The sequence below is a fragment of the Nonomuraea sp. NEAU-A123 genome (genome assembly GCF_018603905.1).
GTDB lineage: Bacteria > Actinomycetota > Actinomycetes > Streptosporangiales > Streptosporangiaceae > Nonomuraea.
Genome location: NZ_JAHFZZ010000006.1, coordinates 222,964 through 280,634, shown reverse-complemented (window position 1 = coordinate 280,634; position 57,671 = coordinate 222,964). Strand labels below are relative to the sequence as shown.

Annotated in this window: 48 protein-coding genes (2 of these 48 only partly in view); 21 read left to right on the top strand and 27 right to left on the bottom strand. The window is 68.6% G+C overall.

Annotated features, from left to right (window positions below; genetic code table 11):
- The 7 genes in view from KLK06_RS20420 to KLK06_RS20390 are tightly spaced (at most 2 nt apart) and all read left to right on the top strand, a layout consistent with a single transcriptional unit that may run on beyond the window.
- Positions 1-165, top strand: partial view of a PotD/PotF family extracellular solute-binding protein gene (locus KLK06_RS20420; RefSeq protein ID WP_214637127.1) — the 3' portion only. The gene continues 924 nt to the left of window position 1, outside the view; the window shows 165 of its 1,089 coding nt (coding positions 925-1,089); its start codon lies off the left edge, out of view; it ends in the stop codon at positions 163-165.
- Positions 162-1,277, top strand: coding sequence for an ABC transporter ATP-binding protein (locus tag KLK06_RS20415; RefSeq protein ID WP_214637126.1), 1,116 nt, complete (start codon positions 162-164; stop codon positions 1,275-1,277). The genes KLK06_RS20420 and KLK06_RS20415 overlap by 4 nt, the downstream gene beginning before the upstream one ends.
- Entirely contained in the window at positions 1,274-2,137 is an 864-nt protein-coding gene (locus tag KLK06_RS20410) for an ABC transporter permease (protein WP_214637125.1), read from the top strand. Before KLK06_RS20415 ends, KLK06_RS20410 begins: the two co-directional genes overlap by 4 nt.
- Positions 2,130-2,942 (top strand): ABC transporter permease, encoded by an 813-nt coding sequence (locus KLK06_RS20405; protein WP_214637124.1) that lies wholly within the window; start codon positions 2,130-2,132, stop codon positions 2,940-2,942. Before KLK06_RS20410 ends, KLK06_RS20405 begins: the two co-directional genes overlap by 8 nt.
- Positions 2,939-5,089, top strand: a complete 2,151-nt coding sequence (locus KLK06_RS20400) for a hydantoinase/oxoprolinase family protein (RefSeq protein WP_308168352.1) — start codon at positions 2,939-2,941, stop codon at positions 5,087-5,089. The genes KLK06_RS20405 and KLK06_RS20400 overlap by 4 nt, the downstream gene beginning before the upstream one ends.
- A 2-nt stretch (positions 5,090-5,091) precedes the next feature.
- On the top strand, positions 5,092-7,086 hold the full coding sequence (locus tag KLK06_RS20395) for a hydantoinase B/oxoprolinase family protein (RefSeq protein WP_214637123.1): 1,995 nt from the start codon (positions 5,092-5,094) through the stop codon (positions 7,084-7,086).
- A complete protein-coding gene (locus tag KLK06_RS20390; RefSeq protein ID WP_214637122.1) occupies positions 7,083-8,315 on the top strand; it encodes an amidohydrolase in 1,233 nt (410 codons plus the stop codon). The genes KLK06_RS20395 and KLK06_RS20390 overlap by 4 nt, the downstream gene beginning before the upstream one ends.
- 9 nt (positions 8,316-8,324) lie before the next feature.
- Here KLK06_RS20390 and KLK06_RS20385 read toward each other — a convergent pair whose 3' ends face one another.
- From KLK06_RS20385 to KLK06_RS20365, 5 genes are all read right to left on the bottom strand, one after another.
- The gene (locus KLK06_RS20385; RefSeq protein WP_214637121.1) at positions 8,325-9,770 is read right to left on the bottom strand and encodes an ankyrin repeat domain-containing protein; all 1,446 of its coding nucleotides are present in this window, start codon (positions 9,768-9,770) and stop codon (positions 8,325-8,327) included.
- 183 nt (positions 9,771-9,953) lie between these two features.
- Positions 9,954-10,814 carry an ABC transporter permease gene (locus tag KLK06_RS20380; RefSeq protein ID WP_214637120.1) on the bottom strand — a complete coding sequence of 287 codons (861 nt, stop codon included), beginning with the start codon at positions 10,812-10,814 and terminating at the stop codon, positions 9,954-9,956.
- Positions 10,774-11,601 carry an ABC transporter ATP-binding protein gene (locus KLK06_RS20375; RefSeq protein WP_214637119.1) on the bottom strand — a complete coding sequence of 276 codons (828 nt, stop codon included), beginning with the start codon at positions 11,599-11,601 and terminating at the stop codon, positions 10,774-10,776. The genes KLK06_RS20380 and KLK06_RS20375 overlap by 41 nt, the downstream gene beginning before the upstream one ends.
- Positions 11,598-12,053 carry a MarR family winged helix-turn-helix transcriptional regulator gene (locus tag KLK06_RS20370; protein ID WP_214637118.1) on the bottom strand — a complete coding sequence of 152 codons (456 nt, stop codon included), beginning with the start codon at positions 12,051-12,053 and terminating at the stop codon, positions 11,598-11,600. Before KLK06_RS20370 ends, KLK06_RS20375 begins: the two co-directional genes overlap by 4 nt.
- 27 nt (positions 12,054-12,080) lie before the next feature.
- Complete coding sequence (locus KLK06_RS20365) at positions 12,081-12,764, bottom strand: trans-aconitate 2-methyltransferase (protein WP_214637117.1); 684 nt, start codon at positions 12,762-12,764, stop codon at positions 12,081-12,083.
- A 133-nt stretch (positions 12,765-12,897) separates the two neighbouring features.
- Between KLK06_RS20365 and KLK06_RS20360 the strand changes: the two genes are divergently transcribed.
- From KLK06_RS20360 to KLK06_RS20350, 3 genes are all read left to right on the top strand, one after another.
- The gene (locus KLK06_RS20360) at positions 12,898-14,055 is read left to right on the top strand and encodes a beta-1,3-glucanase family protein (RefSeq protein WP_214637116.1); all 1,158 of its coding nucleotides are present in this window, start codon (positions 12,898-12,900) and stop codon (positions 14,053-14,055) included.
- A gap of 198 nt (positions 14,056-14,253) precedes the next feature.
- Complete coding sequence (locus KLK06_RS20355; protein ID WP_214637115.1) at positions 14,254-14,685, top strand: DUF397 domain-containing protein; 432 nt, start codon at positions 14,254-14,256, stop codon at positions 14,683-14,685.
- A 606-nt stretch (positions 14,686-15,291) separates the two neighbouring features.
- A complete protein-coding gene (locus KLK06_RS20350; protein ID WP_214637114.1) occupies positions 15,292-17,361 on the top strand; it encodes a tetratricopeptide repeat protein in 2,070 nt (689 codons plus the stop codon).
- Between the two features lie 142 nt (positions 17,362-17,503).
- Here KLK06_RS20350 and KLK06_RS20345 read toward each other — a convergent pair whose 3' ends face one another.
- Positions 17,504-20,644 carry a tetratricopeptide repeat protein gene (locus KLK06_RS20345; RefSeq protein ID WP_214637113.1) on the bottom strand — a complete coding sequence of 1,047 codons (3,141 nt, stop codon included), beginning with the start codon at positions 20,642-20,644 and terminating at the stop codon, positions 17,504-17,506.
- A gap of 313 nt (positions 20,645-20,957) precedes the next feature.
- Here KLK06_RS20345 and KLK06_RS20340 point away from each other — a divergent pair, with 313 nt between their 5' ends.
- Positions 20,958-22,082, top strand: coding sequence for a hypothetical protein (locus tag KLK06_RS20340; RefSeq protein ID WP_308168351.1), 1,125 nt, complete (start codon positions 20,958-20,960; stop codon positions 22,080-22,082).
- Positions 22,083-22,092: 10 nt separating this feature from the next.
- Entirely contained in the window at positions 22,093-23,031 is a 939-nt protein-coding gene (locus KLK06_RS20335; protein ID WP_214637111.1) for a carbohydrate kinase family protein, read from the top strand.
- Positions 23,032-23,355: 324 nt separating this feature from the next.
- Here KLK06_RS20335 and KLK06_RS20330 read toward each other — a convergent pair whose 3' ends face one another.
- From KLK06_RS20330 to KLK06_RS20300, 7 genes are all read right to left on the bottom strand, one after another.
- A complete protein-coding gene (locus KLK06_RS20330) occupies positions 23,356-23,688 on the bottom strand; it encodes a helix-turn-helix transcriptional regulator (protein ID WP_214637110.1) in 333 nt (110 codons plus the stop codon).
- Positions 23,685-24,059, bottom strand: a complete 375-nt coding sequence (locus KLK06_RS20325; protein WP_214637109.1) for a type II toxin-antitoxin system RelE/ParE family toxin — start codon at positions 24,057-24,059, stop codon at positions 23,685-23,687. The genes KLK06_RS20330 and KLK06_RS20325 overlap by 4 nt, the downstream gene beginning before the upstream one ends.
- A 372-nt stretch (positions 24,060-24,431) precedes the next feature.
- Complete coding sequence (locus KLK06_RS20320) at positions 24,432-25,763, bottom strand: TIGR02679 family protein (RefSeq protein ID WP_214637108.1); 1,332 nt, start codon at positions 25,761-25,763, stop codon at positions 24,432-24,434.
- The gene (locus KLK06_RS20315) at positions 25,760-29,833 is read right to left on the bottom strand and encodes a TIGR02680 family protein (protein ID WP_214637107.1); all 4,074 of its coding nucleotides are present in this window, start codon (positions 29,831-29,833) and stop codon (positions 25,760-25,762) included. The genes KLK06_RS20320 and KLK06_RS20315 overlap by 4 nt, the downstream gene beginning before the upstream one ends.
- Positions 29,833-30,975, bottom strand: coding sequence for a TIGR02678 family protein (locus KLK06_RS20310; RefSeq protein ID WP_214637106.1), 1,143 nt, complete (start codon positions 30,973-30,975; stop codon positions 29,833-29,835). The genes KLK06_RS20315 and KLK06_RS20310 overlap by 1 nt, the downstream gene beginning before the upstream one ends.
- Positions 30,972-32,492 carry a TIGR02677 family protein gene (locus tag KLK06_RS20305; RefSeq protein WP_214637105.1) on the bottom strand — a complete coding sequence of 507 codons (1,521 nt, stop codon included), beginning with the start codon at positions 32,490-32,492 and terminating at the stop codon, positions 30,972-30,974. The genes KLK06_RS20310 and KLK06_RS20305 overlap by 4 nt, the downstream gene beginning before the upstream one ends.
- A 67-nt stretch (positions 32,493-32,559) precedes the next feature.
- A complete protein-coding gene (locus KLK06_RS20300) occupies positions 32,560-32,844 on the bottom strand; it encodes a helix-turn-helix transcriptional regulator (RefSeq protein WP_308168350.1) in 285 nt (94 codons plus the stop codon).
- A gap of 1,034 nt (positions 32,845-33,878) precedes the next feature.
- Here KLK06_RS20300 and KLK06_RS63100 point away from each other — a divergent pair.
- A complete protein-coding gene (locus tag KLK06_RS63100) occupies positions 33,879-34,568 on the top strand; it encodes an SEC-C metal-binding domain-containing protein (RefSeq protein WP_214637103.1) in 690 nt (229 codons plus the stop codon).
- Positions 34,569-35,039: 471 nt separating this feature from the next.
- On the opposite strand, the gene KLK06_RS20290 is transcribed toward KLK06_RS63100, so the two are convergent.
- On the bottom strand, positions 35,040-35,384 hold the full coding sequence (locus tag KLK06_RS20290) for a hypothetical protein (RefSeq protein WP_214637102.1): 345 nt from the start codon (positions 35,382-35,384) through the stop codon (positions 35,040-35,042).
- Positions 35,385-35,708: 324 nt separating this feature from the next.
- On the opposite strand from KLK06_RS20290, the gene KLK06_RS20280 reads away from it, so the two are divergent.
- Positions 35,709-36,485, top strand: a complete 777-nt coding sequence (locus KLK06_RS20280) for a hypothetical protein (RefSeq protein WP_214637100.1) — start codon at positions 35,709-35,711, stop codon at positions 36,483-36,485.
- A gap of 277 nt (positions 36,486-36,762) precedes the next feature.
- Here KLK06_RS20280 and KLK06_RS20275 read toward each other — a convergent pair whose 3' ends face one another.
- The 12 genes from KLK06_RS20275 to KLK06_RS20220 form a co-directional block, all read right to left on the bottom strand.
- Entirely contained in the window at positions 36,763-37,818 is a 1,056-nt protein-coding gene (locus KLK06_RS20275; RefSeq protein WP_214637099.1) for a cellulose binding domain-containing protein, read from the bottom strand.
- A 61-nt stretch (positions 37,819-37,879) separates the two neighbouring features.
- Complete coding sequence (locus tag KLK06_RS20270) at positions 37,880-39,664, bottom strand: cellulase family glycosylhydrolase (RefSeq protein ID WP_214637097.1); 1,785 nt, start codon at positions 39,662-39,664, stop codon at positions 37,880-37,882.
- Between the two features lie 245 nt (positions 39,665-39,909).
- On the bottom strand, positions 39,910-40,173 hold the full coding sequence (locus KLK06_RS20265; RefSeq protein ID WP_214637096.1) for a hypothetical protein: 264 nt from the start codon (positions 40,171-40,173) through the stop codon (positions 39,910-39,912).
- 14 nt (positions 40,174-40,187) lie between these two features.
- Entirely contained in the window at positions 40,188-40,664 is a 477-nt protein-coding gene (locus KLK06_RS20260) for an aromatic-ring-hydroxylating dioxygenase subunit beta (protein WP_250905791.1), read from the bottom strand.
- Positions 40,665-40,669: 5 nt separating this feature from the next.
- Positions 40,670-41,980 (bottom strand): aromatic ring-hydroxylating dioxygenase subunit alpha, encoded by a 1,311-nt coding sequence (locus KLK06_RS20255; protein WP_214637094.1) that lies wholly within the window; start codon positions 41,978-41,980, stop codon positions 40,670-40,672.
- Between the two features lie 34 nt (positions 41,981-42,014).
- Entirely contained in the window at positions 42,015-43,223 is a 1,209-nt protein-coding gene (locus KLK06_RS20250) for an NAD(P)/FAD-dependent oxidoreductase (RefSeq protein WP_214637093.1), read from the bottom strand.
- Entirely contained in the window at positions 43,220-43,414 is a 195-nt protein-coding gene (locus KLK06_RS20245) for a ferredoxin (RefSeq protein ID WP_214637092.1), read from the bottom strand. The genes KLK06_RS20250 and KLK06_RS20245 overlap by 4 nt, the downstream gene beginning before the upstream one ends.
- Before the next feature lie 13 nt (positions 43,415-43,427).
- Complete coding sequence (locus KLK06_RS20240) at positions 43,428-45,188, bottom strand: thiamine pyrophosphate-binding protein (protein ID WP_214637091.1); 1,761 nt, start codon at positions 45,186-45,188, stop codon at positions 43,428-43,430.
- A gap of 30 nt (positions 45,189-45,218) precedes the next feature.
- Positions 45,219-46,664 carry an aldehyde dehydrogenase family protein gene (locus tag KLK06_RS20235; RefSeq protein ID WP_214637090.1) on the bottom strand — a complete coding sequence of 482 codons (1,446 nt, stop codon included), beginning with the start codon at positions 46,662-46,664 and terminating at the stop codon, positions 45,219-45,221.
- 74 nt (positions 46,665-46,738) lie between these two features.
- Positions 46,739-47,794, bottom strand: coding sequence for an ABC transporter substrate-binding protein (locus KLK06_RS20230; RefSeq protein WP_214637089.1), 1,056 nt, complete (start codon positions 47,792-47,794; stop codon positions 46,739-46,741).
- Positions 47,791-48,645: an ABC transporter permease gene (locus KLK06_RS20225; RefSeq protein WP_214637088.1), complete on the bottom strand. Its 855-nt coding sequence runs from the start codon at positions 48,643-48,645 to the stop codon at positions 47,791-47,793. Before KLK06_RS20225 ends, KLK06_RS20230 begins: the two co-directional genes overlap by 4 nt.
- On the bottom strand, positions 48,642-49,490 hold the full coding sequence (locus tag KLK06_RS20220) for an ABC transporter ATP-binding protein (protein WP_214637087.1): 849 nt from the start codon (positions 49,488-49,490) through the stop codon (positions 48,642-48,644). The genes KLK06_RS20225 and KLK06_RS20220 overlap by 4 nt, the downstream gene beginning before the upstream one ends.
- A 352-nt stretch (positions 49,491-49,842) precedes the next feature.
- Here KLK06_RS20220 and KLK06_RS20215 point away from each other — a divergent pair, with 352 nt between their 5' ends.
- A complete protein-coding gene (locus KLK06_RS20215; RefSeq protein ID WP_214637086.1) occupies positions 49,843-50,823 on the top strand; it encodes a hypothetical protein in 981 nt (326 codons plus the stop codon).
- An 82-nt stretch (positions 50,824-50,905) separates the two neighbouring features.
- On the opposite strand, the gene KLK06_RS20210 is transcribed toward KLK06_RS20215, so the two are convergent.
- Complete coding sequence (locus KLK06_RS20210) at positions 50,906-51,868, bottom strand: VOC family protein (protein WP_214637085.1); 963 nt, start codon at positions 51,866-51,868, stop codon at positions 50,906-50,908.
- Positions 51,869-52,109: 241 nt separating this feature from the next.
- Here KLK06_RS20210 and KLK06_RS20205 point away from each other — a divergent pair, with 241 nt between their 5' ends.
- The 6 genes from KLK06_RS20205 to KLK06_RS20180 all read left to right on the top strand — a co-directional run.
- Positions 52,110-53,099 (top strand): ornithine cyclodeaminase family protein, encoded by a 990-nt coding sequence (locus KLK06_RS20205; RefSeq protein WP_214637084.1) that lies wholly within the window; start codon positions 52,110-52,112, stop codon positions 53,097-53,099.
- A 39-nt stretch (positions 53,100-53,138) separates the two neighbouring features.
- The gene (locus KLK06_RS20200) at positions 53,139-54,155 is read left to right on the top strand and encodes a dihydrodipicolinate synthase family protein (protein WP_214637083.1); all 1,017 of its coding nucleotides are present in this window, start codon (positions 53,139-53,141) and stop codon (positions 54,153-54,155) included.
- Between the two features lie 151 nt (positions 54,156-54,306).
- The gene (locus KLK06_RS20195; RefSeq protein WP_214637082.1) at positions 54,307-54,975 is read left to right on the top strand and encodes a GntR family transcriptional regulator; all 669 of its coding nucleotides are present in this window, start codon (positions 54,307-54,309) and stop codon (positions 54,973-54,975) included.
- Positions 54,976-55,108: 133 nt separating this feature from the next.
- Positions 55,109-55,933, top strand: coding sequence for a prephenate dehydratase domain-containing protein (locus KLK06_RS20190; protein WP_214637081.1), 825 nt, complete (start codon positions 55,109-55,111; stop codon positions 55,931-55,933).
- Positions 55,934-55,955: 22 nt separating this feature from the next.
- Positions 55,956-56,918: a cyclase family protein gene (locus tag KLK06_RS20185; RefSeq protein WP_214637080.1), complete on the top strand. Its 963-nt coding sequence runs from the start codon at positions 55,956-55,958 to the stop codon at positions 56,916-56,918.
- Positions 56,919-56,960: 42 nt separating this feature from the next.
- A protein-coding gene (locus KLK06_RS20180) for an NAD-dependent succinate-semialdehyde dehydrogenase (protein WP_214637079.1) crosses the window boundary here: on the top strand, positions 56,961-57,671 show its 5' end (the start). 756 nt of this gene lie beyond the right edge of the window; the window shows 711 of its 1,467 coding nt (coding positions 1-711); its start codon is at positions 56,961-56,963; its stop codon lies off the right edge, out of view.

Sequence of the window (57,671 nt, the reverse complement as noted above, 5' to 3'; positions counted from 1 at the left end):
ACCTGGTACGCCGCCGGGAACGACACGATCACCTACAGCAAGGAGTTCGACCAGCGCGTGCAGCACGGACCAGAGGTCTTCCGCAAGTTCACCTGGGTGGACTACGCGGTGGCCACTCCCAAGCTGAACGAATGGCAGCAGCGGTGGAACCAGATCTTCGGATGATCGAACTGCCCGAGGAAGGCGCCGGACACGTCGAGATCGAGGGGCTGGTCGCCGGGTACGAGGGCGCGCGCGTGCTCGATCTGGAAGGGCTGTCGATCCGCAAGGGCGAGTTCCTGTCGATACTCGGGCCCAGCGGCTGCGGCAAGACGACCCTGCTCAACTGCGTCGCCGGTTTCGTGCAGCCGACGGCCGGGCGGATCGTGATCGACGGCACCGATGTGACGGACCGCCCGCCGTACCGGCGTGGGCTCGGCATGGTCTTCCAGAACTACGCGCTGTTCCCGCACATGACCGTCGCCGGCAACGTGGCCTACGGGCTGCGGATCCGGCGGCTGGGCCGGGCCGAGCGGGATGAGCGGGTCCGCGAGGCCCTGCGCCTGGTCGGCCTGGAGGGGTACGCGGACCGCCGCCCCCGGCAGCTGTCCGGCGGGCAGCAGCAGCGGGTGGCCCTCGCCCGCGCCCTCGCCATCCGGCCCGCCGTGCTGCTCCTCGACGAGCCGCTCTCCAACCTCGACGCCAAGCTGCGCGGGGAGATGCGGGTGGAACTGCGGGCCATCCAGCGGCGCATCGGCACCACGATGGTCTTCGTCACCCATGACCAGGAGGAGGCGCTGGCCCTCTCCGACCGGGTCGCCGTCATGAACGGCGGCCGGATCGAGCAGCTCGGCACCCCCGACGAGGTCTACCGGCGGCCGGCGACCCGGTTCGTCGCGCAGTTCATCGGTGCGGCCAACGTCCTGGAGGGCACGGTGGCCGACGGCCGGCTCGACGCGGACGGGATCCTGTTCGACCCGGGCCCGCTGCCGCTCCGGCCGGGCGACCGGGCGGTGGTCGCGATCCGTCCGGAGCGCATCCGGCTGAGCACGCATGACCAGGGCACGGACGGCCAGGGTGTCGCCGGGACCGTCGGCTATCGCGCCTTCGCGGGCGACGCCTGGCACGTGGAGGTGCGGCTGGCGAACGGGCGCACCCTGACCGTGCAGGTCGCCGACACGGGCGCGAACTCCGCCGACCCCCCGGGCGCCGGCTCGGCCGTCGTCGCCCACTGGGACCCGGCCGATGTGATCGTCCTGGACACGGGAGCGGGCGGAGACACGGGAGCGGGCGGATGACCCCCACCAGACGGTGGGCCGGCCTGGCGTACGTGGCTCCGCTGGTCGTCTTCCTGGCGGCGCTGTTCCTGGTGCCACTCGTGGAGCTGTTCAGGCTCAGCTTCAGCCCGGTCGACACGTACAACGCGGCGCTGCCCGGATTCACCCTGAACCAGTACAAGCGGGTGTTCACCGAGCCGTACTTCTACGGCTCGCTGCTGGAGACCCTGGCCACCGCGCTCCTGGTGGCCACGCTGTGCGTCGTGCTCGCGTACCCGGCCGCCTACGTCCTGGCCCGGCGCAGTGCCGGGGCGATGCGCACCCTGCTGTTCGTCATCGTGATCTCGCCGCTGCTGACCAGTGTGGTGGTACGCACCTACGGATGGGTGGTGCTGCTGTCCGGCAACGGGGTGGTCAACCGGCTGCTCGTCGCCACCGGGCTGCGGGACCAGCCCGCCCGGCTGCTCACCAGCTACCCGTCGGTCGTGATCGCGGTCACGCACGTGCTGCTGCCGTTCGCGATCATCCCGCTCACGACCGCGCTCGGCGGGCTGGACCACAACCTGCACCGGGCCTCCCAGACGCTCGGCGCCGGGCCGGTGCGGACGTTCCTGCGGGTCACGGTGCCGCTCAGCCTGCCCGGCGTGGTCACCGGCGCGCTCATCGTCTTCGCCCTCGCCATGGGGATCTACATCACGCCGCTGCTGGTCGGCGGGGTCACCCAGCCGCTGGCCGGCATCCGCGTCTACGACCAGGTGGAGACCGTGTTCAACTATCCGGTCGCCGCCGCGCTGAGCTTCGCGCTGCTGGCGCTCACGCTGCTGTCCACGACGCTGCTCGCGGGCGCGTTCCGGATCTGGGAACGGCGGCTCCATGGCTGAGCGGCGGCGGAGATTCGGCTACGACCGGGCCGTGGGGCTGCTGGGCGGGGCGTTCGCGACGGCCGTCTTCCTGTTCCTGATCGCGCCGCTGGTGGTGCTGGTCGTGAGCTCGTTCAACCGGGACGCCTCGATGGCCTTCCCGCCGTCCGGGCTGTCACTGCGCTGGTACGCCGAGGTGCTCGGCTCGCCCGATTGGCAGGTGTCGTTCCGGCTGAGCGGCGTGCTGGTGCTCCTGGTCGTGCCGACGACCGTGGTGATCGGCACCCTCGCCGCGTACGGCCTGGCGCAGGGCTCCTTCCCCGGGCGCCGGCTGCTCCAGGGGCTGGCGCTGTCGCCGCTGATGGTCCCCGAGATCATCACCGCGCTCGGGCTGCTCTACTACTTCCACGGCGTCGGCCTGATCAACACCGTCACCGGGCTGTGGCTGGCGCATTCGCTGGTCGCGCTGCCCTTCGTGGTGCGCGCGGTCATGGTGAGCGCGGCGCAGCTCGACCCGGCACTCGAACGGGCCGCGACCAGCCTGGGCGCGGGACGGGTCCGGGTCTTCTTCACCGTGACGCTGCCGCTGCTGCGGCCCGGCATCATCGCGGGCGCGATCCTCGCCGCGGTCACGTCGCTGGGCGAGGTCGCCGTGACGGCCCTGGTGGCCGGCGCGAACACCACGACGGTGCCGCTGCGGATCTTCTCGGCCGTGCAGTACCAGCTCGACCCGTCGATGGCCGCGGTGTCCACGCTCCTCATGGCGGCGAGCGTGGTCGTGATGGTGATCGCCGACAGGTTCGCTCGTATTTCGGAGGCTTTGTGACTACGGCTGTCCCCATGATGGCGCGGATCGGCATCGACGTCGGGGGTACGTTCACCGACCTCGTCGCCGCCGTACCGGAACGCGGCCTGGTGGTGCACCACAAGGAGCCGAGCACGCCCGCCGACCCCTCCAGAGCCGTCGCCGACGGGCTGGCGGCCATCCTCGCCCAGGCTGACCTGCGGCCCGAGGAGATCGGCGGCATCACGCACGGCACCACGATCGGGCTGAACGCCATCATCCAGCGGCGCGGCGCACGGATCGCCCTGGTCGTGACCGAGGGCTACCGGGACATCCTGGAGATCGGCCGCAGCCGCATGCCGTCCTCCTTCGACCTGTACGCGGGCAAGGAGGAGCCGCTCGTCCCCCGTGACCGGATCATCGAGATCTCCGCCCGGCTGAGCCCCGGCGGCGTACCTGTGTCCTCGCCGGACGCTGCGGAACTGGACCGCGTCGCCGCCCGCCTGCGCGCCACCGGCGCCGACGCGGCGGCGGTCCTGGTCCTGCACGGCTACACCGACCCGGCCTTCGAGGAAGACGTCGCGGCCGGCCTGCGGGACCGGCTCCCTGAGCTGCCGCTGATGGCCTCCGCGACCGTCTGGCCCGAGGTCCGCGAGTACGAACGTGCGCTGGTGGCCTGCCTCAACGCCTACATCCAGCCGCTGATGCGCGACTACTTCGGGCGGCTGGAGAGCCGGGTGCGCGCGCTGGGCGTGCCCGCGCCCATCTTCATCAGCGCGTCCAACGGCGGCTCGATGAGCCTGCGCTCCGCCGCGGAACGGCCCATCGAGACGGTGCTGTCCGGACCGGCCGCCGGGGTGGCCGCGGCCGCGCGGCTCGGCATGGGCGCCATCGTCACCTTCGACATGGGCGGCACCAGCAGCGACATCGCGGTGACGGTCAACGGCTCACCCGAACTGGCCACCCACACCACGGTCGGCGGCCTGCCCCTGATCGTGCCGGTCGTCGCGGTGAGCGCGATCGGGGCGGGCGGCGGGTCGGTCGTCTGGGTGGACGGTCAGAGCGTACTGAAGGTCGGACCCGAGAGCGCCGGGGCCGAGCCTGGGCCGGTGGCATATGGCCGAGGCGGGGACCGACCGGCGGTGACCGACTGCTACCTGGTCACCGGCATGATCGACCCGGCGACGTTCCTCGGCGGCCGGATGCGACTCGACGCCGACGCCGCCGCGAAGTCCCTCACCGACATCGCCACCCGCCTGTCCGGGCACGTGGACACCCGTCTGGGCGCGGGGGCGGGGCCAGGTGCGGGGCTTTCTGCGGAGGACGGCGCTGCCGGGGCGGCGCACCGGGCCGCTGCGGGGGCGCTGCGGGTGGCAACGGCGGGTATGGCCACCGAGCTTCAGAAGATCATGGCCCAGCGTGGCCTCGATCCCCGGCGGTTCACCCTCGTGCCGTTCGGCGGCGCGGGTCCGACCCACGCCGCGATGCTCGCCGAAGAGGTCGGCATCACCCACATCGTGGTGCCTCCCACGGCCGCCACCTTCTGCGCCCTGGGCGCGGCAGGCGCAGACCTGCGCCGCGACTTCGCCCGCAGTCTGCGCCGCCGCCTCGACCCGGCGAGCGCCGCCCGCCTGTCTGGCGTACTCGCCGAACTGTCCGACCAGGCCCAAGCCTGGCTCACGGAACAGTCCGCCGCCGGAGCCGGCTTCACCGCCGTCCGTAGCGGGCGTGGCTTTGGAGCGCGGCTGTCCCACTCGGCCGACATGCGCTACGCCGGCCAGGCGTACGAGCTCCGTGTCGCCCTGGACCCGGCCCGGCTCGACGTCGAGGCGATCTCCGAAGCGTTCCACGCCGAACACGAACGCCTGTACGGCTTCCGCGACCAGCACGCCCCCATCGAACTGGGCACCGCCAGGCTAGGCGTAGTCGGCCCGGTGGCCGAACTGCCGTCCGCAACCGTACCCCCGGGCACGGGAACCCCTGCCCCCCACGGCCGCAGACAGGTCCTGCTCGCCGGTGCGTGGCACGCCGCCGACGTCCATCTGCGATCGGCCCTCGGCGTGGGCGACGCGTTCGACGGCCCGGCGATCGTCGAGCAGGACGACACCACCGTGGTCGTGCCGCCCGGCTGGTCCGGGAACGTCGACGGCACCGGGAACCTGCATCTTCGTCGAAGTCGAAAGGGCTGATCGTGCGGCTCGACCCCGTCACATTGGAGATCGTCGGCAACAGGCTGAGCGCCCTGACCGAGGAGATGTGCCTGACGCTGCAGCGTACGAGCCGGTCTCTGTACGTCAAGGAGACCGCCGACTTCTGCTGCGCGTTCGCCGGCCTCGACGGCGGCTTCGTCGCCTACCCGCGCGGCATCGGCGTGTCGGGGTTCGTCGGGCTGAACCTCCTGGAGGCCGTACGGCGCGCCGAGCCCCTGGAGCCCGGCGATGTGATCATCACCAACGACCCGTACCGGTCCGGCGGCCTCGCCACCCACCTCACCGACATCCAGGTCATCGAGCCGTACTTCCACGAGGGCGCGGTGGTCGGCTACGGCTGGGCGTTCATCCACTGCTCGGACATCGGCGGCCGGGTGCCGAGCAGCCTGTCGCCGATCAACGACGAGATCTACCAGGAGGGCCTGCAGATCCCGCCGGTCAAGCTGGTACGGGCGGGCGAGCCCAGTCGTGACGTGGAGGCGCTGATCGCGGCCAACAGCCGTACGCCGGAGGCCAACCTGGGCGACTTCCGGGCCATGCTCGCCGCCCTGCGCACCGGCCGCGAACGGCTCGCGGGCGTCATCGCCCAGCACGGCGTGGACACGGTGCTCGCGGCCCAGGACGACCTGGTCGCCTACACCGCGGGCAAGGCCAGGGCCGCCCTGTCCCGGCTCGACGACGGTACCTACCGGTTCGTCGACTACCTCGACGACGACGCGGTCTCCAGCATCCCGGTACGCCTGTCGGTCACCGCGACCCTCGACGCGGGCAATCTGCACCTCGACTTCACCGGTACGGATCCGCAGGTCGCCGCGGCCTTCAACATCGCGACCCTGGGCAAACCGCACGCCTGGATCACCACCCGGGTGCTCGCGCTCATCTGCACCCTCGACCCGGGTATCGCGCTCAACTCCGGCCTCATCCAGCCGATCAGCGTCACCACGCCGGAGGGTTCGCTGGTCAACCCGGTGCGCCCGGCCGCCGTGGGCGTACGCCACGCCTCCGCGTCCCGCGTCAACGACGCCGTCGGCGGCGCGCTCGGACTCGCCGCCCCGGAGATCCTCCCGGCGGCCTCCAGCGGCCTGGTGGTCCCCGTCGTGGTCGCCGAGCTGCAGAACGTCCAGGTACTGGAGCCGATGGTCGGCGGAACCGGCGCCCGCGACGGCGCCGACGGCGTGGACGGCCGTGACAGCGGCATCTCCAACCTGTCCAACAACCCGGTGGAGACGGTCGAGACGGAGATCGGCGTCGAGATCCTCCGCTACGGCCTGCGGACGGACTCCGGCGGTGCCGGTCGCTGGCGCGGCGGCTGCGGTCTCGAACTGACCTTCCGCGTACTGGAGGACGGCTCGAAACTGCTGGCCCGGGGGCTGGAACGGCTGTGCTTCCGCCCGTGGGGGGTACGCGGTGGCGGCCCCGGCGAGCCCACCGAGCTGATCGTCAATCCGGGCACGCCCCGCGAACGCCGGCATCTCAAGATCGATGTGCTGCCGCTGGAACGTGGCGACGTCGTCACCCTCCTGACCTCGGGCGCGGGCGGCTACGGCGACCCGTACACCAGGGACCCCGCCGCCGTCCTGCGCGACGTGGAACGCGGCGTGGTCTCGCGCGAGGCCGCGGCCCGCGAGTACGGCGTGTGGCTGAACGACCTCGCCAACGACCTCGCTGACGGACTCGCCGTCGACGAGGCCGCCACGGCCGCGGCCCGCCTGATCGACCGCCGCGAGGGCTTCGGATTCGGGCCGGAACGGCAGGCGTGGGAGTCCGTCTTCGACATCGGCACCGTCGACCGCCTGGTGGCCGGCCTGTTCCGCCTCCCGCCGCCGGCCCGCGGGCCGCGCCGTACCGCCCTGTACAACGCCGTACTCCGCGAACTGCCCGGCGATTTCCCCCGCACGGCCCCCACCCCGGACCAGCTCGACACCGCCCGGCGTACGCTCACCAAGGAGATCGTCGCGCTGGAAGGGGCGGTATGAGTGGAATCGACGCGGTGCTGACCCGGCTCGACGACACGGCACAAGCCGAGCTCGCCGCCCTCTACCGGGACCTGCACCAGCACCCCGAGCCCGCCTTCGAGGAGAAGCGCACCGCGCGCATCGCGGCCGATCGCCTCCGCGAGTCCGGATTCGAGGTACGTACCGGCGTCGGCGGCACCGGAGTGGTGGGCGTGCTCCGCAACGGCGAGGGCCCGACCGTCGCGCTGCGGGCCGACATGGACGCCCTGCCGGTCCTGGAACGGACCGGCCTCCCGTACGCGAGCGTCGAGAACGGCCTCATGCACGCCTGCGGCCACGACATGCACGTGACCTGCCTGTCCGGCGCCGCGCAACTCCTGTCGGCGGCCCGCGACCAGTGGCAGGGCACGCTGGTGGCGCTGTTCCAGCCGGCGGAGGAGATCGCGGCCGGGGCGAAGGCCATGGTGGACGACGGGCTGTTCGACCTGACCGGCCCGCCGTCCGTCGTGCTCGGCCAGCATGTCTTCCCCCGCCCCGCGGGCACGGTGTTCATCCGGCCGGGAGAGATCCTGGGCGCCGCCGACAGCATCGAGATCCGCCTGTACGGCAGAGGCGGGCACAGCTCCCAGCCGGAACGTACCGTCGACCCCGTGGTCCTGGCCGCCGCCATCGTGATGCGCCTGCAGACCGTCGTCTCGCGTGAGGTGTCCCCCTTCGAGCGCGCGGTGCTGACGGTGGCCCAGATCCACGCGGGTCACAAGGAGAACGTCATCGCGGATGAGGCGTCCATCACCCTCAACATCCGGACATTCTCCCCCGAGGTCCGCCGCAGGCTCCTCGCCGCGATCGAACGTGTCGTGAACGCCGAGGCCACGGCGTCCGGCGCGCCCCGCCCACCCGCGTTCCACACCCTCAACGCCTTCCCCCTGACCGCCAACGACCCCACCGCCACCGTCCGCCTGACCGAAGCCTTCACCACCCGCTTCGGCCCTGCCGGGGTGGCCGACATGGCGCCGATGATGGGCAGCGAGGACTTCGGCGTCTTCGGCACCGCCGCCGGCGCCCCCTCCGTCTTCTGGGGCCTCGGCAGCGCCGACCCATCCCGGTACGCCCGCGCCGAGCAGGCGGGCCGCCTGGGCGAGGACGTCCCCGGCAACCACTCCCCCTTCTTCGCCCCCTTGATCTTCCCCACCTTGCCGATGGGCGTCGAAGCCCTGGTCACCGCCGCCCTCACCTGGCTGCACTCTTAACGCGCGCTGTCACTCTCGCCCCAGACTTCGCAGGTAGTCCGCCACGCGCTGCTTGCCGCCGTGCTCGGCCCAGCCGAGCGGGGTCGAGTCGTAGGCAGGGTCCTTGATCGTGGGGTCGGCGCCGAGCTCGATCAGTGTCCTGGCCGTCTCAATGTCGTCGTTCCAGGCCGCCGCGTGCAGCGGGGTGGATCGATGGAGGTGGTTCACGTCGAAGCCGAGACCGGCGAGCAGCCGCACCGCTGCGGGCTTGCGCTGCTCGGCCGCGCTGCTGATCAGCTCGGGGGATCGGGCGAGCGCTCGCGCCAGCGGTTCCGGGCCGAATCCGGCCACCGCGTCGGGGTCGGCGCGCATGCAGGCGGCGGTGAACGCCTCCATCTCGTCCAGTACCGCCGAGGCGCCGGCCGCGGCGAGCGTCTCCGCGACCTCAGTGTGTCCGTTCAGCAGGGCAAGCTCGTAGGGTGTGCGTCCGCCGTACGCCGGATGCCCGCCCAGGCCGTTCACCTCGGCGCCGTGTGCCAGGAGCAGCCGGGCCCGCCGCGGGCAGCCCCGCAGCGCGGCGGTGGCCAGTTCGTCGCGCAGGAGCTGCCGGGGGGACTGCAGCGTCGGTCCCAGCCGGGCATGCCACGGCCCGCCGTCACCGAGGCCCAGCCCGAACTCCATGAGCAGCTGAAGGTGAGCGGTGTCGTCGGAGCAGGAGCCGCCGAGCCCGAGGTTGTACAGGGTCTGGCTGTCGTTGGGGTCCGCTCCGGCCTCCAGCAGCAGCCTGGCCAGCGCCGGGCCCTGCGGATGCGGCGGCTGGTGGCCCTCTCCTCCGCCGAATGCGCCGGTGAGCACGGTGAACGGCGAGGTCAGCCCGTCCCACAGGAATCCGGCGTTCGGATCGGCGCCGTGCTTGAGGAGGAGCCGAGCCGCTGGCAGATAGCTGCCGGGAGTATCAAGCCGCGCGTAGGCCAGGTACAGCAGCGGCTCCCACTCGAAGGGGCCGCCCTGTGCCCGGGCCAGCCCCGGATTCTCGACCAGGGCGTCGGCCAGCGCATCGGCCGCGCCGGTGGCCGCCATCGTGAAGACGTTCGCGGTGGGCAACCACGGATGCCGGGCCAGCAGCAGGTCGGCCTCCCCGGTCCGGCCCGGGTAGTCCGTGCCATAGGTGAGGCAGGCAAGCCGCAGGAACTCCTCCGGCAGCTCTTCCCTCGGCGCGACCCGGTGCGGCGACCGGGAGTAGCGCTCGACGGTGGCGATGTGCTCTTTCAGCCTGGGCCAGCTCGCGAAGCCGTACATGCGGGCGGTGACGAGTTGCGCGTCGGACAGCTTGAGCGTCTCCGGCGCACGGGGATGGAACTCGGTGACGAGCCCGAGCGCCTCAGGAACTCCCGCCCTCACATACCGCAGGAGTGTCTTGGCCTGCTTGCGGAGCCGTTCGATGCTGGGGTTGTCGGGCAGGCGGTGGATAGGCATAAAAGCCTCCTTTCCATCTGGCCTGGGTCCGCATGATCAGGCTGGAAAAGAGGTAGGGCCGGTCGTTCGATGAGCATCAGGTGGGCTTAGCCCTTCCCGCGGACCGGTGGCGCCCTGAGCGCGCCACCCAGCCTACTGCTCATTGCGTCCTCGGAGCCGGGCGCCTTCGGCTGACCCGATGAGTCACCGCGCCAGCCGTCCCAACAGGCCGGAGGCCGCCGTGATGCCGATCGCCGCGGCCGCGAACAGCACCACGAAGTCCAGCGGCAGGTCGGAGGGGATGCCGAGCAGCAGCCCGCGCAGCGCGTCGACCTCGTAGCTGAGAGGGTTGATCACGCTGATGTACCGCAGCCAGTCAGGCATGGCCGTGGTCGGGTAGAGCGCGTTGGACGCGAAGAACAGCGGCATCGTGATGGCCTGCCCGATCCCCATCAGCCGGTCGCGGGTCAGCACGATCCCGGCGATCGTCACCGACAGGCAGGAGAAGAACGCCGAGCCGAGCAGTACGACCACGATCACGCCGGCCAGGCGCAGTGGGTTCCAGGTCATGCTCACGCCCAGCAGCGCGGCGATGAGCACCACGACCACCGCCTGGATCATCGCTTTCACCCCGGCGGCGAACGCCTTGCCGGTGACCAGCGCGACCCGCGGGGTCGGCGTGACCAGGAGCTTGGTCAGGACGCCCGAGTCGCGTTCCCAGATGATCTGGATGCCGTAGAAGATGGCGATGAACATGGTGGACTGGGCGATGATCCCGGGGGCCAGATAGTCCAGGTAGGGGATGCCGCCGGTCGGGATCACCTTGATGCGGGTGAAGGTCTCGCCGAAGATCAGCAGCCACAGGGCGGGCTGCACCGCGCGGGTGTACAACTCGGTGCGATCGTGGCGCAGCTTCTGCAGCTCCACCACGCACATCGCGGTGACCCTGGCGGGCAGCACCCGCCACCCCGTGCGGGGGCGCGGCGGAACGAGCAGCAGGTCGAAGTCGCCGGCGCCGGTCATGTCAGCCGACGCGGGAGGCGGTGTTGCGGGTACGGCGGACATCGCGAAACTCCCCTCCTCCTTCGTTGAGACCACTGCCGGCGACGTCACGGAAGACGTCCTCCAGCGTCGGCGACGAGCCGTCGCCGAGGCGGGCGCGCAGGTCGTCGGTGAGCTGCTCCGGCGTACCGAGCGCCCGTACGCGTCCGTGGTGCATGAGCGCGATCCGGTCGCAGTACTGGTCGGCCTCGTCCATGTAGTGCGTGGTGACCAGGACGGTCATCCCCGTAGCGGCGCGCACCGCCAGGATGTGCTCCCACACGCTGGTGCGGGCGATGGGGTCGAGCCCGATCGTCGGCTCGTCGAGCATGAGCAGGCGAGGGGAGCTGACCAGGGCCTGGGCGAGTTCGAGGCGGCGCACCATGCCGCCGGAGTAGGTGGCGGCCAGCCGGTCGGCGGCGTCGGCGAGCCCGACCACCTCCAGCGCCTGGCCGACCCGGGCCGCCCGCTCACGCCGGGAGACGTCGAAGACGCGGGCGAACAGGGAGACGTTCTCGCGCCCTGTCAGGCCCCCGTCCGCCGACAGTTGCTGGGGCACGTAACCGAGCAGGCGGCGCACCGCCATCTGTTCGGTGGCCGCGTCGTACCCGAAAACCTTCACCATCCCGGACGGAACGGGCAGCAGTGTGGTCACGCAACGGATGGCGGTGGTCTTGCCCGCGCCGTTGGGACCGAGCAGGCCGAACACCTCGCCGGAGACCACCGTCAGATCGAGGCCGTCCACGGCCTTGGTCTGACCGAAGGAGTAGCTCAGGCCGGTGCAACTGACCGCCGGCGTGTCGTCTCTCATGCCATCTCCATCTCCTTGTGCAGTCCCTCGGCCAGCCTGCGCAGCGCCGGAAGCGCGACGGTCAGCGCGGCCCGGTCCTCCTCACTGAGCAGTTCGACCTGCTCGCGGAGGAGCGCGGCGCGCCGCTCCTCCCAGTCCCGCAGCCGCGCCTCGGCCTCGGGGGTGGGCAGCAGCCGGGCGGAGCGGCGGTCGTCATGGCCGGTCTCGCGGCGCAGCATCCCGGCGGCCGTGAGCTGGTTGACCAGCGTGGACACCGAGTTCCCGGCCAGATAGAGCTCCTTGGCCGCCGCCGAGACGCCGATGCCGGGGTTGGCGGCGACCAGCCGCAGCAGCTCGACCTGGGCGCCGCGCAGCCGTGGCCCGGCCATCCCCTGGCGCAGCCTGCGCCGGACGAGCCGCTGGATACTCGTCAGGACGCCGACGAGGGCGCCAGGAAGGTCCGTTGCATCCATACCAAAAATATTAGCTCTGCTTACGACCTAATGGGAAGCCCCCAGCTCAGCACGTACGGCGTGCCTGTCGTAGTAGGAGTTGACCGCGGGCTGGCCGGTGTAGTTGGGGCCGGCCTGATCGTCAGAACCCTGGTAGCGGTACGGCAAGTCGATGAGGCGCCGGCCCGTCCAGCTGATCCGCCGGGTGCGGCCGTCGTACCTCACACCCTGCGAACGCAGGGACGTGGTGAGGTGGCGGCCCGCGGGTGTGCCGTCCCCGAGACGGATGGAGCGAACGTCGAAGTTCGCGACGAACAGGCCGTCATCGGCGAGCCACGTGCCGATCCTGGCCAGCACCCCGAGCTTGTCGCCGATGTAGTGCAGCCCATGAACGCAGGTGATCAGGTCGAAGAGGTGCTCGGGCTCCCACGTGACGACGGAGGCGGTGATCAGCCGCAGGCGCGGCGGGCGCGATGCGCAATCGAAGAAGTCGACCAGGTCGACGCCGACGATCTCGGCCTCGTCGCCGAGCAGCTCGGCGGCCTGGCCGAGGGCGTTCCCCGTCCCGCAGCACAGATCGAGCCAACGCACCGGCTGCCGCCTGGAACGCAGCGTCTCGACGACATTGATGCCCAGCTCTCGGTCGTAGCCGGGCAGGCGTCGTTCGCGATTCATCCGGCAGTTGGCCACGACCGAGGAGCGTTCGAGCGCGTCGTCGTCGAGCAGATTCATGACCATCATGATGACCCTTGACAGCCAGCTTTACAGGAAAGAAACTTAACCAAATGCATCGAGAGAGCGCTCTCTCACCCCGAAAAGCGAGGGCGCTCCGGCTGCCGGCACCACGGTGAGGAGCCCGACACTCATGATCACAAGACGAACCCTGCTCGCCGGCGCAGCGGTAGCCGCCGCCACCCCGGTGCTGGCACTCGCCCCCCGAGCCGAGGCCGCCACGGTGCTGCCCCTGACCGTCGTCAACCACACCTACCGCTACGCCAACAACGCGATCTTCCTCTACGTCGTCGGCACCGATCTGGCCACCGGCCAGCAGGTCTACGTCCGCGCAGACGGCACGAGGGTGCCGGTATCGGCCTCCCTCAACGGGCCGGACGGCTTCGCCGACCTGTCCATCCCGCTCGCGGCCAACGGCGACACCCACCTCAACCTGCCGTGGATGTCCGGCCGCATTTACGTCTCCATCGGCCAGAAGGTGAAGTTCAGGGTGGTCACGGACGGCAACGGCCGACCGGCGTTACAGCACCCGGCCGGCTGGGTGAGCTCGGACCCCAGCTACGGCGTGCTGCACGACTTCATGGAGTTCACGTTCAAGAGCGACGGGATGTTCTGCAACACCACCATGGTCGACATGTTCAGCATCCCGATGGAACTCCGGCTCGACGGGCAGTCCAGCCAGACCGTCGGCACCCTCGTCCCGAACGGCCGCGACACCATCTTCGCCGGCATCGCGGCCAACCCCGCCTTCCGGCCCCTCATCATCGGCGACAACCTCCGGGTGATCGCCCCGGGGCATGGCATCGACTCGGGCATCTTCGCTTCCGGGTACTTCGATCCGTACATCACCCAGGTGTGGAACACGTACGCGTCGACCAACCTGCGGGTCGTGGTCGGCGGGACCACCTACACCGGGCGCGTGTCCGGCGGCCAACTCGTCTTCAACAACGGCATCCGGACGTTCGCGCGGCCGAGCACCCGCGACATCTTCTACTGCAACGGCGCCCTGGACGCCGGCGGCACCTCCGGCCCGGTCGCGGCGATCCTCGGCGCCGCGTTCAACCGCTCGACACTGCACAACCACGCCGACCAGCCGACGACCGACCGGAGCACGTTCTATCTCACGTCGGTCAGCAACCACTACGCGCGGGTCCTGCACGAGAACACCCGGGACCACAAGGCGTACGGCTTCCCCTTCGACGACGTCGCGAACTTCGCGTCCTATGTACAGGATTCGGCCCCGACGTCGCTGCGACTGCGGCTCACCCCGTTCAACGCGACGAGCGCCTGAAGTAACAGCTCACCGAACCGGCCACGCGACCTGATCAAGCTCTCCGGACATCAAGCGGGATTGATTGTTCGGGGATATCTTCGTGGAAGCAGCCGGCGACGTAGCCCGCTATCGCATGGCCGCCGATGCCGCTCGCCGGACGGCTTTGGCACCCCATGAGTCCGTGACCCTGATCAAGGGCGCAAGGAAGGCGATGCGATGACTGACGAGCAGGGCTGGGTCTCCAGCAGTCGCAGCGGTAGTGGCCAGCAGTGCATCCAAATGAAGCAAAACGGCGCAGGGGTCACCTTACGTGGTTCGAAAAACCCCTCCGGTCCCCAACTGTGGGCAAGTGCGGATGCCTGGCAGTCCTTCCTCGCCGGAGCCAAGAACGGCTACTTCGAGTTGCCTACTCCCCCACCCGCAGTTACGGACCGTACGACGAAGCCGACACCCGAGGACCTCAATCTGATCAGCACCGAATGGCTGCACACCCCTGATCAGTCGGACGCCCTTCTGTTGGTCGCATTCGCCGGCGACCACGTTGTGATGCGTCTCTCCCCCACTGTTGAGACGCTCGTCTTCACGCTCGGGGAGTGGCAGGCATGGTTGGCCGGCGCCAAGGACGGCGAATTCGACCATCTTGCATAAGCCGTACGGCGCTCGCCGAGAAGGGCCCCGCTCGGCCAACTCCTTGCCGGTCGAGAGGTACGGGCCGACCACGATCTCGACGTGTCACTCTGCACACGAACGGGGGACGGCGCCTTCGGCTGTTGTCGGCTGAAACAGCCACCGTCTACAAGTCGGCGAGGCGGAGCGATCCCATTCGAAACCGTTGGCCTTGGCTATGTCCGCTATACGGTCAATGCTCTGGTAGAAGACGAACTCAAGCGAATAACTGGAAATATCGCCGTCAGAGCTGCTTCCTGGTCCAGCCAGGCTGTCCGGAAGCGGCCAAGCAGCTCGGTCATAGCTGAGGCAAGCACTCACCGCTGAGCCGCCAGGGCCAGGTCACCGGTTTTCAGTGGCTGTGTGTTCCGACCGGTGCAGGCCCATCGCCGCCCGCACGGCGACGGCGAAATACAGGGCGTCATGCCGACCATAAATCCCCGGCATATTGCAGCTTGTTTTCGCATCCGTCATTGTTGCAGGTGATGTCTGTATTCCAGGCTGCGCAGTCTGCATGAGCGGACGCCAGGCCGAGGCGTGGATTGGTGTCGAAACGGCGTGGTAGCCAGGAGAAAGCTGTCGGAAATTGTGTATAACGAGGCGGGTGGGATAGTTTATGGTTCGCTTGTCCAAGCCCGCAACATATTCGGCGGGGTCCATTTCCACGAAGCGGCCTCCCTGCCCGCGCCGAGCCAGCTTCCGCCGCGCCCGCGCCTGATCGACCGCGAAGCCGCCATCGCCGAACTGGATGCCCTGCGGGAGGACGCGACGGATGTGCCGGTCACCGCGCTGATAACGGGTTCGGTGGGCGTGGGCAAGACCGTGCTGTCCCTGAGCTGGGCGCACATGATCCGCTCGCACTATCCGGACGGGCAGTTGTACGCCGAACTGCGCGGACATTCCGACGGCGACCCGGCCTCCCCTCAGGAGGTGCTGGGCGACTTTCTGCACGCTCTCGGCATCCCGGCAGAGCTCATACCGGGCGAACCGGCCCAGCGTGCGGCGCTGTATCGCACGGTGACCCAGGACCAGCGGCTTCTCGTCGTGCTCGACGACGCGTTCACGGCCGCTCAGGTACGACCGCTGCTACCGGCATCACCGGGGAGCATCACCGTGGTGACCAGCAGGTACCGGCTGGCCAGCCTGGTGGCCCAGGGAGCGCGTGGGGTGTACGTCGACCGCTTCGACGCCGCGGCGAGCCTCGCACTTCTCCGCGACGCGCTGGGGAGCGACCGGCTGGACCGGCAACTTGAAGCAGCGGCCGAGCTGGTCGAACTGTGCATGCGGCTGCCGCTGGCCCTGAGCGTGGCGGCGGCCCGCCTGGCCGGGCGGCCGAGCTGGCCGCTCCGCGCCATGGTCACCGCGCTGGCCGAGGAGCAGCAGACGTTGACGATCGGAGACGATGTGGCGCTCCGTTCCGCGCTCGACCTCTCCTATCGAGCGCTCCATCCCGACGCCGCCCGGCTGTACCGGCTTCTGGGCCTCGTACCGGGGAACACGTTCGGCGGCGACGCGACGGCCGCGCTCGCCGACATCTCTCGGATGGAGGCCAGGCGGCTGCTCGGCGAGCTGACCGACGCGAACCTGCTGACCGACATCTCCGACGGCCGTTACCGCTTCCATCACGCACTGGTCCGCTTGCACGCCGCCCAGTTGGTCACGGCCGAAGACCAGCGAGAGGCCCGTGAGGGCGCCGAGGGCCGGTTGCTCGCTTGGTACCTCGCCACGGCCGCACGCGCGGAACGTCAGCTCCGGCCGTACCGTACCGGGCTGCCCCGCGATGCCGAGCCGCCGCCCGCCGAGCCGACGGACTTCGGCGGCCCGCAGGACGCGCTCGGCTGGCTGGCGTCCGAGCGCGCGAACCTGAGCGCCGCCGTCACTCTGGCGCACGCACGGGGGCGCGAGGTGACGTCATGGCAGCTCGCCGATGCCATGTGGGCGCTGTTCCTGTACATGGGCCATCACGTGGAGCGCGTCGGGGTGGAGGAGACGGGGTTGGCGGCGGCGCGCGCGGCCGGGGACGCCTATGCCGAGGCGAAGATGCTGAACCGGCTGGGGCTGAGCCTGAACGACCTGGGGCGGTATGACGACGCCGTCGCGCGGTTCGACGAGGCGCTGGAGATCTGGCGTCGGCTTGGCGAACGGGGCAGGGAGGCGGGGTCGTTGCGGCGGCTCGGGCTGGTCGCGGCGGGGCGGGGGGACCACGATGCGGCCATTGCCAGGTTCACGGCCTCGATCGCCATGTATCGGGAATTGGGTGCCGATCGGAAGGCCGCGCTGGGACTCACGGATCTCGCCGGTGTCCTCGTGGCCCAGGGCCGGGGGCCTGATGCGGTGATTCACCTGGAGCAGGCGCGGGGGCTGCTGCGCGGGGTGGATGACCCCTACAACCGGGCTCGCGTGGGGATCCTTCTCGGGTACGCCCAAATCGATCACGAGCAGGCGGATCGCGAGCTACGCTCCGCGCTGGAGATCATGAGTCAATTGGGATCTTCGGTCGGCCGGGCCGCGGCCCTGGAAGGCCTGGGCGAGCTGGCCGAACGTACCGGCCGACCGGAAGAGGCGTACCACTGCTATGAAATGGCGCTGGAAGTGCTTGGCGAAGCCGAATCTGCGACGTATCTCCGGCTCAGGGGCCGCCTGGACCACCTCACTTGAGTGGGTCGTCAGCTGTTACCAGCCAACAACCCACATCATCATCTCGGCGTGCATTCTTCTTACCTTTCGGTAACTTAGGCGTTTACCGCAGTAAGTACACCATAGCCGATTGGCAAAAACAAGAAAGGGTCCCTACCAGATTTCAACCTGCCACATCGTGATCATTCAGGCGATTCTGCAGAATACCCGCCTCCGGCGCACCCAACCGCTCAAATATCCCCAAAGCCTCCCTCCACACCCCTTCCGCCGCACTCCTCCCATGAATATGCAAAAGACTCTCACCGAGGCGCTGAAGGGAACCCGCCACCAGGGAGGGATCCGCCACATCCCTAGCCAAAGAGAGCGCCCGCTCATAAGTCTCCCGAGCAAGGACAAACTGCCCACCAGCCTGCTGGGTGTCACCAATCCTCTGGAGCGCACGCGCAGTTTCGTACGCATCTCCTATATCACCCGAGATGGCAAGCGCTTTCTGGAAATGGATCAGCGCTTCAGCGGTCAGCCCCGTGTCCAGGTACATCGACCCGATATTGCTCAATGCGTCGGCCTCGTTCCGGCGGTCACCGGTCTCGCGATAAATTGACAAGGCCTCACGATAGAAGTGCAAGGCCTCGTCGCGGCGCCCCTCATGGACCATGACGCCGGCCACGTTGTTCAACGCCACAGCCTCGTTCTGCCGCCATCCCTCCTCCCGCATCATGGCGAGCGCGTCCCGGAACAGCCTGAGCGCCTCTCGATGATCACCACGGTTGAGGTGCAGTTCTCCGAAATTGTTTAACAACATCGCTTTGGTGGCGACATCCCCGATCTCCTCCACGATCTCCAGCGAACTCTCGAAGAAGGCCACCGCCTCCTCTGTACGCCGCAGGGACGAAAGCGCGATCCCCGCATGCAGCAGCGCGTTCCCTTCTCCATGCCGGTCCCCCACGGCACGGAACAGCGCGAGCGCCTCCTCCGCGTACGCCAGTGCCTCGCGGTTGCGCCCGGACAGCCAGTGCACGAGGGCGAGGTGGTCCAGGGCGTCGGCCTCGCCGCGCCGGTCATCGAGGGCTCGGAAGGCGCCGAGGCCGTTGACGGCGTGCTCGAAGGCCTCGGCGTAGTGGCCTGTGCGGCTGCGTACCAAGCTCAGTTCGAGCTCCACGCGGGCCTCCCCCTCGCGGTCGCCCACCTCCTGACAGGCCCGGCGAGCGAGCTCGTGAACGCGGGCGGCGTCCTCCCAGTGCGCCGAGCGTTCGAGGTACGTCGCGACGGCCTGCGAGAGACGGACCGCATGCTCCGGAAAGCCCCGCTCGGCGGAGTGGCGTACGCACATGACCAGATTGATCCGCTCGGCGCGCAGCCACTCGGCGGCGGAACGCGGATCGCTCACAGACGATAGATCGGAGGGCGGATGGGCCACGTCCACGGCGGCCCTGCGCCTGTGCGGGTAGAGGGCGCGATCAGCCTGGTCGGCGGTGTGCAGGTAGAAGTCGAGCAGCCGGTGTACGGCTCGCCACAATTCCTCCGCAGGTTCCTCCTCAGCGGCGCGCTCCCCCGCGTACGCGCGGAGCAGATCGTGGAATCGGACCCGGCCGGAGTCCGGCTCCTCCACGAGGTGCCGGTCGATCAGTTCCTCCAGGATGCGCTCGGCCCGCGCGAGGTCACAGCCGATCAGCGCGGCGGCCGCGCCCGCGGTGAGGTCGGCGCCGACGTGCAGGCCGAGGCGGCGGAACGCGTGCCGCCGCTCCGGAGACAGTTCCCGGTACGACAGCTCGAACGCGGTGACGAGGTCCCTGTCTCCCGCGCGCATCTCGGCCAGCCGATCCCTGGATCGGGACAGCTTCGCCACCAGGTCTCCGACACCGCGCGCCGGCCGGTGGCGGAGCTTGTTCGCCATGATCGTGACCGCGAGCGGAAGGTATCCGCACAGGTGGACGAGCCGGTTGACGTCACCGGCGTCGAGCTGCCGGTCCTGGCCGACGATCCGGCGGAAGAGCAGCGCCGCCTCGGGTGGCGCCAGAGCGTCCAGCGGGAGCGGTCGCGCCCCTTCGAGGCCGGCGAGCCGCCGCCTGCTCGTGACCAGCACGAGGCAGCCAGGCGCCCCGGGAAGGAACGGCCGCACCTGGTCGGCGCCGGCCGCGTCGTCCAGCACGATCAGGATCCGGCGGTTGGCGAGCCACGCCCGCCACAGCGCCGCGCGCGGCTCCAGCGCCTCGGGAATCCGCCGGGGATCCTCTCCCAGAAGCCGCAGCAGGGCGTCGAGACCTTCGGCGGGGTCGAGTGGCGGCTGGTGGGGATCGTGCGCGCGGAGATGGAGGTACCACCGGCCGTCCGGATACCGGTCCTTCAGCCGGTGCGCCGCGTGGATGGCGAGCGCTGTCTTGCCGATCCCGGCCATGCCGTCGATGGCCTCGATCACGACCGCTGAGGGGGAACGATCCAACACGGCGTACAGCTGGTTCAGTTCCGTCTCCCGCCCGGTGAAGTCCTGGACATCCCTGGGCAGGTTGTCGGCGAGCGGCCCACCGGGGGTGCGGTGGCGGGCGGGCGGCGCGGCCAGTTCCGGATCGCCGCGGAGCATGCGCTCGTACGTGCCGCGCAGGGACGGCCCGGGTTCGGCTCCGAGGTCGCCGAAGAGGCGGTGGCTGGCTCGGTGGTACGCCTCCAGCGCGTCACCCTGACGCCCGCAGCGATACAGGGCCACCATCAGATGTTCGATGAACGACTCGTCATACGGATACTGATCGACCAGCCCGTACAACTCCCCGACCAGTTCGGCGTGCCGGCCCGCGTCGAGCTCCATCGCCAGGCGCGTGCCGATCGCCGCGCGGTGCTCGCTCTCCAAACTCGTCCTGAACGTCGTCACCCATTCTCCGGGCAGGCCGGAAAGAGGGTCGCCCCGCCATAGATTCTCCGCTTCGCGGAGCAGGCGGAGCGCGTCTTCCGGGTTTCCACTGTCCGCGATGGCCCGCGCCTGCGCGTTCAGCTGCCGAAAACGATGCAGGTCGATCCGTTGGGGATCGACCTCCAGTACGTAAGCCCCGGAACGGTAACTCAGCCGCGCTCGGGTATCGCCGAAGCGCCGATTCAGGCGGCCGCGGAGCCGGGCGATATAGCTGTGGACGCTCTCACGCGCCTTTGCCGGCGGCGCGTCGCCCCAGACCCGGTTGATCATAGTCTCGATGGACACGGGCTGCCCGGGCGACAGGAGCAGGATCGCCAGCACGTACCGTTCCTTGGCAGATCCGAGCTCACATGACTCTCCGTCGGCCCACAACTCCACGGAGCCGAGTATTCGGAACTCCACGAGTGTCCTTTCACCGCTAAAGGAACACGTGTCGCCAGTTTCCCGCGTATTCGCTTAATGGTCCATACGCACCTTTGATCTGACTCTTCAACTTCACGATTGTTGCAAGGTTTTGTCCAGGAATGCCGTCGACTCTTGGATTGAGCCGTTAAGACGGGGATTACGGCCGGGGCGAATACGGCGACAGGAAACCGCGCCGTACACGAAAAATGGGGGGTTCGAAAGCCCGATGTCCTGTTCAGAGGGGTACCGCGTGCCAGTAGGGCCAGATGCGGCGCGCTGGGTGACGCGCCGCAGCCTGCGGACTGTACTTGTGATCGTTCACACGGTCACTGCCGGGCAGCGTCTACTGGACGTCGTCCGTCTTCTCGCCGCCGACCTGCGCGTCCAGGTGGTGTTCACCATGGGCCCGGACGTCTTCGGCAACGGGGTGAGCGAGTTGCTCGGACGCATCGGCGGCGTGGTGATGCCGTGGCAACTGGCCGTCCGCGAGCGCTTCGACCTCGCCGTCTCCGCCGCCTACGGGGGAATCGAGGACATCCACGCGCCGCTCGTGGTCATCCCGCATGGCGCGGGCTACAACAAGAGGGTCAGCCGCCGGCTGGGCGGCGGCGCCGTCGCGGCCCGAGGCGTGTACGGGCTCAGCGCCCAGGAGCTGGTACGAGACGGCATGGTGGTCCCGTCGGCGATCGTGCTCGCCCACGACGCGGAGCGCGGGCGGCTGGCGCGGAGCTGCCCGGAGGCCGTCGCGGTCGCCGAGGTCGTCGGCGACGCCTCCCATGACCGGCTCGTCGCCAGCGCGCGCGAGCGGCGCGCCTACCGCCAGGCCCTCGGTGTGCGGGGCGATCGCGAGCTCGTGGTGGTGACCTCGACCTGGGGAACGCGGTCCCTCTTCGGGCAGCGTGCGGAGCTGCTCCGGCGGATGCTGGCCGAGCTGCCCCGCGACCGCTACCGCGTGGCCGCGCTCTTCCATCCGAACGTCTGGTTCGGGCACGGCATCTGGCAGGTGCGATCGTGGCTGGCCGACTGCCTCCGTGACGGGCTCGCCCTGATACCGCCCGAGGCGGACTGGCGCGGGGCGCTCGTCGCGGCCGATCACGTTGTGGGGGACCACGGCTCGGTCGCGGTGTACGGCGCGGTCTGCGGCGCCTCGGTCCTGCTGGTGGGCGGTTCGGGAGGCGATGTGGACCCGGAGTCGGCCGGAGGACTGCTGGCTTCGGCCGCGCCCCGGCTACGGCCCGATCGGCCATTGACCGCCCAGTTGCGCGCGGCCGCCGCCTGCCACCGGCCGGGGCTGCATGCCGCGGTCGTGGCACGGCTCACCTCGGCCCCCGGCCGCTTCGACCAGAACATGCGGCGCCTGATGTACCGGCTCATGCGGATCACGCAGCCGCTCACCATCCCACGGACCGATCCGGTCCCCCCGCCCCATCTTTGAAGGAGAAGCAATGGGCAGCAAGATAGTCGTAGCCGGTGTCAGCAGCCTCTATATGGCCATGCCGGTCGCGGAGTTCCCGCTCCCGTACACGTCGCTACGCTTCCCCGGCTGGATGCGAGCCGAGGTGTCCGGGGCCGCGTGCCACATCGCCGACACCCTGCGCACCCTGGGCGACGAGGCCCGTCTGTGCACCTTCGTGGGTGAGGACGTCGCGGGCGAGGCGATCAACGCGTCGTTACGCACCCGAGGGCTGTTCGGTCCTGGGGTGGTGACGGTACCGCGCTCGTCGCTCGGGGTGGTGCTCGTGACTCCGGACGGACGGCGCTCCGGGCATCCGTACGTCGCCGCGGTCAACACCGTCGAGTACCCGGTCGAGGTGTTCCGCCGCCTGATCCGCGGCGTCGATCTCGCCGTACTCACCAACACCGCGTTCGTCCGGCCCCTGCTGGGGCACGCGCGGGCGTCGGACGTGCCGATCGCGGTCGACGTTCACCTGATCACGGACATCGACGACGCGTACAACCGGCCTTGGCTGGAGGTCGCCGACATCGTCTTCTGCAGCCACGAACGGCTCGCCGGGCCGCCTGAGCAGTGGGTGGCGGGGGTCTTCGAGCGCTATCCCGGATGCGCCATCGCCGCGGTCGGACTCGGCGGGCGCGGGTGCCTCATGGGGCTGCGCGACGGCACCCTGATCGAGGCGGCGGGTGTCGCGCCGCGCGGGGTGGTGAGCACCTCCGGGGCAGGGGACGCGCTGTTCGCGTCGTTCCTGCATGGCTGGCTCGCCACGCGGAACCCCATCACGGCCCTCAAGGAAGCCGTGCTTCACGCGGGCTGGAAGGTGGGCGACACGTTTCCCTCCGCGACCTCGCTCACGGAGGCGGAGTTGTCCCGGCTACGAGAGAGCCACCCGATCACCACGTCCCTCGGTCGCTGGGACACCGCCGCGTAAGGGAAGGTGTATCGCCGTCAAGGTCGCCGGGGCCGGTGTTCGGCGGGCACCGGCTACCTGGTTTGGCGGCGCGCCCGGTCCCGGACACGCCGGCCCGCGAGGTACACGGGTCCAGACATTCCTGCTGCGGCGCTCGGACTCGAGCCGAGCCGGCACCGGAAGTCGCGGCCGTAGTCTGGACGTCCTGGCTCCGCGCAACCAGCGTGTGAGCGCCGCAAGGTCCGTACCGAAGTCCGAGAATTCAGTGGAGACGGTCAGGTCGCGATCGGCCGTGGCGTAGACCTGGGAACGAAGCCGGCTCCTCCACGAGCCAAGGACTCACGGTCAGGCAACCTTCCACGTACGATCACCGAGAGTGGCAACCAGATCAACTGTTCCGCCAAGCGCCGCAACGTAGGCACGAACGACTTCGATCCCGGATACTTCGCCGCTTTCGATTCGGGAGACCCTGCCCTGACTCACCCCGAGCGCCTCGGCGAGTTCGGCCTGTGTGACCCCCACGGCCTTGCGCATTTCGCTCAACTGATAGCCACGCTGATACGCCTCTCGACGAGCCCGCGCCGCCAACTGGTCTGCCTCGCGCTCGGCGTCGCTACGCGGGTCGAGCGCGCGAGCCTTTGCCTTGACGTCACTCCACTTGACGAATTCAGCGCTCATCGGCCCTCCTGCTCCTTCAACGCGATCAAATGCTCGGTGAACCGCTCATCGGCCAGCGGAATCGCCTCGTCGTACCAGGATTCCCAGTTTCCCGCCTTGTCACCAGCGACCAGGAAGATGGCCTCCCGCGCCGGATCGAATGCGAAGATCATGCGAATTTCGGTCGCGCCCGAGGACGGCGGGCGCAACTCTTTCATGTTGTGGTACTGGCTGCCTTTGAGACGGTCAACCAGCGGACGGCGCGCAGTCGGCCCCTCTTCGGCGAGTTGGTCGATGGCGTCCCGGATCAGATCCGCGGAGACCGGATCACTCACGCAGATGGCCAGATACCACTCTTCCACTGCCGGATGCAGACTGATCTCCCAGCTCACACAGCAAATATAACCATTTCATCATACCCGCGTCCGAGGAATCCGGCGAGACGTCAGCGCAATCCAGCTAACAAATTTGGCCATACGCCATCAAAGACGACAGCCAACGTTGCCCCCTTCGCAACATGGAGGTGACAGAAATGACCAACGACCATCACGTGATCTACAAGCACTGCGGATGCCTGGATCCTGCAACACACCGCCGACTGAGCACTGAGCTTCTTGGGTTCGGCCGCCTCAGTGGCATACCCGAGTCGATGAGTTCGTTGGGCGGTCCCCGCGTCCGGTCGACGCCTGCGGCAAAGGTCGCTACCTCGTCCTCGTCCACGAATCAGGGGCCGCCGCGACCGCTCCCATGAGAGAGCCATCCCGTCACCACGTACCTCGATCACGGGGACTTGGCGACAGATCGCTGAGCAGGACGGGCAGGACGAGCTCCTCCTCCACCCGTACCGCGCGGCGCTCCATCACCTCCGCCAGGTTGGGATCCCACGGCGTCGGACACGGCCGTCCGGTCAGCGCTGCCTGGGAGACCGCCGCCGGAGAAGCCGCCGCAGTGGAAGGCTCCGCCGAGGAAGGCCCCGCCGGGGAGAGCGCCGCCTCGTAGGCGGCGGTGTCGAAGCGCCACGGCTCGAAGCCGTACCGGTCGTGGATGGCGGCGGCGATCGCGACGCCGCCCCAGTCGAAGTCGCCGTGGTACGCGAACCGGCCGCCGCCCTCCGACAGCAGGTCGAGCAGTTGCCAGACGGCCGCCGACGGCCGGCCGCCACCGCAGACCAGCGGCGGGCAGGACGGCCCCAGTTCGTCGGCGGCGGCCGCCACCACGACGGGGTTCTCGCAGATCCGTACCAACCCGGCAGAGGACAGGGGCCCGTCGTGGCGGCGGAGCTGGCGCAGGGTCAGAACGCAGGGCTCCCCCGCGGCACGGGCCGCCGCCAGCATGCGCCCGGTCGGCGTCCGATCGTCTCCCGGCAGGCCGAGGCAGAGCACCAGCGAGGACAGGTCGTCGAGGTGAACGCCGACGGCCGCCCACGCGGCGCGGCGCGCGTCCGCGCCGGCTTCGCCGGGGTAGGCCCGGCCGGTGAGCGCCTTGGCCGCTGACAGCGCCAGTGTCCCCAATGGCCGCCCCTCGTCGAGAGCGTGCGCGTCGCCGGAGGTCTGCGCGGCCAGGCGGCCGATGGGCAGACCGGGCGACGGCAGCCGTGCCACCACCCTGGCCAGTTGGTCGAGCAGGTGTCGCGCCTGGCCCGGGTCCGGGGCGAGCCGCCTGACCAGGCCGGTGGACTCCAGCCAGGCCCGCCATCCGGCCAGTTCGGGGCGGGTGGCTGTCGCGGCGTCGAGGTTTTCGAACGCCTCCCGCCAGGCCGATGCCGACGCCTCCCGTTCCCCGGCCAGGTCGCGTAGCGGGCCGCGGAGTCGTACCACCGCCTCTTGGAGGCCGTCCGGGGCGGCACCGCTGGTGCGCAGGACCCGGTCCACCTCCTCCAGGGAGACCGACAACGAGGTGCCCGCGCCCGCGCGGCGGCCGAGCAGCAGTTCGGCCACGCGGCGCTGCGCCGCAGTGGCGGTGGAGAGGGTGACCGTGCCGGTGAGCGGCCGGCCGCGTTCGAGCCGCTGCCGGGCGCGTTCGACGAGCCACGCCGTCTCCTCGCCGCCCAACAACCGCCGCAGCCGGTCCTTGCCCGTCGTGTCCGCGCCCGTCAAAGCAAGCTGTCCTGTACGGCGGCAGGACCGGGCTCACCGGCGACAGCCTCAAGCATGGCCTGGGGCCGCTCGGCCCGTGTCCGCTCACGCCCGTCCCACCGCCACGGCGTCACCAGCACGGCATCGATACCGTCCCGCCTGGTCAACTGGCAGATCGCCAGCCCCGGCACCGACGGATAACAACCCCACTCACGCTCGCTGGTCATCACGACGTCCATGTCAAAGGTGGCCAGCAGCCCCAGACACTTGGCCCGCGAATCATCATCCACCCCAGCGAACGCCTCATCCAGCGCCACCAACCGCGGCGTGTACGGATTCCCCGCCGACTTGTAGTGCGCCGACGCGGCGGCGAACAACGGAACGGACGCGGCCAGCACCCGCTCACCACCGGACGCGGGCCCGGTGGCCGGCCGCCACTGCCCGTCCTGGAGCCGCTGGATGGCGAACTCGTGCCAGGTCCGATAATCCAACGCTCTGGTCAGCGCCTCGGTCCAGCCCGCCGCCGGGTTGTCGGCGTGCTCGCGGGCGATCCGCTCCTGCAGGAACGCCCCGACCGCCGCCCGATCCTCCAGCGACCAGGCGTCGACGATCTGCCGGAGCTTGTCCCGTACCCGTTCGAGCCCTTCGGGGGCGTTCCTGGCCTGCTTCCACAGCAGCCGCAGCCGCATGCCGGTGGATGTGGGGCGGGCGGCCAGCTCGGCGTTCATCTCGCGTACCTCGGCCTCGGCCGCGGTGATCAGCTCCTGCAGTGTGCCGGCGACCTCGTTGAGCAGGTGGTTCTCCAGGATCTCGCGCTCTTTGGCCGACAGCAGCCGGGCGCGGTGCTCGGTCTCCTCGCCGAGAGCCGCCACCAGGCCGGGCACTTCCCGGGTACGGCCCTGAAAGAGCACGTCCACCACCATGACGCCTTCGCGCAGGGTCAGGCCGACCGAGTGGCCATGCCTGGCCATGGCGTCGGAGAGCAGTTTGTGCTCCTCCGCGACCTTCTTCTGTACCCGGTCCCAGGGCCCTTCGCCGTCATCGACGCTCTCAAGCGAAGCGTTGACGGTCCTGGCCAGGTGCACGGCGGGGGTGGCCGCCCATTCGGCGGCCGGATCGGGGATGTCGAGCTCGGGCAGTGCGACCCGCATCAGCCCGGTCGCGGCGAACGCCCGGAACTCGCGTACCTCGTCGTCGCGAAGGTCGGCCGCCTCCTTGATCTGGCGGCGCAGGCTCGCGCTGGTGGCCTCGGCCCTACCCCGCTCGGTCAGCGCCTGCTGCTGGTCGGTCCGGGCCTGTTGTTCCTGTTTCGCGCGTTCGCGCAGCTGGAGCCGTACCTCTTCGAGCCGGCGGAACAGCTCTTCCACGGCGGCGCCCGCGGTGGCCGTCAGTTCCCGGTAGGTCTCGGCGGCGGCTTCCGCCTGCTCGCGCGCCTCGGCTGCCACCGAGGCCGCCTCCGTCAGCGATTCGCGGGCCTGCGCGAGGTCGTCGGCGGCCTCCCGCGCGGCCTCCACGGCCGTCCGCGCCGCCTGCGCGGCGGGCCAGAGCTCGGCCAGCGCCAGCCGGTACGCGGCCAGGCCCGCCTTGACCGCGGCCAGCTCCTCAGCGACGACGGGCAGACCGACGTCACCCGCGAACTCCGCCGCCCGCTCCCGCGCACCGCCCAGCTCACCCTGCCGGTCCTCCGCGACCCGCTCGGCGTCGCGGTGCTCGGTCGCCAACTGGCCACGCCGCTCGTGCTCCGCGGCCAGCTTGACGTGTGCCTCCCGAACGGTCGCGTCCGGCGGCAACGCCCGCTGCTCCGCGGCGAGATCATCCTGGCGTACGACCAGCGCGGCCAGTTCCTCGCGCAAGGCGGTGATCCGCCGGTCGACCCGTTCGAGCTCGGCCCGGAGCGCGGCCAGCCTGGCCCGCCTGGCCGCTTCCCGGGCGCCTTCGCCGATGTAGTCGGCGCTGTCCTTGTGCCAGGATCCGGCCAGTACTCCGTTGCCCCACCGGCCGTCGACCGCGACCCACGTCGCCGCGCCCGGCCCCAGCCCGATCGCGGACAGTACGGCGTGCACAGCGGCGTCCGGCAGCGCGGCGGCCCGCGGGTCGGCCCGGTCGACGGCGGGGCGCAGCACGACGGCGCAGGACGGCCCGGACACCGGCGCCCCCGCCACAATGGTTGTGTCGTCCTCGGCCAGGAGGGTTCCGGCGGGGGTCAGCCAGGCGTCGAGGATGCCCGCCGCTTCCAGCGCCGCCTCCAGCCCGGCCCGGTGCTCGGCGGGCACCGCGTCCGCGAAGTCCACGGCCCGCCACAGGGGTGCGCCCAGGCGGCCATCGCGGGCGGCACCTCGGGTGTGCGGCACGGGCGGGGCGTCGTGACCGCCCGCCTCCAGCCTGACGATCTCCTCCCCCAGTTCCCGGGCCGTCTGGCGGGCCGTGGTCAGGGCCGCGTCCAGTTCGGCGCCGCGGCGGGCGAGCGCGGCGGTGGCGGTGCGGACGGCGTCGTTGACGGCGGCTTCCGCCGGATTGGCCGCGTCTGCGGTGCTCGCCCAGGTCGCCAGTTCGGCGAGCACGCCGTCGGGGTCCTCCAGTCGCAGCTCGGTCAGTCCGGCCAGGTAGAGCGTGTAAGCCTGGACGAGCTCGGTGATCCTGGTGGCCGTGGCCTCTTCCGCGGTGGCGATGCGTACGGCCGACGCCTGGAGTTCGCCGGTCAGCCGGTCCACTTCCGCGCGGGCCGCAGTCAGCCGGGTCTCGGCCTGAACGACGGCGTGGAGCAGCCGTTCGAGCTCGGCCACGGCCTGTTCCTGCCGGGTGGCGAGCGCCTCAGCCGCCGACCTGTCCAGCGGCTCGCCGGGCAACCCGGCCTCGCGTGGCCCGCCGGGCAGCCTGGCCTCGCGGGCCGCCCGCGTGGTCTGCTCCTGGGCGGCCGTCAGCGCGGTCGCCGCCTGGTCGGCCTTGAGCTGGGTCGTGTCCGCCCGTCCGCGCATCTTGTCGACCTGCTGAGTCAGGCGGTCGCGATCGCGGTCGGCGCGGCTCGCGTGCTCGCCCAGCCGCCGCGCTTCTTCGCCGGCCTGCTTGAGCCGCTCGGCGGAACGCATCTCCGGGCTCTCCTGGAGGGCGTTCCGGCGGGCCTCCAACTGGTTCTGCCGCGTGGCCAGGTCCGAGAGCAGGTCGTCGAGGTCCTCCAGCCTGGCTTCCGCGGCGGTCTGCCGGGCTTCCGCCTCGCCCAGGTCACGGCCCAGATGTTCGTAGCGGCTGTGCGCCAGGCGGGGGCCTGCCGCTTTGCGCTTGGCGGCGATGGTGGCGTACCGGCGGTAATGGGTGAGGAACGCGGCCGCGGCGGCGCGGGCCTCCTCCAGCCCGCGCAGGGCGTCGCGCTCCTCGTCCAGGCCGCGGAAGGCCTCGGCGACGGTGGCGATCAGGGCGGGGCTGAGCGGCGGCAGCGCCTCGGTGAGGGCCTTGGACAGCAGCCTCTCATCCGGCTTCTTGGACAGCTGGGGCTGGCGGAGCTGGATGAGCAGGTTGACCAGCGCTTCGTAGCGGTATTCGCCGAGGCCGAACATCGCCTCGTCCACCGCCCGCCGATAGTCGGCCGCCCGGTCGTACACCATGCCGTGGCCCTCGACGGCTTCGCGCAGCTTCTCCCTGGTCAGCACCACCCCGGTGGCGGACAGCAGGTGCAGGTCGAGGCCGGGCCGCTGGGGCGTGACGAAGAACCAATGCCGGACGATGCCACGGTCCTTGACCGCCTTGAGCCCGCAGCCGATCGTTCGGAACTCGCGGGTGCCGTCGGCGGCGCGGCGGCCGAACTCCAGCCAGGCGTAGCCCAGTCGCTCGGCATGCGGGTGTTTACCGCCGAGCAGGAGGTTCCACTCCATCCGCTTCTGCCGGTCGCCGTCGGGTTCGACCCGGTGCGGGGCCAGTTCGCCGTCCAGCAGGAACGGCAGGGTCAGGGCCAGTACCTTCGACTTGCCCGTGCCGTTGTTGCCGCGCAGCAGCAGCCGCCCGTCGTGGAAGTGGAACTCCTCCACGTCGTAGTAGAACAGGTCGACCAGGCCGGCACGCAGCGGCTTCCAGCGTTCTGAGGTGGGCTGGGGAAGCATCACGATCCTTTGACGACGGGTGCGTCGAGGGCGTAGCGGGCGATCGCCGGCAGCCCGGCGACCGTGTCGTGGCGGACTTCGGCCAGGCGCAGCGCGGTCAGCTTGCCCAGTGCCGTGGCCAGCAGGCCGTCCTCGGCGCCTGGCTCGGTCACGCCCTTGCGCCAGAAGGACGTGTGATCGCGGGCGGCCTGCCGTACGAAACTCCTGAGCTCTTCCATGCTCTGCTCTCCGCGTGCGGCGAGCAGCTCGGCCACCAGCAACGTGATGTGGCCGTCGGTACGCTGCTCGGGCATGCGTACGTCGGTCAGCTCGTCGTCGGGGTCGGCCATCGCGATGCCCTCGGCGCGGACCTCGGCGACCAGGCCGGTGGCCTCCTCGATCCGGCGGGTGATCGCGTGCCGCTGGGAGGTCAGGTACGCGCGTTCGGCCTCTTCCAGATCGGTGTAGTAGACGACCGGATCCTCCAGGAGCCGCCGGGTGAGGCGGCGACGCAGCGCCTGGTTACGCAGGTCGTCGGTGTCGGCGACCGGCTCGGCCGCCAACTCCGCGATCCGCTCGCCGAAGGACTCGGCGGTGATGGTGGACGGGCCGCGGGTGCCCGTGAGCAGGGCGGCCAGCACCGGTCTGCGCACGTCGTACAGGACGTCGCCCGTGGCCGACAGGTAGGCGTCCTCGTCGCCCGCGACCTTGCGCAGCACGCCCCAGTCGATGAGCGTGCGCACCACGGCCACCAGGTCCGCCCGCTCCTGGCGGCTGTCCAGGGTGAAGGCGAAGTCCAGCTCCGGTTCCGCCGCCGCGCTCAGCACCTCTTCGGCGAGCCCGCCGAGCGTGGTCTGCGCGTCGGCCCGTTCCAGCATGGCGAGGGCCAGGCAGAGCACCACGTAGCGCCGCCGGCCGTACGGCTCGCCGGCCCTCCCGCGCGCGGGATGGGTGGCATCGGACGGGTCCGGGGCCGTCTTGAACAGCCGCGCGTTCTCGGAGTCGACGACCAGTCGCCAGCCCGTCTCGCGGGTCAGCCAGTCACGTAGCTCGCTCAGATGGCGCCGGACCAGCACCAGCTTGTCCGGGTCGCGCAGCAGCGGGGTGGCCAGCAGCGCGCGCAGCGCGGCACGCCGCTGGGCCTGCTCCTCCTCCGGCGTCATGGCGCCACCATCAGGTCGGTGATCTCGACGACGTGCTCAGGACCGGTCAGTACGCCGTCGTCGGTACGGATCTCGACCAGGTCGCCGCCGGGGACCAGCGCCAGCCGTACCTCAAGAGAGCCGTCGCTCGTCACGGTCTTCACCTCGACGTCGTCCGGGTGCCGCGCGGCCAGCGCGTCGCCCAGCAGGCCGAGGAAGAGCCGGAAGGCACGCGGATCGAGCACGTCCAGCTCCGACAGCAGCACCGGCCCGTCCGTACGCAGCCGCGCCCGCGCCGCCGCGGTCTCGGCCGCCTCACGCTCGGCCTGCTCCAGCAGCAGCCGGCGGCCCCGCGTGCGGTCGGTCACCTTGTTCGGCTTGCCCCGCCGCTCATAGGAGCCGGTACGGCGCAGCTGCGGCGAGATCCTGATCGGCGGCGCCTGCGCCCAGGGCGTGGCGGCCGGCACGTCCTGCCATTCGCCCAGCGTGGACGCGGTGACGCTCAGATGCCGAGCCGAGCTCAGCCCGAACGCCGCCCGCCACAGCCGGTGCATCGACGCCTCGTCGGGCGCCTCGGCGAACCAGCGGGCCAGCGTACGGAAGTCGGCCGTACGGTCGGAGCGGCCCGCGCGCCGCTCGTTGAGCAGCCCGACCGTGTCGATGAGCTGCTTGATCGCGGTCACCGCCGCCTGCCGCAGCAGCCGGGCCTGCGAAGGATGGCCGGCGTCCTGGCTGACGAACCAGTCCGTCAGCCCGCGCCACCGGTTCTGCCACGAGCCGAGCGCCTTCTCCTGGGCCTGCCCCTGATCCTCACCGTCCGGCACCGCGTCGGCGGCCTCGCGCCGGGCAGCCAGCACCAGCAACCGCTCGTGATCGCTGCCCTCCAGCTCGACGAGCAGCGCCGCGATGCGCGCCCCCGAGTTGGCCAGGTCGGCGATGAACCGGTTGATGTAGTCGATCAGCCGCTCCTTGTAGGCGACGAACCCGTCCACGTCGCCGTCGGAGAAGTCGATGGCCCGCCGCAGCGACGCCATGAACGCCTGAGCGTTGTCGGCCAGCGAGGAGAACCGCTCGGCCAGCGACAGCAACAGCAGGTGCACCCTCGCGGGATCGGGTTCGTCCTCCCCGGCGAGCAGGGCCAGCGACTGCAACTGCTCGGCGATGTCGGCCAGCGCCACCGACTGCAGCGAGCCGCGCCGCCCGATCGCCTCCTCGTAGAAAGCGATGGCCTGCTCGGCGGCCTGACCGGCCGGGGTGAGCTGGAACAGCAGTCGTTTGCGGTGGAACTCCTCGACCGTGGTGACTCGGCCGGTGTCGGCGTCGGCGCGTAGATTGCCCCACTCCACCAGCTTGTCCAGCGCGCCCGCCAACTGCTCGTCACTGTCGCGCCGCAGCTCGACAGCCACGTCCTCGGGGCGCAGGTGCACGATGAACCGCTCTTTGGCGCTGACGAAGGTGCGCAGCACGTCGCGGTAGAGGGCGGCATTCGGCGCACTCAGATGCGCGAAAGGCTGAGGCTCCTGGGGCGACGAGGACATGAGGTCAAGTGTCCCTCATGTCCTCCGCGTCGAACGGGGATTTCCCTTGTCGGTCGTGTCTCTCAGGTCAGGCCGCATGAGCCTCGAACCACAGAGAGCCGAGATCGTGTCCAGAAGTGAGCCGGACATCCGCGTCGAGAGCAGCGGCAAGGAGCCGGAGCAGTGCGACCGTGGGCGCGGTGCCGCCCTCCTCGATGCACTCGATCTCATCGACGGTCAGGCCCGCTCGCTGGGCGAGTTCCGCGACGGTCAGACCGAGGGCGGTCCGCCGGTCGTACAGAGCCTTGCCGAAGGCCAGCGCCTCGCGGATCGCGATCCGCTCGAGGTCGTCCGCCGGCGGCTCTGGGCGCACCCAGCGGGGGTGGTAGCCGACCAAGGGATGGTGTTCACACGGCCTCGCACCCGCCTGCCGCCCCGGGTATGTGACCTGAGGGCCGACCTCGGGCGGCACCGCCGCACAACCTCCGCGGCCGACCTCCGCACCGTCACCACTCAGCCGCCGGCCCCACCGCTTCGCGGCCCTTCGGGTACTTCGCATGGGCGCCGGCTGCTCCGCTCGTATAAGGGGGGACGACTCTTCAACCGTTATGCCTCCGGCGGGAGCGCTGCGGCACCGAGGTGATCGGGCGGAAGGTAACTTGGAGTTGAGGAGCAATCGATCCGTCTGCCACTGAAGTCGCCCTGATAGGTCAACTGAAAGCTCTCGCAGTGCGTTGTCGGCTTCTTGCAGAAAGCTATGGCCTGCGCAGTCTCTGATATCGATGAAGGGGAACCAGTGCCCTATAGCCGAGTTCTTGCGGTTGAACGCAGAGTTAGAGAAATCGCAGCAGTCCTTGGAGTGCCGGAATTCGTCTATAGCGTGCCTTTGATTAGCAAAGGATCAAGCGTCCGAGAGGTAGGCGATGGAGTCATTTATTGTGGCGCAGGTGGCGCTATCATTCAGATTAAGGCGCGTTCGCGTCGCGAAGGGTTAAGGGATTCTGAATCTGCAGCGGCTGGCTGGATAAATAAGCATGTCACTAAGGCCGTTAGACAGGTCGGGGTTCCAAACGTACGATCGCTGCCTTCCAAGATGCTGGTCAACCGTTGTCGGCTATTCCTGTACGCGCACTAGTCCTGGGAAGCACACAACGTGATGTACTTGAAATAACTCTAAATGTCAGCTCTTCCCGATGGCCGACTATAGTAGTAGTCGATCACCCCCGCGTTCCCGAAGTAGTGCCGCCATCCCATGCCGACGCGTTCTGCATTACCCTGAAGGACTGGCATGGATTGAATCACCATCTGCGATCGATTCATGAGGTGCTGAGGTATGCAAATACGGTAATAAGGAACGGGGCAGATGTCGCCGTTCCGCTCGGTCGCGAGTTCTCTCGATTCGCTTCCATGGTCGAACATGATCAAGCGTTTGCTGCGCAAGCCAAGGGGGCTCGCGGGTGGACGTCGTTTGCTGCAGTTGCTGATCCAGTGGGCGTAAACTCTTATCGCCAGCTACTCGATCGCACCTGGGGCGAGAATGAGATATTGCCTGGCATGCCGATAGGAGACTATCGTTCGATCCTTGACTTCCTCGACAACGTTCCTGCGGCGGGTCAGGCATATGCCGGACGATGGATTATGCGCAAGCAGGAGGAGTTGAGGTCGCTTCGCCATCGGATAAGTGGATCTGTTTTGCTTGTCGATAGGCCGCTCGTCTATATGTGTGATCTTATGGAGAATCATCCAGACAGGAAGGCTTGGGTTGCTCAGCTTGCGGGTTTAACTAGTTTGCGTGCTGCCGAATGGAGAGAGCAGGGGCGTGGCCGTAAGCCAGTCCTAGGTGTTGGCGTCAGAGTCTTCGCCGATGACGATGACGAATATTCCTACTGTCTAGCTCATGAGCCAATGAGGATGCCGTCGGAACTGAGAAGGGCATTTGAATGGAGCTTCGGAGTTGCGAACTTCAAGACCTTTCATACTAGTAGTTTAAAAGTAGGCAGAAACGAGCCGTGCCCTTGCGGCAGCAATCGCAAGCATAAGCGATGTCATGGTATTTCCGGAGGCTCGAATGGAGGATCTGATGCCTTACCCGAATAGCAGTGCAGCCGTCTCACTGGCTGACTTACGACACCTACACCGCCAGACGGGTGCAGCGCGGACACGTGCGTGTGGCCGTGGGAGAGAAAGAAAGTGTCCAACCACAGATTGGTAGAGGATAAACCGCCTCTCCACATAGGCTCTTCTTAGTGCCTGCGGCCACTGCGTGCTGTACCGTTTCGCGACCCGAGCCGGACAATCCAATGCGATAATCGGTAGCAGGGGCAGTTGGCTGGCTCTCTATTGGGGAGACCAGTAGATCGTCCCAGTGAACGGGCCAGCGCCGCACCTCGCCCGGAAGGTCGGCCCAGTCACCGTCCAGTGCGACCAGTGCGAGCGTGCCACCACGTAGGACATCAGCCACCATCCCACGCTGTCCGATCAGCAACTCGCCGACGGCTCGAGTACGAGCAGGACTGTGCAGCATGTCCACGATCTCGACCCGGCATCCCAGCTTCTCGCGGGGCTCCTTCATCCGGTGCCTGATTCCGCTGCCTCTGGAGAGGGAAGATCGCGGATCGTTTCCGAGAGGGGATGCTGCCTCCGGAGATCCGCATAGCGGAAGGCGATCCGCCGTGCAGCCCGCGATGGCTCCGCTGCGGGATGGCGAGCGTACAGCACCCGCTTGCGCCGGTCGTCCCAGCCGGCCCGCCACCAGTACCACTCGCCGTCGCACCAGACCACGAGCCCGATCCAAACGGATACCAGACTCAGGCCATAGCCGTCGTGCACGTCTGTGGAGACACCCTGAGCAGCGAGAGCATCGGCCAGGACATCGGCGGCGTGCTTCTCCGGCCGGGACGAAGGGATGCTCACAGCGCCTGCTCCGCTATTTCCTGCTCCCTCAACTGCTTGGCGAGTTGGGCGACGTCGTCGGCATCGATCGTCTGGCAAAGGCCGTGATCCACCTCGTACTGTGACAGACGTCGGCCGTTCCGAGTTGCCCAGAGGCGACCTGCGGAACTGCGCCAAATGCACCAACCAGGAAAAGCTTCCTGGAGGTCTTCGAGAATTACGGGTGAGGACATGTGATCAGCGTGCTTACCGAAGAGTGACGAACCTACCGCGTTATTTAGACGTCCAGGACGTTATGGCGTTACGCTCAAAACGTCCCTGACGTCCTCCAGCCCGAGGTGTACCGTGGCCAACGTCGCCCTACGCAGCGCCATGCTGAACGCCCAGGTCACGAGCCAGAACTTGGCCGACCGGTGTGGCGTGGACGCCAAGACGGTGGAACGCTGGTTGCAGGACGAGGCTCGTGTCCCGCACCTACGGCACCAGTGGGCCGCCGCAGAGGCACTAGGAGTTGAGACAGCCGTGCTATGGCCCGACGCAATTCGCAATACCGTGAAAACGGGACCGGACAAAGAAGTGCTGTCCGTTTACCCGTATCGCTCCGCATGCCCGAAATCAGTCTGGCGTAACCTCATCAATGCGGCACGCAACGAGATCGTGTTCGCTGGCTACACAAACTACTTCCTGTGGCTGGAACACCCGAACCTGGCGAAGGTACTCAAGCGGAAGGCCCAGCAGGGCTGCAAGATCCGGTTTCTCCTCGGTGACCCCGATAGCGACGTCACACACAACCGTGAAGAAGTGGAGAACGTCCCGTTGACCGTCTCCACCCGCATCCGGATCACGCTGTCGGAGATCGAGCATCTACGTGGCATCCCCGGCATCGAGGCCCGGTACGGCGACGAGCACATCGCCATGAGCGTGTTCCGGTTCGACGCGGAGATTCTCGTCACGCCCCATCTGGCCAAGCTCGTCGGTCACGACTCGCCCATGCTGCACCTGCGGCGGTACCAGGATGATGGCCTGTTCGACCGATTCGCCTACCATGCCTCCGAGCTGTGGAGCAATGGCCGTGACGTGTGGCAACATCCCCAGCCCACGGGCCGGATCCCGGGTGACTAGCTGAGTGACGATCGGCCCGAACCGCCCTGGACTCCAGGGGACCATACGGGATCGTATTCCCAGGTGGGGGTGGGTATCGGTCGTGATCCCATCCCCATGTGATGTGCCTGGGGGTCAAAGTACGGCTGGACATCAGCGAAGGAGACGGCCCTGGCCGACGTGCTGGCCCGGATGTCCTCTTCTGACCATGCTCCCGGCCGCGCCGGGCCCGCCAGATGGCGGACCCGATCGAGTGGTTCTATGAGATTCGACGTTGAGGTGGCGCCCCGCGATGTGCTCAGCTGAGTGAGCAGTTCAATTGGGGTAGTGCGTTGGTGGTGTTGTTCCAGGTGGCGGTGAAGCCGAAGGTCGTGGACGCGCCGGCCGGCAGGTTGCCGTTGTAGCTCGCGTTGCGTGCGGTGACGGTGGCTCCGTTCTGGGTGAGTGTGGTGTTCCAGGATTGGGTGATCTGCTGGCCGTTGGCGAAGGTGAAGGTGGTCGTCCAGGCGGAGGAGGCGGCTGAGGAGTCGTTCTTCACCGTGATCTCGCCTTGGAAGGCGCCGCCCCACTGGGAGATCACCTTGTAGGTGGCGGTGCACCGGGCACCAGTGGTGGGGCTGGGTGAGGTCGGCGGGGTCACGCCGTTGAGTACCTGGGCGAGTGGCGGGTACCAGCGGTCGGCCATCTTCTGGAAGCCGGTGTCGTTGGGGTGGACTCCATCGCCGGTGTCGGTGACCGTGTTGAAGCCAGTCCATAGGTCGGCGACGACGATGGGCGACTGTGCGGTCGTGAGGCCGGCGGCCCAGCCCGGGATCGCGTTGTCGAGCGCCACCACGCTGGCCGCGCAGGTGGGGCAGCCGGACGGGTTCATGGGGATGATCTTGGCCACGATGATCTTCATGTTCGGGTTGTTCGCCCGCATCTGGCCGACCAGCTTGGTGTATGCGGCGAGGACGGTGCTGGTGGGGATGAAGCCGCCCCACATGTCGTTGGTGCCCAGGTGCATGAGGACGATGTCGGGCTTGGCCGCGTCCAGCCACGGCGGCAGTTGATTCTGGTCGGCGATGCCGGTCGCGGCGTAGCCGCCGTGGCCCTCGTTGTCGCCGTCGTAGGAGAACCCGTAGTTGCAGCCGCCGTCGGGGACGCTGCCGACGAAGTCGATGTTCGTGTATCCGGCTGTCTGTAAGTGGTTCCAGAGCAGGGCGCGCCAGCAGCCGGGCCCGGCGGTGATGGAGTCACCGAGCGGCATGATACGGACGGGGGCCGCCGCCGACCGTGCGGGCAGGGCGACGCCGAAGGCGACCGTCACGAGGAGCGCGGTGATGAAGGCGTACAGGTGGGATCTGCGACGCATGGCTGGCTCCAGGAAGAGAGCTCGGCCGGGCCCGCCGGCTGACGGACCCGGCCGAGCGGTTCTATGAGAGTGGGTTCTGGGTGAGCAGGTGTGCCTTGAAGCCCTCGCCGTAGGTGCTGGTGGGGGTGCCGCTGTAGTCGGTGATGAGCACGTTGCCCTGGCTGCAGCCCCATGGGTTCCAGGTCCAGGCCGTGTACCCGACGCCGTGCGCGTCGGCCCAGCTCATCACCTGGTCGATGTAGTCGTGGGCGCAGGAGTTCTGGCCGATCTCGCCGGCCTGCACCGGCACCTGTGCCGCGACGGCGCCGACCTGGCTGTTCCAGCAGGCGGTGTTGGAGCAGGTGTTGAAGTTGTAGGTGTGCCAGGCGGCCATCAGGTTGCCGGTCGGATCGGTCGGCTTGTAGGTCAGCCACTGGCTCAGGTCGTTGGACCAGGCCAGCCCGCCGAGCATGATCACATTGGTCGCGCCGGTGGCGCGTACCGTGTTGACCAGCGACTGCATGCCGGCCACCGGGTAGCCGATGCCGGTGCAGGTGCCGCCGTCGCGCCAGCACTTCCAGCCGGCGGTGGCGTCCCAGTTCGCGGCCGCGTCCGGGTAGGGCTCGTTGAACAGGTCGAAGACGACCGCGTTGTTGCTCTTGAAAGCGCCTGCCACCCCGGTCCAGAACGTCGGCGCGTACTGGGCATCGGGCATCGGCTTCTGGCAGGTCGCCGTGGTGTCCGAGCAGCCGGCGCCCTGGCCGGTGTACTGGCCGTAGTTCCAGTGCATCTCCACGATCGGCGTGATGCCGTTGGCGACCAGCAGGTTCACGTAGTCTTTGACGTTCTGCTGGTAGGTGGCGCCGCTGGGCGTGCCGTTGGTGCCGTTCCAGCACTCCTCGTTCAGCGGGATCCGGACCGTGTGGATGTTCCAGGCCTTCATCGCGTCGACCGAGGCCTGATCCACCGGGCCGCTGTCCCACATGCCCTTGCCCTGCACGCAGGCGAACTCGCCGCTGGCCCGGTTGACGCCCAGCAGACGGTAGGTGGCGCCGGCGGCGGTGACCAGCCGGTTCCCCGAGACGTGCAGAGCGGGTGCCGCGCCCCCTGTGCTGCCGTCGTTGTCGACCTCGGTGGCGTTCACCGTCACCGACGTCAAGCCGCTGGAGGTCACGGTGATCGGCCGGGTGCCGTTCGTGGTGTCGCTGTCCTCCGAAGCGCTCAACGTCACCGTTTGCGGGGTGTTCCAGTTGGACGTGGTGAAGGTCAGGGTGGCGCCGCCGGTCACGGTGATGTTGCTGTCACCGGTGCCCGCGGTGCTGGTGACCGTCACGTTGCCGCTCGGCTGGGCCTGCAGGCGGACCGTGAAGGCGCCGGTCCCGCCCTCGGGCACGTTCACGCTGGTGGAGGAGGCCACCAGTGCCTGCTGCGTCCCGCCGGCACCGGTGCCGGTGCATGAGACGCTGGGCGGGTTGTTGTTGACGCCACCGGTGTAGGTGCCGTTGAAGCCGACGGTCCAGGTCGCCCCGGTGCCTTTGGCGGCGTTGTAGGAGACCGGCTTGATGGTGATGACCGCGCCCGCCGGGGTGGGCGTCGCCGGGGTGGGTACGCCTTCCCACATCTGGGTGATCACCTGATTGTTGGGGAAGTCGAAGCTCAGGGTCCAGCTCGTCAGCGGGTCACCGGTGTTGGTCACCGTGATGGTGGCGCCGAACCCGCTGCCGCTGTCCCAGCTCTTGGTATAGGTGGCCGAACACGACACGGCGGCGTCGGCCGCGCTCTGGACGGTGGCGAGCCCGAATCCGGCCAGCAGTACGGCGACCGCGGCCGTCAAGGCTCTGCGCCACAAGCTCCGGCGGAATGGCATGAGGGTCCTCCGTGACGAAACCGATGGGTACACCGCTTTCTTGAAGCGGCCAAGCAGCGCCCGCCCCGTTTTGGGAGCGCTCCCAACGATCTGCTGAACCGGTTTACCTCGCAAGAGCGTCCCCCACCCGGAAGCGGGGCACCCACACCGACCTTGGACAAGACCGAGAACGCCGATGAAACTTTCACCACCGCGCCCGCCCGTGGCGCTCGCGGTGGTGACCCCCGTCCAGGGGAACGTGAAAGCTAGTCCGACACGATCAGGTTCGGATCCGCCAGGGACTGCATCACCTCGTCGGACATGTAGACCAGCGCCTGGAGCACGAGCGGATCGATGTAGCGGGCCTGGCCGGACGTGATGTCTCTCAGGACCGCTCTGTGTACGCGCCCTGACGTGTCGACCGATATCTCGATCGAAGCGAATTCGTTGCCGACCACTACTCCGTCGACGAAAGCATCGAGCGGCTCAGCGCGGCTGTCCGGCCGCTTCGAACCGTTGAGGCCAGTCATGGCACACCCCAAGATCAGATCAGGAACGTCATGTTGCCCAGCGGCTCGTCGGCGTCGAGCAACATCACTTTCTTACGGCGCAGTTTGAAGCCCGAAGGCGAGCGCCACAAGGTGTAGTGGCAGCGGGCGGCGTAGACCGACTTACGGCCCAGCCGCAGCTCGACCATGATCACCCGGGCGGTGACCTCGACGGTGTCGTCCGCACCCTGCGCGTCCACGACGCGGATGCTGCCGACCATCCGGCACACCTTCGACTGGGGCTCCTGCGAGTGAGCCCCTCCGGTCGTCAGCCGGAAGCAGCGTTCCTCGAGGCGGGCGCGATCGTCGTAGATGATCGAGACGTGCTTCGTCGGGTCGTAGTCGTCACGATTGCAGGGCACCCAATAGGTGCACGGATCGTCCCACAGCGCGAGCCACTCATCGTACGCGTTCGCGTCGGCCAGCTCGGCCTCAAGGAGCAGGAACTCGGTCACGTCGCCGAGCAAGGCCATGTCGGTCACTTCGCCTCGCCTTCGGTCCGGACGGCGACGTCGACCGCGCTCTCGGGACCCATGGCTCTCAGCCATGCCTGCATCTGCGCGCGCTGCGGCACCTCGTCGGTGACGTTGCCGACCAGCGAACCGTCCTCCTGAGGCGCGACCGTCAGCCCACGTCCGAGAACCAGCCACGGGATGTAGTCGGACTGCAGCCCGATCTGGTTGCGCTCGAAGACCTCGGTGTCGTCGGGGGTGCCGAAGCTGGCGACGCCGCTGAACCACTCGAAGGAGCGGATCCTCTCGGTGTTGATGGAGTCCGGGACACCGTCCAGCATCGCCGGATAGCTCATCACCTCGGTACGTCCCGCGGCGAGCGAGCGGATGACGCGTACCTGAGAACCGATCAGCTGCAGGTTCGGCCAGACGTGGATGTGCACGTCACGGGACCGGCGAATGACCTCGGGAGCCTCGTCTCCGTAGGTCTCGGTCATCAGGCGCATGTACTCCCGGCCGTCGTCGGTGTCGGGGATGTTGGCGGCGATCGACGTGTTCGACGCGGACCCGACGGCGACCTTGTCCTTCCCGGTCAGGTCCAGGCGGCAGTGACCGTTGCCCAGGTCCCAGCTCTCGTTCGACGACTTGTCGGAGTTGCCGGCGCCTCGGCTGTACGAAGCGCCCTGCTTGCGCTGGCGCAGGTCGAGCACCGTCTTGTGGGTGAAGTTGGTGTGGTAGCCGTCCATGCCCACGAACTTCCAGTTGCCCCAGAACGTCGACTTGGACGTGCCCGCCGACAGGCTCACGGTGGACAGAGGCGACGCCTTGACGAAGTCCTCCAGGTAGCCGGCCGCCTTGCCCAGATGCTCGGCCAGCGTGGGTCCTTCCTCGGCCATCGACGCGAAGATGAACCCCGCGACGGACCCGACGCGGGCGACCTTGGCGAGACCGAGCGAGCTCTTGTCGAAGTCGTCGCCGTATCGGGACGGGTAGGGAACGCCGACCAGATCACCCGAGGAGTTGTACGTCCAGCCGTGGTACGGGCAGCGGAAGAAGGACGCGTTGCCGTACTCCTCCATGCACACGGCGGCACCGCGGTGCCGGCAGCGGTTGAAGAAGACGCCGATCTCACCATCGGCGGCTCGCGAGACGATGACCTGCTTCTGGCCGATCCACTTCGTGCAGTAGTCGCCCGGCTGCGGAATCTCCGACTCATGCGCCACGAACATCCAGTAGCGATAAAATATGTTCTCGAGCTCGGCCTCGTAGATGTCTTCGCTGGTGAAGACCGCGGAGTGCACACGGCCCGGCTGAATCAGTTCAGCATATTGAGCCATAACTTAACCTTCTCTCTCACAACTCAAAGGTCTCTCACAACGTAAAGGTCGCCATGACCTCGTCCAGCGACGCCCGCGCGGCCAGTGAGCGACGCAACACGAGCATCCGCGACGGCGCGTTCAACCCGAAGGCGCCGACGAGGCCCTGATCGCGGACATACAACGCGACCAGGCTGTCGCCGGCTGGATCATCGAGCACGATCCGCACCTCGTCCTCGGCCCGCGGTCGGCCGACGATCTGCAGCCGGCTCCCGTACTGATCCGACCACACGTACGGAACCGGCGCGTAGGCGCGCGGATTGTCCGGATGCAGGATGTTCCACGCCACAACCCCCGCTTGCTCGACGGCGTTCGTCCAGTGCTCGATGCGCATCGACTCGGCGAACAGCTCGTTCGGCCAGCGTGCGACGTCACCGGCCGCGAAGACGTGCGGCGCGCTCGCGCGGCAGAACTCATCGCAGACGACGCCGTCGGCCACGTCGAGCCCCGAACCGGCCAGCCAGTCCGTGTGGGGAATCGCGCCGACGCCGACGACCACCACGTCACAGTCCAACGTCGTGCCGTCGTCGAGAACGACGCGCTTACCGCCCGCACCGTCATCGCCGACCTCCCGCACCGAGCGGCCCAGGACGAGCTGGACCCCCTTGCTCTCGTGCAGCCGCGCGAGCCGCTTGCCGACGAGGTCACCGAGAACCCGGCTGAGCGGAAACGCGTACGGCTCGACCACGGTGACGCTCGCCGATCTCGCAGCCGCCGCGGCGGCCACCTCCGAACCGATGAAACCGGCTCCCACGACCACGACCCGGACCGGACCGTCGATGGCGTCGCGAAGATCCAGGGCATCCCGCACCGTGCGCAGGTAGTGGACACCGGGGCCCGCCGGGGCCGTGGGCAGCCTCCGGGGCGCGGAGCCCGTGGCGATGACCAGGTCGGAGTACTCGATCACGGTGCCGTCGTCCAGGCGTACCGTGCGGGCGTCGACGTCGAGGCCGACGCCGCGGCAGCCCCGCCGCAGCTCGATCCGGGCCTTGTCCAGATCCGCCTGCGAGCGCAATCTGACCGACTCGGCGCTCTCACCTCCCGCGAGGACCTGCTTCGACAGCGCGGGACGGTCGTACGGGAGGTCCGGGCCCGCTTCCAGGACGGTGATGCTGCCCTCGAAGGAGAGCCGGCGCAGCCCCTCGGCGGTCCGCACACCGGCGATGGAACCACCGACGATCAGAACGTCACTGCGGTCGGTCATTCCTCCACTCCGATGGCCTCCGCCGGGCAGGCGAAGGCCGCAGTGCCCGCACGCTCCTCGTCGGCCTGGTCCACCGTCCCGTCACCGATGAGCTGCGCACGGTTGTCATCACCCATGCGGAACAGATCGGGCGCGAGGGCGATGCACTCGCCGAACCCGCAGCACTTCTCCACCTCGATGAACAGCTTCATGAAAACCCCACCCTCAAGCGCGACCGTAGCCGTACGGATTGACCCGGACGTCCACGACCACCGTGCCGCCCGCGCGGACCTCGTCGAATGCCTTGCTGAGCACCGGTTGCAGCTCACTCGGGTCCAGGACCGGCCCGTACGCCGACAGCCCGTGGCCACGAGCGATCGTCGCCAGGTCCGGGTCGGGGTCGCGCAGATGCTGCCCCACGGAGCGGTTCTCGACCGGACGCGAGCGCCTCTGCGCGACCTGCTGCTGGTGTCCCTCGTCGTTGAAGTACGACCGGTTGTTCGCGACGATCACCAGCAGCGGCAGCCGGTAGTGCGCCGCGGTCCAGAGTGCCGAGCTGCCCATCAGGTAGTCGCCGTCTCCCAGCACGGCGACCGGCACGCGGCCCGTCCCGTCCAGGGCCAGCGCGGCCCCGACGGCGATACCGGGCCCGGAACCGACACCACCGCCACCGTCGCGGCCCAGGTAGTCCAGCGGCTCGGCGAACAGCGCGTCCTCCGCGGACCATCCCAGCGGCAGCGTGGTGTAGGTGATCTTCCTGCTGCCGGCGGCCTCGCGGATCGCGGAGGCGAGGTCGGACATCAAGATGGGGTCGCCCTCGACCTCCGGGCGGCTGCTCGGCCGCGTCGCCGCCAACACCGGAGGCCAGTCAGGCCGCTCGACCGGCGGGATCTCGCCCACCCGGGCCAGCAGGGCCGAGACCATCTGGTCCGCGCCGGCCGTGACCTCCAGGTCCGAGGAGACCAGCGCGAAATGATCCTTGGTCCACCCGTTGAGCAGGGCTCCCAGGTTCTTGCAGGTGACCACCGTGGGCCGCGGGCCGTCTCCGAACGCCGCGGCGAGGGTTCCCGAGAGCTCCGTCCAGTTCAGGCTGAGGATCAGGTCGCTCTGCCGCACCAACTCGACGCCGGACTTGCTCAGCCGGCCCGCTCCGGGCTTGGCGGGGTGACTCGGATGCTCGGTGGGGAAGGCGGCCGGCATGCGCATGTCGGTCAGGCAGCAGACGCCCAGCGCCTCGACCAGGGCCACCCGCCGGTTCCACTCCTCCTCGGTGCGACCACTCCGCCCGAGCAGGATCAGTGGCCGCTCGGCCGAGGCGAGCATCGCGAGGATCTCGTCGACCGTGCCCGAGTCGGGCGCGGGGTCCGTGGCGACCGGGTACCGCTCGGGCTGCGGAATCTCGAGAGCGGCGCCGACCTCGCACTCCTGGATCTCCGAGTCCAGGCAGATGTAGACCGGGGCGGACGGCTCGGTCCGGGTGAGGAGGTTGCCGCGCATCAGCGACTCCAGCGCCGCCTCCACCGAGCCGGGCTGGTCGTCCCACTTCACGTAGTGGCGGACGATCGCCGCCTGGTCGGCGGAGGTGTGCACCCAGTCGATCCACGGCCGGCGCTTCGCGGCGTCCAGCGGCCCGGTCGCGCCGATCAGGACCATGGGGGCACGGTCGCAGTAGGCGTTGTAGATCGCCATCGCGGCGTGCATCAGACCCACGTTGCTGTGGAGTCCGACGAGCATCGGCCGGCCGGTCACCTTGGCGTACCCCTGCGCGATGGCGACGGAGTGCTCCTCGTGCAGGCACACGATCATCTGCGGCCCGGTGTTGCCGAGGTAGTTCACGAGGCTGTCGTGCAGTCCCCGGTAGCTCGAGCCGGGAACCATGGCGATGTAGGGCAGGTCAAGCCGGCTGAGCAGTTCGGCGATGGCGTCGCTGCCCCATTCCAGGGGAGGGCGTTCAGTAATCGGTACGTTGAGCGCTTCGGGCTTCACAGGGACTCCATTCGCAACTGCTCGAGGCGCTCACACACGGACGTGCACCGTCTTCGTCTCGGTGTAGCTGAGCATCTCGTCGAAGCACTCTTCACGCCCGGTGCCGGAGTTCTTGAAGCCGCCGAACCCGGTGCCGAGGAAGTGCCGCGACACGCCGTTCACCCAGACGTAGCCGGCGCGGACCTCGCGCGAGGCTCGCATGGCCAGCTTCAGGTCGTTGGTCCAGATGGACGCGGTCAGGCCGTATTCGACGTCGTTGGCCAGCTCTATCGCCTCGTCGACGTCCCGGTAGCGGATCAGGGACATCACCGGGCCGAAGATCTCTTCCCGGAAGATGCGCATCTGCGGGGTGACGTCGGCGAAGACCGTCGGGCGGATCCAGTAGCCGCGCTCGAACTCGGCACCTTCCGGACGGGTGCCGCCGGCGACCAGGCGCGCGCCGTCCTCGATTCCCGCCTGGATGTAGCGGAGGGTCTTGTCGTACTGGGCCCGCGAGTTCATCGGGCCCGCGCCGGTCTCCTCCTTGGCCGGGTCTCCCTGGACGATCGTCGCGACCTTCGCGACCACGCGCTCGAGGACGGCGTCATAGAGCGAGTCCGGGAGCAGGATCCGGCTCATCGAGCCGCAGGACTGCCCCATCCAGGCGAAGTTCATGCCGGCGACCGCGTTCGACGCGACCTCGTCGGGATCGGCGTCGGGGAACACGATCATCGGGTTCTTGCCGCCCAGTTCGAGACTGACGTGTTTGACGGCCACCTCGGCGGCCGCGCGCTGGATCGCCATTCCCGTCGGCACGGAGCCGATGAAGGAGATCCGCTTCACCAGCGGGTGACGCACCAGCGGGACACCGGCGCCGGCGCCGTCACCGGTCACGATGTTGACCACCCCGGCCGGGAGCGTCTCCCGGACGATCTCGGCGAGTATGGTCGCCGACAAGGGAGACTGCTCCGATGGCTTGATCACCACGCAGTTGCCCGCCATGAGCGGGGCCCCGAACTTCGCGGCGAACAGGATCGGGTGGTTGAACGGGACGATCCGCCCCACCACCCCGTAAGGCTGGCGGACGGAGTAGTGCAGCGCATCGGCGCTGGCCGGAATCGTCTCACCCTTGAGCTCGGTCCCAAGACCGGCGAAGTACTCGATCCCCCGCACCGCGCTCGCGACGTCATGACGGAGCTTGGCGATGCTGTTGCCGGTGTCGCGGACCTCGACGTCGAGGATGCGCTTCCCCTCTTCCCGCAGGCGCTGCGCGTAGCCGCGCAGCGCTTGGGCACGTTCGGTCATCGACAGTCCGGCCCACGCGTCGAAGGCGCCCAGCGCGGCCTGCACCGCCGCGTCCACGTCCTCCGGTCCGGCAGCCGGCACCCGGCCGATGACCTCCTCGTTGGCCGGGTTCACCGACTCCAACCAGTTCGAGGTACGGCTCTCCACAAGCTCGCCGCCGATGAGCATCCGGCCATCAATGAATTCCGACACCTGTACTCCTTGTTTTCAAGCCGGGATCTGACCACGCTCGTGGGTGCGGGGCCGCCCCCGCACCCACATACGTCCTACTTCAGGTCCACGAAGATCTTGCGCCAGTCGTCCGGCACGGGCTGGCCCGTCTTCTTCATGAAGGTGACCAGCCTCTCGGCAGCCTCCGCCTTGACCTCAGGCTGCTTCGCGATGGCATTGCCGTCGCGCTGGTCCTGAACGCCCTTCAGCACGGCCTCCTTGGGGCTGCCCTTGAAGTGCGCGTTGTAGACCCACTCGTCGACCGTTTTGGAGTCGTCGTAGACCAGCTTCTGCGCCTCCCCGAGAGCCTTCCTGAAGTCTTCGATGAGCTTGCCGTTGTTCTTGTAGAAGTCCGGGGTGACCGCGACGACCGAGGTCAGGGTGTTGGTCACCTCAGGCACCTCACCACCGCTGACGTCGATGAAGACATGGGCGTAACCCTCGGCCTCCGCCACCTGCGGGTAGGGCGAACCCATACTGCCCGCGACGACCTTCTGGCTCTTGAGTGCGGCCAGAATCCCGGGGGCGGAGCCCAGCGAGTTCATCTTGAACTCCTTGTCGGACAGGCCGGCCAACTGGAACATGTACCTGGCCATGTAGCTGCTCGACCCCTGGGGGCTGGAGACGCCCCACGACTTGCCGACGAGGAACTTCATCTTGTCCTTCAGCGGCGAGTCGTCCTTCAGGCCGCTCTCCTTCCACGCGGCGGCACTGACGAGGACCGACTCGGGGAATCCGTTCCCGATCTGCGCGATGATCGGGAACTCCTGGCCCTGCTGCAGGGCGGCCACCGGGTTCACCGACGAGGTGATCGCCATGTCGGTGCTACCGCCGAGGGTCGCCTGCAGGCCGGCGGCGCCGTGGACCTCCACGAACTCCGTCTCGATGTTGTACTTCTTGAAGATGCCGGTGCCCTGTGCGTACAGGACGGCCGAGTTCATGGTCGAGATGAACGGCGCCGCGATCCGGATCTTCCGGTTGCCGGTCTTGGCGTCCGCCGTGATCGTCCCACCGCCGCCGCTGCCACAGGCGGTCAGGACCATGGCCCCGAGCAACACGCCCGAGGTGATACGCGCCAGCCGGTGCGTCCACCCCGCGTTTGACCTGGTCATCCTCGTACTCCTTCGCCTTGCCACAGCGCCACCTTGCGCTGGATCGCCCGCAGAACCGAATCGATGATCATTGCCGTGAGGGTGATCGTCAGCACCGCGACGAGCACTCCCGCGGAGTCGTAGCGCTGGCCGGAGTCGAGAGCCAGGTGACCCAGGCCCTCCGATGACGCCACGAACTCGCCGACCACCGCGCCGATCAGCGCGATGGGGAACGCGACACGAAGGCTGGTGAGCAGCCAGGTCGTCGCCGCGGGAAGATACAGACCGGTGAGGATCTGGCGCTGGCTCGCGCCCATCAACCGGAACTGGTCGAGCAGGTTGCGATCGATGTGCCGGGTGGCGTTCCACACGTTGTAGAAGATCACCCACATGCACGAGAACGTCGCGACGAACACTTTCATGGTGAGGTCGACGCCGACCCAGACCACGATGAGCGGTGACAACATGATCTTCGGCGTCGAGTAGAGCATGGCGGCGAACGGCGCGATGACCCGCGAGACGGACTCGTAGATGCCGAAGAGCAGGCCCAGCGTGCTGCCGATCAGCGCGCCGATCGCGAAACCGATGCCGCAGGCCTGCATGGTGTAGGCCAGGTCCGACAGGAGCTTGCCGCCCTGCATGAACTCGCCGAAGCGTTCGAGGACCAGTGTCGGACTCGAGACGATGAACACGGGGAAGATCCGGCCGCTGGCGAACTGCCAGGTTGAGCAGAAGACCACCACGATGGCGATCCGGATGGCCCAGAGCCTGACCTGATCGAGCACTCGCTCCCGACGATGGTCCTGCCCGTCCACCGGCGTGGCCGTATCAGACGTCGCTCTGGACGCCGACTTGGGCGCCACTGTCGTCATGAGATTTCCCTCCCGCCGCGGGTCGCGGCAGTCATGGCGTGGTCGCCGTCATGTTCCGAAGCGGAGTGGCTCAGAGCGACGCCGTCGTCCGACAGGTTGCCGGCGATCGTCTTCCACAGCCTGGCTTCGTGCGCCGCGTACGCCGGCGACTGCCGGAGCTCGACAGGCGAGACCCCGCGCGGGAGATCCTCGAGCTTGTCGATCTGGTCGATCCTCCCTGGCGCTCCCGCCATGGCGACCACCTCGTCACCGATGGTCAGCGCCTCGGTCAGGTCGTGGGTCACGAAGATCGTGGTGAGGTCGGTCCCCTCGATCCGGGACTTCAGGAACTCCTGCATCCGCACCCGGAGCACGGCGTCGAGGGCACCGAACGGCTCGTCCATGAGCAGCAGCGTCGGCGCGGTGACCAGTGTGCGCGCGAGCTGGACGCGCTGCCGCATGCCTCCGGAGAGCTCTCGCGGGTAACGGTTGAGCCAATCACCGAGACCGACGCTCGCCGCCATTTCGGCCGCTCTCTCGCGCCGCTCCGCTCGCGACACGCCATTGAGCTTGAGCGGAAGCGCGATGTTACCCAGGACCGTCTTCCAGGGCAGCAGCGTCTCCCGCTGGGTGACGTACCCGATCCCCTGGTGGAGCTTGTTCCATTCCTTGCCCTGGTACCGGAATGTCCCACCGGTCACCTTCAACAGGCCCGAGCACACGTGCAGCAGTGTGGACTTGCCACACCCGCTGGGTCCGACCACGCATACGAAGCGTCCCTTGGACACGGTGAGGTTGACATCCACCACAGCAGGACGGATCACCCCCTTGCCGGGGTAAGACACCGTCACATCCTTGAACTCCACCACGGGCACCTCAGTGTTGCCGGTGCCGGGCTCTACAGGCGAAGCGTCGCCCAATTCTCAGTCCTCCTCAGCCTGCCTCGTCTGCCTGAGCAGCCGGGGAACGTCCTCTCCGATACGAGGTTCCTGGGATCCACGAACGGTTGCTGTCCTCGTGCTTGTGCGGTGCCGGCTGCCGGAGTCTGCGACCGTGCCCTTGCTCGGAGTCCGTAACGGCCCAGCTCAACGCCGTAACAGGTCCAGGTGTATACAGATTACTGATGCCGGAACGTGTGTCAAGAGTTACATCCAGATTGCTGGCTGGCAACTGTATACTCTTGCCACATAAGTCAATCTCCAAGATCGGAGGCCGGGAATGACACTGCGGCTGCGCGGCACGTTCTCCCCCAACCGGCGTGTGGCACCGCTCGTCGACGGCACCATCCAGCCGACGGGCATGGAGATCACGTGGGAGGGCGGCAAAGCGGGCGACCTGCACTCGATGCATCTCCGCGACAGCGCGCACGACGTGTTCGAGTTCTCCATCTCGAACTTCATGGTCACCCGCGAGCGGCCGAAGGACCTGTGGGATTGGGTGCTGATCCCGGTCTTCGCCAGCAAGGCCACACTCGGGCTGAACACGTGGGTCAACACCAACGCGGGCATCGAGAGCGGCGCCGACCTGAAGGGCAAGAAGTTCGGGATCCCTGACTACACCATGACCGCGGGCCTCTGGTTCCGCGCGCAGCTCGAGGTGCTCTGGGGCATCCGGCCCCAGGACATCGAGTGGTACATCGGACGGCAGGGCGAGGAGAGCCACGGCCGGCAGATGGGCCTCGAATCGAATCCCCCCAAAGGCGTCACCCTGCACTGGACCGGCGACGGCGCGGTGAATCGCATGCTCCAGGCCGGGGAGCTGGACGCCTCGTTCCCCGCGGGCGGGACCGCGATCGACACCTCGACGGGCAAGGTGGCGCGGCTCTTCCCGGATGGGGGCCGTCAGTTCATGGCGGACTTCGCGCGGAAGACCGGTTTTCTGCCGGTCAACCACGCCGTGCTCGTCCAGCGTCGCCTCGTCGAGAAGGAGCCGTGGGTGCCCGAGGCGCTTTTCGCGGCGTTCGAAGCCGCCAAGCAGGAGGCGTACCGGCGCGACCGCAAGGCCGCCGGCGTCTTCCTCGATGGGAATGACGACATGGACTGGCAGGCTTCGGCCTTCGGGGCGGACCCGTTTCCGTACGGGTTCGCCGCCAACAAGGCGATGCTGGACCTGGCCGCGCGGCAGTCGAACCTGGACGGACTGACGACCACCCACTGGGACGTCGAACAGTTCGTCGCGGAGAGCCTCCGCGATACGTGACAGCACAGGCCGGCACGTCGGCCGAGGGTGATGATCCTCGGCCGACGTGCTCACGGCTCGCCGCGCCCGGGGGCCGCGAACCTCAGGCGATGGAGTTGGCCAGGTCGGCGACGCTGCTCTCCCCTCCGCTCTCCTTGGCCGTCCGCGTGAGTGGCGTGTCCGAGGTGGCCCCCAGCGGCGCGTTCTTGGCCAGCCCCGGACTGCCCGCCTGCCACACGTCACGCGTGATCGGCGAGCCCTCCAGCAGGCGGGGCCGGTGGTCCGGGTCGACGATGTCGTGCTCGGTGCAGAACTCGAAGGAGATGCCGGTCATCGGGTCGGCGATGTAGACGCTGATCGAGCCGGACGCGGCGTGCCGGAGCACGTCCTTCTGGAGCTGCGCGCCCTGACGCAGGGCGATGTTCCTGGCCCGCATCACGTCGTCGATGTTCTCCACGAGGATGCAGAAGTGGTCCATGGACGCGGCGCGCTGGGGGCTCGAACGGAAGATGCCGAGCGAGTGGTGGTAGTTGTTCGCCGACCGCATGAACACCGCGTTGCGCTTGATCCAGTCCGACGCCCGGAACCCGAGGACGTCGGCATAGAACCGATGCGCCGCGACGGGGTCCGCCGAGAACCACACCGCGTGCAGCATCTCCGTCATGCGCACGACGTCCTGGGTCGGCTTCACGGCCCGGCACAGCATGTCGGTGTAGGCGTCGATCTCGACCCCGTCGGGGTCGACGAACCGGAGACCGCGGTCGACCCCGTCGCCTTCCAGGTCGCCGATCTCCTGCCACCGGATGCCGCGCTCGTCCAGCCGGTTCGCGACGTCGGACAACGCCTCGTCATTGGCGAGTTGGAAGCCCACGCGCATCAGCCCGCGCCGGTGCTGGTTCTCCTCCAACCGCAGCCAATGGTGGTCGTAGCCGCCGCCGAGGAAGCTTGCCGCGTCCGAGGAGTCGTGCACGGTGAGATGGCCGACGTTCGAGTAGAACTTCGTCGACTCGGCAAGGTCCGGGACACCCATCACGACGTATCCAAGACGCTCTACTGACTGCTCCATGGTTCCTCCGGTTTTTGCCTACTACGGATAGTTTGCAGGCAATTGGGCGATTCTTGGCGCACCTTCCACGGCGGGGCCCCTCAGGACTCCCAACGATGAATGGTGACTTGACGCGTGCAAAGTTGTCACTAGAGTGTATACAGTTGTCGCGTTCGTCAAGGCCGGGTGCTGATCGGCCGACTCCGCTCTATACGACCGCCGCGTCTATACGACCGCTGCGCCGCTTCCTGAGGGATCGCCCATGACTCTTCTGCTTGATGACCGCTCGGTGAGCAGCGTCCTCGATCCGGCCTCGCTCGTCGAGGCGATCGACCGCGCCATCCGGATCGATGCGCAGGCCCCCGCCGACATTCCCGGGCGGGTGAACCTCGCGGGTGGTGGCCGGTTCTTCCGCGTCATGCCCGCTGTTGTGCCCCATGCGGGTGTCATGGGGCTCAAGACGTTCTTCGGCGGCAACGGCGTGGGCGTCCGCTACCTGATCATGCTCGCCTCCATCGAGACCGGCGAGGTTCTGGCGACGATGGACGCCTGCTACCTGACAGCGGCGCGGACCGCCGCGACCAGCGCGGTCGCCGCGCGGGCCCTCGGGGTGAAGGCGACACGCCTCGGCGTTCTCGGGTCCGGGCTGGAGGCCGAGACACACCTGCGTACCTTCGCCGCGGTGAACGAGATCGACGAGGTCAAGGTGTTCAGCCCGAACCCGGCGAGCCGGGAGCGACTCGCCGGCCGCCTGCGCGAGGAGCTCGACCTGTCGATAGTGCCGGCCGCCACGGCCGCGGAGGCCTGCGCCGACGTCGACCATGTGATCACCGCGACGAACACCGGCTACGGAGGCCCGATCGCGTGTGAGTCCGCATGGCTCCGTCCCGGCCTGCACATCAGCGCGATCGGCTCCACCCACCGCGACCTGCGCGAGCTCGACACGGCCGTCTTCAGGCGGGCGGGCACCCTCGTCTTCGACGCCGATCCGGAGCAGATCGCGGATGAGTCCGGCGACATCCGGGAGTTCGTCGACGAGGGCGGCAGCCTCAGCACCGTCCTGCGCCTCAGCGACCTGCTGCAGGGCAAGGCGTCGCTTCCCGAGGACCCGCAGGGGGACCTCACCATCTTCAAGTCCGTCGGAACCGCTCTCCAGGACCTCGTCGCCGCCGAGCTGGTGTACCGACGCTCGGTCGAGGCCGGTCTCGGGACCAACTGGGACGACCTGGCCATACCCAAGAGCCGCCGCTGACCACCCGACATCTCACAACACGAGGAGACTGAATCACACATGACGAGCGCTATCGGCAAGAACGACGTGCGGGACTGGGCCCATGAGCACTTTCACGGCGTCAACAACGTGGTCATCCCGAGCTTCTCGGCCGACCTGACCCGCCTGAACGAACGCGGCATCCGCCATGACGTCCGACGGGTGATCGAGCTCGGGTTCACGGGCACGCTGCTCGTCAGCGAGGTCAACATCACCCTCGACGAGTACATCCGCTTCACCGAGATCGCACACGACGAGGCCGGGGACCGGCTCAACCTGATCTTCCACGCGTCGTTCAACACGCTGGAGGAGAACATCGTCGCCGCGCGGCGTGCCGCGGCCGCCGGAGCCCGCCTCGCGCTGTTGTCGTACCCGCCGTGCTTCTACCCGAAGTCCCTGCAGGAGCTCCACGACTACACCAAGGCGTTCTGCGACGCGACCGACCTGGCCGTCATCCTCTTCCCGATGACGCACTGGGGCTTCGAGCGGCTCCACTCCGCCTCGTTGCCGATCGACATGCTCGCCGATCTGGTCGACGCCGCGCCGAACGTCGTCTCGATCAAGGCCGAAGGCGGGTTCCCGTCGGTCGCCGGCTTCGCGCACGCCTGGCACCGGCTCTCGGAGAAGGTGCTGATCACCATGCCGATCATCCAGGAGGCCATCGCGCTGGCCGCACTCGTCCCCCTGCGGGTGATCGCGACCTCCAACACCGAGTACTACGGCGACACCGCTCCGCGGATGCTGGCCCTGGCCCGGGAGGGCAAGGTCGACCAGGCCATGGATCTGCTCTGGAAGATCGCCCCCGCATGGCGGGCCAACGGCAACGTCGCGCCGGTCCCCCACGCCCACTCCGTGAACCGGGCCGCGTGGAAGTACCAGGCGTGGCTCGCGGGCTTCAACGGCGGGCCGATGCGTGTACCGGCGAACCGCCTGCACAGCGGCGAGATGGCGGCGTTCCGGCGAGCGCTGGTGGACTCGGGGCTGTGGGTGACGGACGACCCGGACGAGGAGTACTTCGTCGGCCGCAACCTGGAGTGAACGCGAGGTCGCGGTGATCTCCTCAATGATTGGTTTCTGGAAACTGTATACGCCTGACATATATACTCCGGGAATGCCGAAGAAGTCGACAACCCCTCCGATGGGCGGCAGGGAGCGCGATAGCCTCAACCGGACGTCCACGGGCGCAGGCATGGATGCCGTCTCACGTACGACGCTGGGAGACCGCGTCTACGAGCGTGTCCATGACGCCATCATTCGCGGAGAGATCCCGGCCGGGACCGAGATCAACCAGGTCGAGCTCGCCAACAACCTCGGCGTGAGCCGGGTGCCGGTGCGTGAGGCCTTGCGAAGGCTTCAGGCAGAACGCCTGCTCGACGCCAACCCCTTCCAACGCTACGTCGTCACGAAGCTCTCCCGGGAGCAGGTGCTTGAGCTCTTCGACCTGCGTCAGACGTTGGAGACCTTCGCCACGCTCCGTGCGCGATCACGGCCCAAGTACCTCGACGTGGACCTTCCAGCGGCCCGGGCCGCCGCGAGTGCCATGGATCTGGGCATGTCGGCCGAGGAGTGGCTCCAGGCGGACATGCAGTTCCATCGCTCGCTCCACGGTCGCGGCTCCGCGGTGTCCACCATCATCGACGAGGTACGGTTCCGGATCTATCGCTACGTCCACCTGGCCGCTCCGGATCTCCCGCGCCGCAAGGAGGTGCTCGCCGAGCACCAGGCCATCCTCAAGGCCGTGGAGCGGGGCGACGAGGACGAGATCCGCGCCGAGATAGAGGCCCATGTCGGGCACACCCGTGACCGGCTCGTCCGCATGAGCTGGGTCGAGGACGGCAGCGAGCACCCCGGCGCCTGAGATCGGCTCTGAGACCGGTCTCACGCCGAGCCCTTCTGAGACCGGCCTCACACCAAGCCCCATCGTCAGTCACCCAGGAGGCATGTTATGTTGTCGCGTACTGAATACACTATCCAGTTGCCGGGAGGACGCCGTGAGCGATACTGACCACCGGGCGGCGCGGCGGGTCGGCACGCTGGGCAGCGAACTCACCTTCGCGGGGCAGGCGACACAGGCGCTGCTCGGCCGCAGGCCCGAGCTGGGTGGGCTGGAGTACCTCCCGACGATGGACGACGTCGTCGCCGCCGTCCTCGACGGCCGGATCGACCTGGGCGTGCTGACGTCGGAGACCTCCAACACCGCGTGCACCGAGACCGCCGCTCGCATCCTTGCCGGAGAGAAGCTCTTCGTCAGCGACGAGATCGTGGTGCCGTACCACTGCGCCCTGCTGGGCAAGCCGGGCAGCCGCCTGGACGACATCAAGCAGGTGGGTGGGCACGGCTCCATCCGGCAGTGCCGTCGCTTCCTGGCGGAGCGGCTGCCCGCGGCGACGGTCGAGATCCACCGGCAGAACTCCGTGGCCGCGGCGCGAGAGGTGCTCGACGGCGACGGCTCGACTGCCGTGATCGGCACCGAGGCCGTGGCCCGGGCGCTCGGCCTGGACATCATCGAGCGCGACATCGACGACGGCAGCGCCGGCGGGTGGTGGGCGCTCACCTCCGCGCTGGAGGTCTCCCCCGGCGCCGACCATCTGGCGGTACGCGTCGACGGCAGTGACGAGCTCGACGAGACTCTCGCGCGCCTGGCCCCGCTCGGGTTGGCCGTGCGCACGATCACGAACGCGCCCACCGGCGAGATCTTCCGCTACCGCTACCTCCTGGTGCTGCGTACGCGGAGTGGTGAGCCCCTCACCGACCAGGCGATCGAGGCCTTCGGCTCCCGGCTGGTCGGCGTCTTCGCCACGTCAACCGTTTCCTGACCCCCATGACCATGGAGATGAGATGTCCGACTTCCGCGGAGCAGACGTCCTCGATCGCTACATCGAGCAGTGCACGAACTGGGGCCGTTGGGGCGAGGAGGACTCGCTCGGGACGATGAACTACGTCGGGCCCGAGGAAGTGCGGCGCGCCGCGGCCCTCGTCGAGCACGGCGTGACCATCTCCTGCTCGCTCCCCTACGACCAGCGCGGCCCTCAGACCGGCACCCTGCGCGCCAACCCGCGCAACGTGATGACGGCGACGGGAGCCGACCACCTGGCCGGAGCGCAGGACATCCTGCCGGCCGGGTTCGGCCCGGCCAAGGGTTACGGGCGTTCCGACGACATTCTCATCGTGCCCAACCAGGCCGGCACCCAGTGGGACTCGCTCTCCCACATCTTCTGGAAGGGGAAGATGTACAACGGGCGCTCCGCCGGCCTCGTCTCCTCCAACGGGGCGGCCAAGAACGGCGTGGAGAACTACGCGGGCAAGTTCGTGCTGCGCGGCGTGCTGCTTGACGTGGCCCGGCACCTGGGCGTGGACTCTCTCGAGCCCGGCTACGCGATCTCCGTCGAGGAGCTGGAGGCGACCGCGGCAGCCCAGGGCGTACAGATCCAGCGCGGGGACGCGGTGCTCATCCGCACCGGTTTCCTCGAGGCTCGCCGGCACGCGTGGAGCGACTACGCGGGCGGCGCCGCCCCGGGCGTCTCGCTCCACACCGCCCCGTGGTTCCACGAGCGGGAGATCGCCGCGGTCGCCTCGGACACCTGGGGCGTCGAGGTCCGTCCCAACGAGATCGACTGCTTCCAGCCCTTCCACGTCGTGGCACTGGTCCACATGGGACTGGCCATCGGCGAGATCTTCGACTTCCAGGAGCTCGCGACCGCCTGCGCCCGCTACGAGAAGTACGAGTTCCTCTTCACCGCGCCCGCGCTGCCCATCACCGGCGCGTCCGGGTGTCCCGTTGGCGGGATCGCGGTGCTGTGAGGCAACGACGACCGTCTTGAGACCGCATGAGAGAAGGAATCGATGACCGCGTTGGCCACGCCCACCCTTGCCCCCTCACTCCCGGCCATCCCCTCGACGCTGCTGGTCGGCGGGCGCTGGCGCCCGGCCGCGGGTGGCGCGACGTTCCCGGTGGACAACCCCGCGACCGGTGAGACGCTGATCGAGGTCGCCGACGCCGACGCGCAGGACGCGCTGGACGCGATCCGGGCCGCCGCCGATGCGCAGCCCGCCTTGGCGGCCCTGTCCCCGGCGCGGCGCGCCGCGTTGCTGCGCCGGGTCGAGGCCACGCTGCGCGAGCGTACGGACGAGCTCGCACTGCTCATCACCCTGGAGATGGGCAAGCCGATCACCGAGTCCCGCGGGGAGGTGGCCTACGCCGCCGACTTCTTCGGCTGGTTCGCCGACGAGGCCCTCCGCATCGGAGGGGACTACCGGCTGTCGCCGAACGGGCTGACCCGCATTCTCGTCCAGCACAAGGCGGTGGGGCCCTGCCTGCTCGTCACGCCGTGGAACTTCCCCCTGGCGATGGGGGCGCGCAAGATCGCCCCGGCGATCGCCGCCGGCTGCCCGTCCGTGCTCAAGCCGGCCGAGCAGACACCCCTGACCAGCCTGCTCCTCGCGCAGATCATCGAGGAGTGCGGTGCTCCGGCAGGCGCGGTCAACGTCGTCACCACGTCCCGCCCCGCCGAGGTCGTCAGCACGGTGATCGAGTCCGGGCTGGCCCGCAAGCTC

What these genes read in the sequence shown, in the direction of transcription:
- KLK06_RS20415 (WP_214637126.1), top strand. Translation starts at nt 162, where the DNA reads ATGATCGAACTGCCCGAGGAAGGCGCCGGACACGTCGAGATCGAGGGG.
- KLK06_RS20410 (WP_214637125.1), top strand. Translation starts at nt 1,274, where the DNA reads ATGACCCCCACCAGACGGTGGGCCGGCCTGGCGTACGTGGCTCCGCTG.
- KLK06_RS20405 (WP_214637124.1), top strand. Translation starts at nt 2,130, where the DNA reads ATGGCTGAGCGGCGGCGGAGATTCGGCTACGACCGGGCCGTGGGGCTG.
- KLK06_RS20390 (WP_214637122.1), top strand. Translation starts at nt 7,083, where the DNA reads ATGAGTGGAATCGACGCGGTGCTGACCCGGCTCGACGACACGGCACAA.
- KLK06_RS20385 (WP_214637121.1), bottom strand. Translation starts at nt 9,770, where the DNA reads ATGCCTATCCACCGCCTGCCCGACAACCCCAGCATCGAACGGCTCCGC.
- KLK06_RS20380 (WP_214637120.1), bottom strand. Translation starts at nt 10,814, where the DNA reads ATGTCCGCCGTACCCGCAACACCGCCTCCCGCGTCGGCTGACATGACC.
- KLK06_RS20375 (WP_214637119.1), bottom strand. Translation starts at nt 11,601, where the DNA reads ATGAGAGACGACACGCCGGCGGTCAGTTGCACCGGCCTGAGCTACTCC.
- KLK06_RS20370 (WP_214637118.1), bottom strand. Translation starts at nt 12,053, where the DNA reads ATGGATGCAACGGACCTTCCTGGCGCCCTCGTCGGCGTCCTGACGAGT.
- KLK06_RS20365 (WP_214637117.1), bottom strand. Translation starts at nt 12,764, where the DNA reads ATGAATCTGCTCGACGACGACGCGCTCGAACGCTCCTCGGTCGTGGCC.
- KLK06_RS20360 (WP_214637116.1), top strand. Translation starts at nt 12,898, where the DNA reads ATGATCACAAGACGAACCCTGCTCGCCGGCGCAGCGGTAGCCGCCGCC.
- KLK06_RS20355 (WP_214637115.1), top strand. Translation starts at nt 14,254, where the DNA reads ATGACTGACGAGCAGGGCTGGGTCTCCAGCAGTCGCAGCGGTAGTGGC.
- KLK06_RS20335 (WP_214637111.1), top strand. Translation starts at nt 22,093, where the DNA reads ATGGGCAGCAAGATAGTCGTAGCCGGTGTCAGCAGCCTCTATATGGCC.
- KLK06_RS20330 (WP_214637110.1), bottom strand. Translation starts at nt 23,688, where the DNA reads ATGAGCGCTGAATTCGTCAAGTGGAGTGACGTCAAGGCAAAGGCTCGC.
- KLK06_RS20315 (WP_214637107.1), bottom strand. Translation starts at nt 29,833, where the DNA reads ATGCTTCCCCAGCCCACCTCAGAACGCTGGAAGCCGCTGCGTGCCGGC.
- KLK06_RS20310 (WP_214637106.1), bottom strand. Translation starts at nt 30,975, where the DNA reads ATGACGCCGGAGGAGGAGCAGGCCCAGCGGCGTGCCGCGCTGCGCGCG.
- KLK06_RS20305 (WP_214637105.1), bottom strand. Translation starts at nt 32,492, where the DNA reads ATGTCCTCGTCGCCCCAGGAGCCTCAGCCTTTCGCGCATCTGAGTGCG.
- KLK06_RS63100 (WP_214637103.1), top strand. Translation starts at nt 33,879, where the DNA reads ATGGTCGAACATGATCAAGCGTTTGCTGCGCAAGCCAAGGGGGCTCGC.
- KLK06_RS20275 (WP_214637099.1), bottom strand. Translation starts at nt 37,818, where the DNA reads ATGCGTCGCAGATCCCACCTGTACGCCTTCATCACCGCGCTCCTCGTG.
- KLK06_RS20270 (WP_214637097.1), bottom strand. Translation starts at nt 39,664, where the DNA reads ATGCCATTCCGCCGGAGCTTGTGGCGCAGAGCCTTGACGGCCGCGGTC.
- KLK06_RS20265 (WP_214637096.1), bottom strand. Translation starts at nt 40,173, where the DNA reads ATGACTGGCCTCAACGGTTCGAAGCGGCCGGACAGCCGCGCTGAGCCG.
- KLK06_RS20260 (WP_250905791.1), bottom strand. Translation starts at nt 40,664, where the DNA reads ATGGCCTTGCTCGGCGACGTGACCGAGTTCCTGCTCCTTGAGGCCGAG.
- KLK06_RS20255 (WP_214637094.1), bottom strand. Translation starts at nt 41,980, where the DNA reads ATGGCTCAATATGCTGAACTGATTCAGCCGGGCCGTGTGCACTCCGCG.
- KLK06_RS20250 (WP_214637093.1), bottom strand. Translation starts at nt 43,223, where the DNA reads ATGACCGACCGCAGTGACGTTCTGATCGTCGGTGGTTCCATCGCCGGT.
- KLK06_RS20245 (WP_214637092.1), bottom strand. Translation starts at nt 43,414, where the DNA reads ATGAAGCTGTTCATCGAGGTGGAGAAGTGCTGCGGGTTCGGCGAGTGC.
- KLK06_RS20230 (WP_214637089.1), bottom strand. Translation starts at nt 47,794, where the DNA reads ATGACCAGGTCAAACGCGGGGTGGACGCACCGGCTGGCGCGTATCACC.
- KLK06_RS20225 (WP_214637088.1), bottom strand. Translation starts at nt 48,645, where the DNA reads ATGACGACAGTGGCGCCCAAGTCGGCGTCCAGAGCGACGTCTGATACG.
- KLK06_RS20215 (WP_214637086.1), top strand. Translation starts at nt 49,843, where the DNA reads ATGACACTGCGGCTGCGCGGCACGTTCTCCCCCAACCGGCGTGTGGCA.
- KLK06_RS20210 (WP_214637085.1), bottom strand. Translation starts at nt 51,868, where the DNA reads ATGGAGCAGTCAGTAGAGCGTCTTGGATACGTCGTGATGGGTGTCCCG.
- KLK06_RS20205 (WP_214637084.1), top strand. Translation starts at nt 52,110, where the DNA reads ATGACTCTTCTGCTTGATGACCGCTCGGTGAGCAGCGTCCTCGATCCG.
- KLK06_RS20200 (WP_214637083.1), top strand. Translation starts at nt 53,139, where the DNA reads ATGACGAGCGCTATCGGCAAGAACGACGTGCGGGACTGGGCCCATGAG.
- KLK06_RS20195 (WP_214637082.1), top strand. Translation starts at nt 54,307, where the DNA reads ATGGATGCCGTCTCACGTACGACGCTGGGAGACCGCGTCTACGAGCGT.
- KLK06_RS20185 (WP_214637080.1), top strand. Translation starts at nt 55,956, where the DNA reads ATGTCCGACTTCCGCGGAGCAGACGTCCTCGATCGCTACATCGAGCAG.